This is a genomic window from Arthrobacter sp. B1805 (assembly GCF_002929745.1).
Taxonomy (GTDB): Bacteria; Actinomycetota; Actinomycetes; order Actinomycetales; family Micrococcaceae; genus Arthrobacter_D.
The window spans coordinates 113189-170859 of sequence record NZ_PJIQ01000005.1; the positions used below are offsets into that span (position 1 = coordinate 113189).

The 57671-nt window shown below is 68.3% G+C and carries 48 protein-coding genes, 1 tRNA gene and 1 riboswitch; of the genes, 14 read left to right on the forward strand and 35 right to left on the reverse strand.

The features are described from left to right. Nucleotides 1-94 precede the first annotated feature (94 nt). Nucleotides 95-1129: an AAA family ATPase gene (locus tag CXQ96_RS07410; RefSeq protein WP_104117400.1), complete on the forward strand. Its 1035-nt coding sequence runs from the start codon at nt 95-97 to the stop codon at nt 1127-1129. 85 nt (nt 1130-1214) lie between these two features. On the opposite strand, the gene nrdF is transcribed toward CXQ96_RS07410, so the two are convergent. The 4 genes from nrdF to nrdH form a co-directional block, all read right to left on the reverse strand. Beyond that, the gene (nrdF, locus tag CXQ96_RS07415) at nt 1215-2189 is read right to left on the reverse strand and encodes a class 1b ribonucleoside-diphosphate reductase subunit beta (RefSeq protein WP_104117401.1); all 975 of its coding nucleotides are present in this window, start codon (nt 2187-2189) and stop codon (nt 1215-1217) included. A 95-nt stretch (nt 2190-2284) separates the two neighbouring features. Then, nucleotides 2285-4444 carry a class 1b ribonucleoside-diphosphate reductase subunit alpha gene (nrdE, locus tag CXQ96_RS07420; RefSeq protein WP_104117402.1) on the reverse strand — a complete coding sequence of 720 codons (2160 nt, stop codon included), beginning with the start codon at nt 4442-4444 and terminating at the stop codon, nt 2285-2287. Next, the gene (nrdI, locus tag CXQ96_RS07425) at nt 4441-4914 is read right to left on the reverse strand and encodes a class Ib ribonucleoside-diphosphate reductase assembly flavoprotein NrdI (RefSeq protein WP_104117403.1); all 474 of its coding nucleotides are present in this window, start codon (nt 4912-4914) and stop codon (nt 4441-4443) included. Before nrdI ends, nrdE begins: the two co-directional genes overlap by 4 nt. 39 nt (nt 4915-4953) lie before the next feature. After that, nucleotides 4954-5199: a glutaredoxin-like protein NrdH gene (gene nrdH / locus CXQ96_RS07430; RefSeq protein ID WP_104117404.1), complete on the reverse strand. Its 246-nt coding sequence runs from the start codon at nt 5197-5199 to the stop codon at nt 4954-4956. Nucleotides 5200-5607: 408 nt separating this feature from the next. Between nrdH and CXQ96_RS07435 the strand changes: the two genes are divergently transcribed. Beyond that, on the forward strand, nt 5608-6534 hold the full coding sequence (locus tag CXQ96_RS07435; RefSeq protein ID WP_104117405.1) for a LysR family transcriptional regulator: 927 nt from the start codon (nt 5608-5610) through the stop codon (nt 6532-6534). Nucleotides 6535-6652: 118 nt separating this feature from the next. Further along, entirely contained in the window at nt 6653-7690 is a 1038-nt protein-coding gene (locus CXQ96_RS07440) for an SDR family oxidoreductase (RefSeq protein WP_104117406.1), read from the forward strand. A gap of 65 nt (nt 7691-7755) precedes the next feature. On the opposite strand, the gene CXQ96_RS07445 is transcribed toward CXQ96_RS07440, so the two are convergent. Both CXQ96_RS07445 and CXQ96_RS07450 read right to left on the reverse strand, forming a co-directional pair. Continuing rightward, nucleotides 7756-8658 carry a methylenetetrahydrofolate reductase gene (locus tag CXQ96_RS07445; RefSeq protein ID WP_104117407.1) on the reverse strand — a complete coding sequence of 301 codons (903 nt, stop codon included), beginning with the start codon at nt 8656-8658 and terminating at the stop codon, nt 7756-7758. Nucleotides 8659-8711: 53 nt separating this feature from the next. After that, the gene (locus CXQ96_RS07450; protein WP_104117408.1) at nt 8712-9866 is read right to left on the reverse strand and encodes an App1 family protein; all 1155 of its coding nucleotides are present in this window, start codon (nt 9864-9866) and stop codon (nt 8712-8714) included. Nucleotides 9867-10028: 162 nt separating this feature from the next. Here CXQ96_RS07450 and CXQ96_RS07455 point away from each other — a divergent pair, with 162 nt between their 5' ends. The 3 genes from CXQ96_RS07455 (at nt 10029) to CXQ96_RS07465 (ending at nt 12245) form a co-directional block, all read left to right on the forward strand. After that, nucleotides 10029-10382 carry a hypothetical protein gene (locus CXQ96_RS07455; protein WP_104117409.1) on the forward strand — a complete coding sequence of 118 codons (354 nt, stop codon included), beginning with the start codon at nt 10029-10031 and terminating at the stop codon, nt 10380-10382. Between the two features lie 658 nt (nt 10383-11040). Beyond that, nucleotides 11041-11880 (forward strand): hypothetical protein, encoded by an 840-nt coding sequence (locus CXQ96_RS07460; RefSeq protein ID WP_104117410.1) that lies wholly within the window; start codon nt 11041-11043, stop codon nt 11878-11880. A gap of 167 nt (nt 11881-12047) precedes the next feature. Further along, nucleotides 12048-12245 carry a hypothetical protein gene (locus CXQ96_RS07465; RefSeq protein ID WP_104117411.1) on the forward strand — a complete coding sequence of 66 codons (198 nt, stop codon included), beginning with the start codon at nt 12048-12050 and terminating at the stop codon, nt 12243-12245. Between the two features lie 158 nt (nt 12246-12403). On the opposite strand, the gene CXQ96_RS07470 is transcribed toward CXQ96_RS07465, so the two are convergent. The 13 genes from CXQ96_RS07470 to CXQ96_RS07530 form a co-directional block, all read right to left on the reverse strand. After that, nucleotides 12404-12476, reverse strand: a tRNA-Ala gene (locus CXQ96_RS07470). Nucleotides 12477-12572: 96 nt separating this feature from the next. Further along, on the reverse strand, nt 12573-13253 hold the full coding sequence (locus CXQ96_RS07475; RefSeq protein ID WP_104117412.1) for a histidine phosphatase family protein: 681 nt from the start codon (nt 13251-13253) through the stop codon (nt 12573-12575). Continuing rightward, a complete protein-coding gene (rsfS, locus tag CXQ96_RS07480) occupies nt 13250-13657 on the reverse strand; it encodes a ribosome silencing factor (RefSeq protein ID WP_104117413.1) in 408 nt (135 codons plus the stop codon). Before rsfS ends, CXQ96_RS07475 begins: the two co-directional genes overlap by 4 nt. A gap of 27 nt (nt 13658-13684) precedes the next feature. Then, nucleotides 13685-14992 carry a hypothetical protein gene (locus CXQ96_RS07485; RefSeq protein WP_104117414.1) on the reverse strand — a complete coding sequence of 436 codons (1308 nt, stop codon included), beginning with the start codon at nt 14990-14992 and terminating at the stop codon, nt 13685-13687. Nucleotides 14993-14999: 7 nt separating this feature from the next. Beyond that, the gene (nadD, locus tag CXQ96_RS07490; RefSeq protein WP_258058955.1) at nt 15000-15716 is read right to left on the reverse strand and encodes a nicotinate-nucleotide adenylyltransferase; all 717 of its coding nucleotides are present in this window, start codon (nt 15714-15716) and stop codon (nt 15000-15002) included. A gap of 38 nt (nt 15717-15754) precedes the next feature. Further along, nucleotides 15755-15991, reverse strand: coding sequence for a hypothetical protein (locus CXQ96_RS07495; RefSeq protein WP_104117415.1), 237 nt, complete (start codon nt 15989-15991; stop codon nt 15755-15757). A 110-nt stretch (nt 15992-16101) separates the two neighbouring features. After that, the gene (locus CXQ96_RS07500) at nt 16102-17421 is read right to left on the reverse strand and encodes a glutamate-5-semialdehyde dehydrogenase (protein ID WP_104117416.1); all 1320 of its coding nucleotides are present in this window, start codon (nt 17419-17421) and stop codon (nt 16102-16104) included. Nucleotides 17422-17468: 47 nt separating this feature from the next. Further along, nucleotides 17469-18626: a glutamate 5-kinase gene (proB, locus tag CXQ96_RS07505; RefSeq protein ID WP_104117417.1), complete on the reverse strand. Its 1158-nt coding sequence runs from the start codon at nt 18624-18626 to the stop codon at nt 17469-17471. 6 nt (nt 18627-18632) lie between these two features. Further along, nucleotides 18633-20216, reverse strand: a complete 1584-nt coding sequence (obgE, locus tag CXQ96_RS07510; protein ID WP_104117418.1) for a GTPase ObgE — start codon at nt 20214-20216, stop codon at nt 18633-18635. Nucleotides 20217-20343: 127 nt separating this feature from the next. Continuing rightward, complete coding sequence (gene rpmA / locus CXQ96_RS07515; RefSeq protein WP_028280075.1) at nt 20344-20604, reverse strand: 50S ribosomal protein L27; 261 nt, start codon at nt 20602-20604, stop codon at nt 20344-20346. A 55-nt stretch (nt 20605-20659) separates the two neighbouring features. Next, on the reverse strand, nt 20660-20968 hold the full coding sequence (gene rplU, locus CXQ96_RS07520) for a 50S ribosomal protein L21 (RefSeq protein ID WP_087073581.1): 309 nt from the start codon (nt 20966-20968) through the stop codon (nt 20660-20662). A gap of 225 nt (nt 20969-21193) precedes the next feature. Further along, nucleotides 21194-22780, reverse strand: a complete 1587-nt coding sequence (locus tag CXQ96_RS07525; protein WP_104117419.1) for a bifunctional hydroxymethylpyrimidine kinase/phosphomethylpyrimidine kinase — start codon at nt 22778-22780, stop codon at nt 21194-21196. Continuing rightward, nucleotides 22772-22884, reverse strand: a riboswitch (TPP riboswitch). (Overlaps the previous gene by 9 nt.) Before the next feature lie 145 nt (nt 22885-23029). Further along, complete coding sequence (locus CXQ96_RS07530; RefSeq protein WP_104117420.1) at nt 23030-26455, reverse strand: Rne/Rng family ribonuclease; 3426 nt, start codon at nt 26453-26455, stop codon at nt 23030-23032. Between the two features lie 487 nt (nt 26456-26942). On the opposite strand from CXQ96_RS07530, the gene CXQ96_RS07535 reads away from it, so the two are divergent. After that, on the forward strand, nt 26943-27578 hold the full coding sequence (locus CXQ96_RS07535) for a vitamin K epoxide reductase family protein (protein ID WP_104117421.1): 636 nt from the start codon (nt 26943-26945) through the stop codon (nt 27576-27578). Nucleotides 27579-27619: 41 nt separating this feature from the next. On the opposite strand, the gene dxs is transcribed toward CXQ96_RS07535, so the two are convergent. The 3 genes from dxs to CXQ96_RS07550 form a co-directional block, all read right to left on the reverse strand. Next, nucleotides 27620-29593, reverse strand: coding sequence for a 1-deoxy-D-xylulose-5-phosphate synthase (dxs, locus tag CXQ96_RS07540; protein WP_104117422.1), 1974 nt, complete (start codon nt 29591-29593; stop codon nt 27620-27622). Nucleotides 29594-29721: 128 nt separating this feature from the next. Continuing rightward, nucleotides 29722-31140 (reverse strand): class I SAM-dependent RNA methyltransferase, encoded by a 1419-nt coding sequence (locus CXQ96_RS07545; RefSeq protein WP_104117423.1) that lies wholly within the window; start codon nt 31138-31140, stop codon nt 29722-29724. 10 nt (nt 31141-31150) lie between these two features. Next, nucleotides 31151-33127 carry an APC family permease gene (locus tag CXQ96_RS07550; protein ID WP_258058934.1) on the reverse strand — a complete coding sequence of 659 codons (1977 nt, stop codon included), beginning with the start codon at nt 33125-33127 and terminating at the stop codon, nt 31151-31153. A 101-nt stretch (nt 33128-33228) separates the two neighbouring features. Between CXQ96_RS07550 and CXQ96_RS07555 the strand changes: the two genes are divergently transcribed. Both CXQ96_RS07555 and CXQ96_RS07560 read left to right on the forward strand, forming a co-directional pair. After that, the gene (locus CXQ96_RS07555) at nt 33229-33903 is read left to right on the forward strand and encodes a TrkA family potassium uptake protein (protein WP_104117539.1); all 675 of its coding nucleotides are present in this window, start codon (nt 33229-33231) and stop codon (nt 33901-33903) included. After that, nucleotides 33900-34577 carry a TrkA family potassium uptake protein gene (locus CXQ96_RS07560; protein WP_104117424.1) on the forward strand — a complete coding sequence of 226 codons (678 nt, stop codon included), beginning with the start codon at nt 33900-33902 and terminating at the stop codon, nt 34575-34577. Before CXQ96_RS07555 ends, CXQ96_RS07560 begins: the two co-directional genes overlap by 4 nt. Here the strand turns inward: CXQ96_RS07560 and CXQ96_RS07565 are convergent. The 4 genes from CXQ96_RS07565 to dut all read right to left on the reverse strand — a co-directional run bounded on the left by CXQ96_RS07565 (nt 34574) and on the right by dut (nt 37238). Continuing rightward, on the reverse strand, nt 34574-35377 hold the full coding sequence (locus CXQ96_RS07565; protein WP_104117425.1) for a DUF3159 domain-containing protein: 804 nt from the start codon (nt 35375-35377) through the stop codon (nt 34574-34576). The two genes, CXQ96_RS07560 and CXQ96_RS07565, sit on opposite strands and share 4 nt — an antisense overlap. A 29-nt stretch (nt 35378-35406) precedes the next feature. Continuing rightward, the gene (locus CXQ96_RS07570) at nt 35407-35760 is read right to left on the reverse strand and encodes a hypothetical protein (protein ID WP_258058935.1); all 354 of its coding nucleotides are present in this window, start codon (nt 35758-35760) and stop codon (nt 35407-35409) included. Nucleotides 35761-35765: 5 nt separating this feature from the next. Then, entirely contained in the window at nt 35766-36659 is an 894-nt protein-coding gene (locus CXQ96_RS07575; RefSeq protein ID WP_104117427.1) for a DUF3710 domain-containing protein, read from the reverse strand. 78 nt (nt 36660-36737) lie between these two features. Continuing rightward, entirely contained in the window at nt 36738-37238 is a 501-nt protein-coding gene (dut, locus tag CXQ96_RS07580) for a dUTP diphosphatase (protein WP_258058936.1), read from the reverse strand. Nucleotides 37239-37459: 221 nt separating this feature from the next. On the opposite strand from dut, the gene CXQ96_RS07585 reads away from it, so the two are divergent. Next, nucleotides 37460-37936, forward strand: a complete 477-nt coding sequence (locus tag CXQ96_RS07585) for a DUF3093 domain-containing protein (RefSeq protein ID WP_104117429.1) — start codon at nt 37460-37462, stop codon at nt 37934-37936. Nucleotides 37937-38080: 144 nt separating this feature from the next. On the opposite strand, the gene CXQ96_RS07590 is transcribed toward CXQ96_RS07585, so the two are convergent. Next, the gene (locus CXQ96_RS07590) at nt 38081-38413 is read right to left on the reverse strand and encodes a DUF4193 domain-containing protein (RefSeq protein WP_104117430.1); all 333 of its coding nucleotides are present in this window, start codon (nt 38411-38413) and stop codon (nt 38081-38083) included. A gap of 212 nt (nt 38414-38625) precedes the next feature. Here CXQ96_RS07590 and sepH point away from each other — a divergent pair, with 212 nt between their 5' ends. Then, on the forward strand, nt 38626-39930 hold the full coding sequence (gene sepH / locus CXQ96_RS07595) for a septation protein SepH (RefSeq protein ID WP_104117431.1): 1305 nt from the start codon (nt 38626-38628) through the stop codon (nt 39928-39930). Nucleotides 39931-40094: 164 nt separating this feature from the next. On the opposite strand, the gene CXQ96_RS07600 is transcribed toward sepH, so the two are convergent. Genes CXQ96_RS07600 through CXQ96_RS07615 form a run of 4 tightly spaced genes read right to left on the reverse strand, consistent with a single transcriptional unit; the run spans nt 40095 to nt 45584 of the window. Continuing rightward, nucleotides 40095-40835 (reverse strand): thymidine kinase, encoded by a 741-nt coding sequence (locus CXQ96_RS07600; RefSeq protein WP_104117432.1) that lies wholly within the window; start codon nt 40833-40835, stop codon nt 40095-40097. Next, nucleotides 40828-42033, reverse strand: a complete 1206-nt coding sequence (locus CXQ96_RS07605) for an alkaline phosphatase family protein (protein ID WP_104117433.1) — start codon at nt 42031-42033, stop codon at nt 40828-40830. Before CXQ96_RS07605 ends, CXQ96_RS07600 begins: the two co-directional genes overlap by 8 nt. 6 nt (nt 42034-42039) lie before the next feature. Continuing rightward, on the reverse strand, nt 42040-42717 hold the full coding sequence (locus CXQ96_RS07610) for a DUF5998 family protein (protein WP_104117434.1): 678 nt from the start codon (nt 42715-42717) through the stop codon (nt 42040-42042). A gap of 47 nt (nt 42718-42764) precedes the next feature. Then, nucleotides 42765-45584: a bifunctional GNAT family N-acetyltransferase/acetate--CoA ligase family protein gene (locus tag CXQ96_RS07615; RefSeq protein ID WP_104117435.1), complete on the reverse strand. Its 2820-nt coding sequence runs from the start codon at nt 45582-45584 to the stop codon at nt 42765-42767. A gap of 122 nt (nt 45585-45706) precedes the next feature. On the opposite strand from CXQ96_RS07615, the gene CXQ96_RS07620 reads away from it, so the two are divergent. Further along, the gene (locus CXQ96_RS07620; RefSeq protein ID WP_104117436.1) at nt 45707-48316 is read left to right on the forward strand and encodes a DNA topoisomerase (ATP-hydrolyzing) subunit A; all 2610 of its coding nucleotides are present in this window, start codon (nt 45707-45709) and stop codon (nt 48314-48316) included. A 158-nt stretch (nt 48317-48474) separates the two neighbouring features. Here the strand turns inward: CXQ96_RS07620 and CXQ96_RS07625 are convergent, their stop codons facing one another. The 4 genes from CXQ96_RS07625 to CXQ96_RS07640 form a co-directional block, all read right to left on the reverse strand. Then, the gene (locus tag CXQ96_RS07625) at nt 48475-49527 is read right to left on the reverse strand and encodes an N-acetyltransferase (protein ID WP_258058937.1); all 1053 of its coding nucleotides are present in this window, start codon (nt 49525-49527) and stop codon (nt 48475-48477) included. A gap of 124 nt (nt 49528-49651) precedes the next feature. Continuing rightward, nucleotides 49652-53311 (reverse strand): thiol reductant ABC exporter subunit CydD, encoded by a 3660-nt coding sequence (cydD, locus tag CXQ96_RS07630; RefSeq protein ID WP_104117437.1) that lies wholly within the window; start codon nt 53309-53311, stop codon nt 49652-49654. Between the two features lie 20 nt (nt 53312-53331). After that, nucleotides 53332-54354, reverse strand: coding sequence for a cytochrome d ubiquinol oxidase subunit II (cydB, locus tag CXQ96_RS07635; protein ID WP_104117438.1), 1023 nt, complete (start codon nt 54352-54354; stop codon nt 53332-53334). A gap of 93 nt (nt 54355-54447) precedes the next feature. After that, nucleotides 54448-56022 (reverse strand): cytochrome ubiquinol oxidase subunit I, encoded by a 1575-nt coding sequence (locus tag CXQ96_RS07640; protein ID WP_104117439.1) that lies wholly within the window; start codon nt 56020-56022, stop codon nt 54448-54450. 223 nt (nt 56023-56245) lie between these two features. Here CXQ96_RS07640 and CXQ96_RS07645 point away from each other — a divergent pair, with 223 nt between their 5' ends. Further along, nucleotides 56246-56614, forward strand: a complete 369-nt coding sequence (locus CXQ96_RS07645; RefSeq protein WP_104117440.1) for a BlaI/MecI/CopY family transcriptional regulator — start codon at nt 56246-56248, stop codon at nt 56612-56614. A gap of 7 nt (nt 56615-56621) precedes the next feature. Further along, the gene (locus tag CXQ96_RS07650) at nt 56622-57617 is read left to right on the forward strand and encodes a M56 family metallopeptidase (RefSeq protein WP_104117441.1); all 996 of its coding nucleotides are present in this window, start codon (nt 56622-56624) and stop codon (nt 57615-57617) included. The last annotated feature ends 54 nt before the right edge of the window (nt 57618-57671 follow it).

Genomic DNA, 57671 nt, shown 5'->3' on the forward strand with positions numbered 1-57671 from the left:
ACAGTTGTGGCGCACTACCGAAAGCATGCCCAGCACCTGATCGAACCACCGCGGATCTTCCGGTCGCGGACCAGATGTCGTCCAAGGAGAGAGCATGGCTGCCAGCCGCAATCCGCTCGATGACCTGCGCGAAACGCTCGGCCACCTCGCCGAGCAACTCAAGCTGCCCGGTTCGGAGCGGGTGGACGACCTGGTGGGTGACCTCATCGGCGCGCGGCCCGGTCCTGCCCGTCCGCTCGCCGAGGTACAGGCCGAACTCGACGCGCTGGTGGGGCTCGACAGCGTGAAGGAACAGGTGCGGGCGCTCGTGGCATTGCTCCAGGTGCAGGCCCGGCGCAAGGCGCACGGACTGCCGGAGGTCGCCACCTCACAGCATCTGGTGTTCCTGGGGAACCCGGGCACGGGCAAGACCACCGTGGCGCGGCTCCTGGCCGAGATGTACCGCGCGGTCGGCTTGCTGCAGAAGGGCCATCTGGTCGAGGTCGACCGGTCGGGCCTGGTCGGGCAGTACGTGGGCGCAACCGCCATCAAGACGGACCGGGTGATCCGGAAGGCGTTGGACGGCGTCCTCTTCATCGACGAGGCCTACGCCCTGTCACCGGAGGATGGCCGGATGGATTTCGGCCCGGAGGCGATCGAGGTCCTGCTGAAGCGGATGGAGGATCACAGGCACCGCCTGGTGGTCATCGTGGCCGGTTACCCTCGACTGATGGAGGCGTTCCTGCTCTCCAACCCGGGCCTGCGTTCGCGGTTCGCCCGCGAGATCACCTTCCCGGACTACTCCGTCGATGCGCTCCAGACGATCTTCCACCAGATGCTCGCCCAGCACGAGTACATCCTGGAGCCGAGCGCGGAGCAGACCCTGCGAAGCATCCTCGCCGGCCTTCACTCCGGCGAGGACTCCGGCAACGCGCGCTTTGCCCGCACGCTTTTCGAGCAGGCGCTCAATCGCCAGGCGCTGAGGTTGTCGCTCAACGAGGACCGAAGCCTCGACGACCTCGATCGGGAGGAAGTGATGATGCTGACGTCGGAGGACCTAGCGCACGCCGCGCAGGCGCTGGGAGCGGAACCCGAACCCGAAGCGTCACCACACCCCAGAACCTCGCGGTGGTGGGACTGGCTGACCTGACTGAATCAGCCAGCGGAACACGAGAGGCCCCACACGCCTGGGCGTGCGGGGCCTCTCGGGCAGCGGCGAGCGGGACGAGAAAGGACTAGAAGTCCCAGTCCTCGTCCTCAGTGTTCACGGCCTTGCCGATGACGTACGAGGAGCCCGAGCCGGAAAAGAAGTCGTGGTTCTCGTCGGCGTTCGGGGACAGCGCCGAGAGGATGGCTGGGTTCACGTCCGTGACCGACGACGGGAACATTGCCTCGTAGCCCAGGTTCATGAGCGCCTTGTTGGCGTTGTAGTGCAGGAACTTCTTGACGTCCTCGGCCAGGCCCACGGAGTCGTACAGATCATGCGTGTACTGGACCTCGTTCTCGTACAGCTCGAAGAGCAGCTCAAAGGTGTAGTCCTTGATCTCCTGGCGGCGTTCCGGCGTCGCGCTCTCCAGACCGCGCTGGAACTTGTAGCCGATGTAGTACCCGTGCACGGCCTCATCACGGATGATCAGGCGTACGAGGTCCGCAGTGTTCGTGAGCTTGGCACGCGAAGACCAGTACATCGGCAGGTAGAAGCCGGAGTAGAACAGGAACGACTCGAGCAGCGTCGAGGCGACCTTGCGCTTCAGGGGATCGTCACCGCGGTAGTAGTCCGTGACGATGTGCGCCTTCTTCTGCAGGTTCACGTTCTCCGTGGACCAGCGGAACGCCTCGTCGATCTCCTTGGTGGAGGCCAGCGTGGAGAAGATCGAGGAGTAGCTCTTGGCGTGCACCGACTCCATGAAGGCGATGTTCGTGAGGACGGCTTCCTCGTGGGGCGTGACTGCATCGGGGATGAGGCTCACGGCACCGACGGTCGCCTGGACCGTGTCGAGCAGCGTCAGGCCGGTGAAGACGCGCATGGTGAGCTGCTGCTCCTCGGGCGTCAGCGTGGCCCACGACTGGACGTCGTTGGACAGCGGCACCTTCTCCGGCAACCAGAAGTTGTTCACCAGGCGGTTCCAGACCTCGACGTCCTTGTCATCCTGGATACGGTTCCAGTTGATGGCCTGGACCTGATCAACGAGCTTCAGCTTCTCGCTCATGGTGTGTTCCTTGTCTGGGTGTAAGTAATGCCGGTGATCCGGGTCGAGCCTGTTCGCCAGGCCGGGCGCAAGGCCCGACCTGACAATTTTAGGTGCTACAGCATGCAGCTGACGCAGCCCTCGACCTCGGTGCCCTCGAGCGCGAGCTGGCGGAGACGGATGTAGTAGACCGTCTTGATGCCCTTGCGCCAGGCGTAGATCTGGGCCTTGTTGATGTCACGCGTGGTGGCGGTGTCCTTGAAGAACAGCGTCAGGGACAGGCCCTGGTCCACGTGCTGCGTCGCCGCGGCATACGTGTCGATGATCTTCTCGAAGCCGATCTCGTACGCATCCTGGTAGAACTCCAGGTTGTCGTTCGTGAGGTACGGCGCCGGGTAGTACACGCGGCCGATCTTGCCTTCCTTGCGGATCTCGATCTTCGACGCCACCGGGTGGATGGAGGACGTCGAGTTGTTGATGTACGAGATCGAGCCCGTCGGCGGCACAGCCTGGAGGTTCTGGTTGTAGATGCCGTGCTCCATGACCGAGGCCTTCAGCACACGCCAGTCCTCCTGCGTCGGGATGTGCACGTCGGCGAACAGCTCACGCACACGGGCGGTCGCCGGCTCCCACACCTGCTCGGTGTACTTGTCGAAGAACTCTCCGCTCGCGTACTTGGAACGCTCGAATCCGGCGAACCTCCGGCCGGTCTCGATGGCCATCAGGTTCGATGCCCGGATGCAGTGGTACACCACGGAGTAGAAGTAGATGTTCGTGAAGTCCAGGCCCTCTTCCGAGCCGTAGTGGACGCGCTCACGGGCGAGGTAGCCGTGGAGGTTCATCTGGCCGAGGCCGATGGCGTGCGAGGCGTCGTTACCGGCGGCGATCGAAGGGACCGAGCTGATGTGGCTCATGTCCGAGACCGCCGAGAGGCTCCGGATCGCGGTCTCGATGGTCCGGCCGAAGTCCGGCGAGTCCATGGTCTTCGCGATGTTCAGCGACCCGAGGTTGCAGGAGATGTCCTTGCCCACGGAGTCGTAGGACAAGTCCTCGTTGTACGTGGTGGGCTGCGAGACCTGGAGGATCTCGGAGCACAGGTTGGACATGATGATCTTGCCGTCGATCGGGTTGGCCCGGTTCACGGTGTCCTCGAACATGATGTACGGGTAGCCGGACTCGAACTGGATCTCCGCGAGGGTCTGGAAGAACTCGCGCGCCTTGATCTTGGTCTTCTTGATCCGGGCGTCATCCACCATCTCGTAATACTTCTCGGTGACCGAGATGTCGGAGAAGGGCATGCCGTAGACGCGCTCGACGTCGTACGGGGAGAACAGGTACATGTCCTCGTCGCGCTTGGCGAGCTCGAACGTGATGTCGGGGACGACGACGCCGAGGGACAGCGTCTTGATGCGGATCTTCTCGTCCGCGTTCTCGCGCTTGGTGTCGAGGAAGCGGTTGATGTCCGGGTGGTGCGCGTGCAGGTAGACCGCGCCGGCGCCCTGGCGGGCACCGAGCTGGTTGGCGTAGGAAAAGCTGTCCTCGAGGAGCTTCATCACGGGGATGACGCCGGAGGACTGGTTCTCGATCTGCTTGATCGGCGCACCGACCTCGCGGATGTTGGTCAGGGCGAACGCGACGCCGCCGCCGCGCTTGGAGAGCTGGAGGGCCGAGTTGATCGACCGTCCGATCGACTCCATGTTGTCCTCGATGCGCAGCAGGAAGCAGGAGACGAGCTCACCCCGCTGGCGCTTGCCGGCGTTCAGGAAGGTCGGGGTGGCGGGCTGGAAGCGGCCGTCGATGATCTCGTCGACCATCTGCTCGGCGAGCTGCTCGTTGCCGCGGGCCAGGTGCAGGGCAACCATGCACACGCGATCCTCGTAGCGCTCGAGGTACCGCTTGCCGTCGAACGTCTTCAGGGTGTACGAGGTGTAGAACTTGAAGGCACCGAGGAACGTCTCGAAGCGGAACTTCTTGGAGTACGCGCGCTTGTAGAGGTCGCGGATGAAGTTCATCGTGTACTGGTCGAGCGTTTCACGCTCGTAGTACTCGTTCTTCACGAGGTAGTCGAGCTTCTCCTCCAGGTCGTGGAAGAACACCGTGTTGTTGTTGACGTGCTGCAGGAAGTACTGGTGCGCGGCTTCCCGGTCGGCGTCGAACTGGATCTCTCCGTTCGGCCCGTACAGGTTGAGCATCGCGTTGAGCTCGTGATAGCCCATGTCCTTGAAGCGGTCCACTGCGGCTGCGGGTGCGCCCGTCTCCGTCTCTGCAACACTCATGTCCAAAACTCTTCCAATCCTTTGGTTACTCGGTCTACGTCCTCGGACGTGCCCATGACTTCGAATCTGTACAGCACGGGGACATCGCACTTGGCTGCGACGATGTCGGCGGCAAGGCAATAGGTCTCACCGAAATTGGTGTTCCCGGCCCCGATGACCCCTCTGAGGAGGCTGCGGTTCTGCTTGTTGTTCAGGAATTTGACGACCTGACGTGGCACTGCGCCCTTACCGGTGATCCCTCCGTAGGTCGGGAGGACCAGCACGTAGGGCTTCAGCGCCCGCAGCGTCGGCTCCCTGGTGAGCAGAGGCATGCGGGCGGCCCGGACCCCCAGCTTCTCCACGAAGCGATGGGTGTTGTCGGAGACGGACGAGAAGTAGATCAGCGAGGCGTCGGTGACGGGCCCCTCCGCCTCCCCGGCCTCGGCCGGATGAGTCGAGGTGGGTCGGTCTTCCACAGCGATGGTGGTCATCCCTGATGCCCCGACGGCGGAATCCCTGACGGGAACCGTTCAGGCTACCGAACTGACGGCGGAGTCGGCGAGGGCACTGATCTTGTCAGGACGGAACCCGGACCAGTGGTCGCTGTCCGTGATGACGACGGGAGCCTGCAGGTAGCCCATGGAGCGGACCCGCTCGAGGGCGGCTGGATCCTCGGTGATGTCGACGCTCTGGTAGGCGATGCCCTTCTTGTCCAGAGCGCGATACGTGGCGTTGCACTGTACGCAAGCCGGCTTCGTGTAAACCGTGACGGTCATGTTCTAGTCCCCTGTTCCTCTACTGCTGTCGTGCTGTGTCATGAGTGGCGCGTAACCCTGGATAGGGGGAGGAGATCCGGGGATTCCTGCGCCTGAAGGGCCCATGCCGTCCAGCGGCTGTTCTGTCCTTCGATACTACATCTAGTGCGGCCGGATGAGACAGACCCCAAGATGATGTATTACAAGTATGTCATTACTGGGACTGGTAGTCCACACGATGTCCACAGACGGGGCTCCTCGGAAAGCCCGGAATCCAGCCGCTAAGGGGTCGTTTCGGAGCAGCGGTCCACACGCTGTGGAGTACTTCCACACAGGCCGAGAAACCCTCGTGTCGCGGTTTGTGGGCGTGTCGCGGTGGTCGGGTGTAGAAGACTGGGCGGAGGAATCAAAGGACTTGGAGAGTGCTACGTGGTGAACCCGATCCACCTTCGGACGTTGCTCGAGGTGATCCGTCATGGATCGTTCAGCGGCGCGGCCACCAGCCTCGGGTACACCGCCTCCGCAGTATCGCAACAGATGTCCGCCCTCGAGCGTGACACCGGTGCCACACTCTTCACCCGATCGGCCCGCAGCGCCGTTCCTACGGACGCGGCCGTCGCCATGTCCCGCCATGCGTCGAAGGTCCTGACGGACATCGACGCACTCCTGGCCTCCACCGCCCGCGCCGGGTCCGGGCCTGCGCACGAGCTGCGGCTCGGCATCTTCCCCAGCCTGGCGACGTTCGCACTCCCCCGGCTGCTGCGGATGCCGGAGTGGCAGCGGCTGGGAGTCTCCCTGCGTGTCTTCGTCGGGGAACCCGCCCATGCGATCCAGGGGCTGCGCACGGGTGGCGATCTCGACCTCGCGCTCGTCTACCAGGTGGGGCAGGCCGGGCTCGCCTGGCCGTCGACGCTCAGCCGCCAGTGGATCGGCGACGACGACTTCCGTGTCATCCTGCCCGCGAGCTGGGGTATCCGCAGCGGCTCCCGGGTCACAGCCGACCAGCTTGCCGACATGCCGTGGATCATGCACCACCCCGGCACCGCGGATGCAACGGTCATCGAACGGCTCTTCGCCAGCTGCAACCTGCACCCGCGCATCTCCGCCTACTGCGACGATTTCAACGCGAGCCTCGAACTGACAGCAGCCGGCCTCGGAGCAGCGCTGGTGCCCGAACTCGCAATGATCAACAGGCCCGACGGGGTAGTGTCGCTCGACGTGCCCGAGATCCGTCTCGCGCGCAGCATCTTCGCCCTGCGGACAGGCGACGCAGACGACGCCCGCGTGCGCCTCTTCATGGATCAGCTGGCCGATATCCTCCGGAGCCAGAGCATCGGACCCAAGCACACCGCCTAGGGATACGCACCCACTCCCCAGCGGTGGATTCCCGTTGCATGTGCTCGGTCTGTGTCCGTACGTTCGGGTCAGGTGCGGGCGGTCACGCCCGACGAGGGACGAACCGAGGAGGAGCTCAGTGCGGATCAGGAACAGCGTCGTCGTCATCACCGGAGCGGCGAGCGGCATCGGCCGTGCGACCGCGCTCCGCTTCGCCCGCCGTCGGACCCATCTGGTACTGGCCAGCCGACGCGTGGAGGCCCTCGAGACCCTCGTCGCGGAGTGCACCGCCCTGGGTTCCCGCGCCATCGCGGTACCTACAGACATGTCCGAGTACGAGGCCGTGCAGGAACTCGCGAGCAGGGCGGTCGAGGAGTTCGGGCGCATCGATGTCTGGGTCAATAACGCCGCCGTCTCCTTCTTCTCGCCGTTCCTCGAGGTACCCCTGCGCGATTTCGAGCGCGTCATCGACGTCAATGTCATGGGCTACGTCTACGGGGCACGCGCCGCGCTCGAGCGCATGCAGGACCAGGGCAGCGGCGTCCTGGTGAACGTCGCGTCGATCGTCGGCGAGATCCCCCAGCCCTATACGTCCGCCTACTCGATGTCGAAGGCCGCGGTGCGCGCTCTGGGCGTGAGCCTGCGGTCCGAGCTGAAGCTCGACCGGAAGAAGCGCATCCACGTGTGCACCGTCCTTCCGCCCACCATCGACACCCCCTTCTTCAACCATGCGGCGAACTACACCGGCCGGCGCGCCGTGGCGATGCCCCCGGTCTACAGCGCGGACCGCGTCGCGAAGGCGATCCTCGACGTCGTCGAAGCGCCGGTCCGCGAGGTCGCCGTCGGACGCATCGGTCGCTCGATGGTGCGCCAGCACCGCCTGATGCCGGGCCGTATCGAGAGGGTGATGGCGCACCAGGTCGAACACACCCACCTGTCGAAGAAGGAGCCGGCCGAGGACTCCACCGGCAACCTGTACGGCCCCTCGCTCGACCCCGCCAACGCAGCGGTGCCGGGCGGCTGGAGCGGACGACGACGCACGGCGCAGCGCACCATCCTCGGCACGGCGCTCGTCGGCGTCGGGGCCGTGGTCTTCACCGACAAGCTGAAGGCGGCGGTTCCTGCCGTGGCCGGAACCGCGGCGAGCCTGGGACGTGCGGCAGCCAGAGCCCGCTGACCCGAGCGCTCGACGACCGGTGCCGGCGCATGACCCCGGCGCGATGTCCGCCTCTCCATCGATCACTACATCGATGCCGCGAGACCGGCCTCCGGCGGGCGCTTGAGATCCAGCGCGTCGAGAACGTCGAGAGCCGCCGAGTGCTCGTTGAAGGTGTACAGGTGGATCCCCGGAGCGCCGTCGGCAAGCGCCGTCCGTGCCAGGTCCACGGTTGCCGCGACGCCGATCCTGCGGCGCTCGGCGTCCGTGCGCGCGCCCTCCAGGCGTGACCACAGCGCTTGGTCGACGCCGATACCGGCGAGCTCGCTCAGCTTCGTGAGCCGTCGTGTGCTCGTCATCGGCACGACGCCGGGAATGATCGGGATCGTGACCCCTGCGTCGCGGGCCCGGCTGACCAGGCCCGAGTAGTCGTCGGGCTGGAAGTAGACCTGGGTGATGGCGAAGTCGGCCCCCGCGCCCTCCTTGGCCAGAAGGACCTGGATGTCCTGCTCCACGCTCGGGGAATCCGGGTGCCGTGTCGCGTATGCGGCGACGCCCACCGAGACCCTGCCCGCTGCGAGCTGGGCGGACCGCTTCGCTTCGACGTCCCGGATCAGCCGCACGAGCTCGTCCGCGTGTTGGAGCTCGCCGGGATGCGTCTCGCTGCCGTCCGGAGCATCACCGCGAAGCGCGAGGATGCCGCGGACACCACCGCCGATGAGCCGGTCGACGATCGCCTCGAGCTCACCCCTGCTGCTGCCGACGCATGTGAGGTGTGCCAGCGGCCTGAGGCTGGTTTCCGTCAGGAGGCGGCGGAGGAGATCGATCGCGGTCTCCTGGTTGCTGCCGGCCGCACCGTAGGTGACCGATACGAAATCAGGGCGCGTCGGCTCCAGGCGCCGGATCGTCGTCCAGAGCGAGTCCTCGGCCGCGGCATTCCGCGGCGGGTACAGCTCGTAGGAGAGCGCCGGGTAGGTCGGTGGCGGCATGGTTCCTCTTCGTACGTGCTGATCGTCGGGCGCCTGGCGCAATCCCTGAGCGGCTACGCGGGTTCGATACCGTCGGTCTCTTCGGGGACGTCGGCGGAGCGGACGTCGCTCTCGATGATGCCGAGTTTCTCGAGCTCGTCCGACATCCCCGCGCCGTCCGGGGCATAGATCCACGGGATGCCCGGTGTCGGCTGCACTCCTGTCTTCGAACGGCCGCCCGCGAGCACAGCCTCGCCCACGGACAGTTGGCGGATCGCGATCGCCCGGACGTTCTGCGGGTGGCGCTGGGCGAACTCGGAGTAGATGGCTTCGTCGTGCTGGCCGTCGTCGCCCACCAGCAGCCACTTCATGTGCGGGAATTCCTCAGCCAGCCGCTCCAGGGACGTTCTCTTGTGATCCTGCCCGCTACGGAACCAACGATCACGCGTGGGGCCCCAGTCGGTCAGCAGTTTCGGCCCCGCGGGGTAGAGGTTACGGGAGAGGAATCGCGACAGCGTGGGCGCGACGTTCCAGGCACCCGTCGAGAGGTAGAGCACGGGGGCCGACGGAAGAGTCCGAACGATCCGCTCGTACAGCACAGCCATGCCGGGGGTGGGCGTTCTTGCATGCTCGTCCAGGACGAACGTGTTCCAGGCCGCGAGGAACGGCCGAGGCAGCGCCGTGACCATCACGGTGTCATCGATGTCGGACACCACTCCGAAATCGGTTCCGTCGGCGACGATCCTCACGGGCGCTTCGACGATCCGCGAGCCACCCGAGTGCAGGGTTATGTCGTGCCAGCCGGCTTCCAGGGTGACGGGGATCCGCGCGTCGACGACGCCGCCGCGGTCCGCGACGACGTCGTGCACCGTGTCACCGATGGTGACGTGCACGACGGCGTGGGCCACGGGCGCGCTCGTGAAGTTCCGCCAACCCCGCATGCCTTCCTGCAGAGGCTTCAGGGGGCCTGCATCCGTACCGCGGCCCGTATCCCTCGGGTCGCTGAGGACCACACGTGCCAGCACGCGCACCCACGACGTCGTCCCGTACCCGGTGTACGGGATGACGGTCTCCACTCGTCCCCGCCGGATCGCAAGCCGCGTCTGGAAGCGGAGCCAGGCGTCATCGAGGCGGACGGCGAGATGGCGATCCTCCGTGCCGGGCTTCGTCGGGGTGCTGTCAGTGGGGCTGTCGGAGGACGGGTGCGACTCCGCGGAACGTGGACACATGCGGTCCAGTCTGGCACGGCAGGAGCATCGGCACGAGTGCGGGTACGCAGGTCACGGACGGCTAACAACCACGACATCGGGTTCGGACGGTCTTGTCGGCGCAGCGGGCGGCTGCGACGCTGGAACCTCGAGTCAGCAGACAGACGAGCGTCGGGGGATCCAATGGCACACGAGTGGGACACGATGGGCGTGCGCCTCAAGGAGGACAGGATCCTGCCGGGCTGGGACGTCGCGGAGGCGCAGGACCCGGAGACCACTGCTGCCGATCTGGCCCATGCGATCCTGTTCGGGAAGGCGCAGGCGGCTCTCGAGGCCGTTGCGGCCGGCGGAACAGGGCTGACCACAGACCATGCACGCGCGCTGCACTTCGCCAACGAGATGGCAGAACTGCGCCACTACGGTCCGCTCATCGCTGTCGAGGACGGCCTTCCTGCTCTCGCCCCTGGCGTCCGGCACATCATCGACAGCTTTGACGAACGCGGACTGTGGGACGGCCAGCCGCGTTGGATGCTCTGACACAGCGCCTGCCCCCGGGTCGGTACACAGGGCCCCACATCGTACTGGCTCCCCGAACCATCCGGTCCGGGCTCGGCGTCGAATGGACACTGGCCCGCTCCGCTTTGCGAGGCCGCCACCGCGAGGTGGTTCAGCTGAAGCCCGTGGCAGCGGCCACAAGCCGTCGCGGGTGCCTATGAGGCGGTTCTTCTCGATGCACACAGCACTGATGCGCAGGTGTGCTCCCCGATCTCCGGAGGGCCACGACGTCGGCCGGTTCTCCCTCAGGGCCCTGGCCGGGATGCTGCATGTCCGCTGGCAGCCGGACCTCGTCATCGATAGGGCCGACATCACCTTGCGGCCGCGGCCATCCAGGCCCGGGGACGCCCGAATCTCCCCCTGCTGGTCGAGGTCTCCGGCCTGAGGGAAATCACCCGCGACGCGAGGGACGCGGTTCTTGCCTACCGGCACTCCCCGAGGATAGCCATCCTCGGTTCGGACGCCGTCGACCTCGTCCTCACCGCTTTCGCGGTGAGGTCTCCCATCGAGACCCGGTTCTTCACCGATCGGGACGAGGCCGTGGGCTGGCTGCTGCAGGGCTGACACCCCCACCGCCGACCGGCCCGACGCCGACCCCGCACGGAAGCCGCACCGGAAGGGCGCATGGCACACTCGATGCATGGCGGCCGTAATCCTTGCATGGAACCCCGACGAGTCCCAGTGGACCGGCACGTATCCCGCCGACATGCAGACCGTGAGGAAAGCAGGTGTGCTGCGGCGGGCCTGGACAATTCCCTCCCCGGCAGCCCTCGACCCGGGGATGGATGTCTGGTTTCTCGTCGTCGGCCGGCAGCAGGCAATGCGCGGACTCATCGGGCACGGCACCCTGGCGGGCATCAGCGGACGCACGGCAACGGGTAAAGTGCGCCTGGACATCGACGTCGACGTGCTGCTGGCCCATGGCGACCAGGTCGGGATGTATCTGGTTGCCGAGCGCATTCCGGAGCTCGCCACCACGGAGTTCGATGCGCTCGTCGTGAGCGGCTCGGCCGAGACCGCACTGCGCGCTCTCTGGGCGGAGGCCAACGCGCCGGAGGCGGCTTCGGTCTTTCCAGTACCCGGCGCCTTGCCGGCCTCGGCGGTGACCCGCATCGCCGTCAATTCATTCGAGCATGACGGGGATCTCCGCAGGGTCGCGCTGGCCCATCGCGGATCCGCCTGCCATGCCTGCGGACTCGACTTCGAGCAGGTCTACGGCGTGGCTGCGGCAGACCTGGTACAGGTACATCTCATCACTCCCCTCGCGCACATCGACGAGACCTATAGCCCGGACGCCCTGGTGGATCTGATTCCGCTGTGCCCCAGCTGCCACGTCGTGGTCCACAGCCGCTGGCCCGACCCCTACAGCGTGGAGGAAGTCAGGGCTCTCCTTCGCCGCAGCGGGTTCCTGCGGGGGACCGTCCTGTCGGACGAGCAGCTGGAGGCGGAGGCAGCGGCAGCCCGGATGCTCGGCGCCTGATACCTCGGTGGCCTCGGTCCGTGCGCCTGTGGTCGATGGCCGGCAGTACCTCACGCGGACTGCGGGCCTGCTTGCCGCAGGCCCGATCTCGTACAAGGCCCAGCCACAAGCGGCAACGAAGTACCTGCACACGCAACTCGTGCATCGTCAAAGAGAGACAGCAGACCATGATCACCCATCCGGGCGAGTACCACGACGCCGACTCGGGGGCCCCCATCCCCCAGTCCCGGCGAACCCTCGAGACCATCGAGCGGGGGCGGCTGATGCCTCCCCTACCCATCCAGGTGACCCTGCGCGGGAAGCTGCCTGCTCAGGTCTTGATGCTGCCCGTCCGCAGCCCGGCTCCTCAGGAAGAGGCCGCCTAGGGCTGCCGGCAGGCTCGTGCCTATCTGCTCGACCAGCCCCCCCCGGATCGGTGCTCGCCGACCGCCCTGGACCATGGCGCAGCTACGGGACGAGCCCTTTGAGGGCAACAAAAAACCGCCGGACCAGGGCTTTCGCCCTGTAGTCCAGCGGTTCGTTGTGGAGCTAAGGGGATTCGAACCCCTGACCCCCTGCATGCCATGCAGGTGCGCTACCAGCTGCGCCATAGCCCCGTACTTCACTGCTCTCAGAAGGTCTTACCCCTCCGAAGCAACTTGATTAGTGTAGTAAATTTCGACCACTTCGCCAAATCGGCCGACTCCTCCGCCTCAGCCCTCGAGTGGCTCGACCGGCAACGAACCGAGACCGACGTTGTGCTCGGTCAGCTGCCACCCGAAGAGCGCGTCATCCCTGCCCACCACCTCGTGGACCTCCGACCAGTGGCAGTTCGAGAGGCCGGCAAGGGCGCCCCAGCGCTTCGGCGGAAGCCCCATCAGTGCTGCCAGGGCTGCCCGGATCGCACCTCCATGACTGACGACCACGAGCGTCTCCGACGGCGCTACGCGCTCGACGGCCTCGGTGACGGCCGCGAGCATCCTCCGACCCACATCCAGGCGGCTCTCTGCTCCGCCTGCCCGCACCTCGGGGTCTCCCGCGCGCCAGGCGGCATTGTCCTCGGCGAACTTCTCGTCGATCTCCGCGAAGGACAGACCCTGCCACTGCCCACCGTTCGTCTCGCGCAGCCGGACGTCATAGGTGACCTCCAGTGCGCTGAGTCCGGACAGAGCGGCCGCGGTATCCGCTGCCCGCCGCAGATCGGACGCGACGATCAGCGAAGGCTGACGCGCCGCGAGCACCTCCGCAGCACGTGCCGCCTGCTCACGACCTGTCTCGTCGAGGTCGATGTCCTCCTGGCCCTGGAAGCGCCCGGACCGGTTCCACTCCGTGCGCCCGTGGCGCCAGAAGATGATGCGACGTGCAGCCGGATCGGCGTGGGGGTGCCGCGTCACTCCGCTGCGTCGTCGGACGCGGCCTGCGGTGAGCTCTGCAGCGCTCCCTCGAGCTGGAGATCGATCGAGGGGCAATCCTTCCAGAGCCGGTCGAGCGCATAGAACACCCGATCCTCCTCATGCTGGACGTGGACGACCACCTGGGCGTAGTCGAGAAGCACCCAGCGGCCCTCGCTGCGACCTTCGCGCCGCACCGGCTTGAGACCCTGCTTCGACAACTCCTCCTCGATGCCGTCGACGATGGCGTTCACCTGCCGCTCGCTCGGCGCGGAAGCGATCACGAAGACGTCCGTGATCGCAAGCCGGTCACTGACGTCGATGGCGACGATTTCCTGGGCGATCTTGTCCGCCGCGGCGTGTGCCGCTGTGCGGGCAATGCCGATGGACTGTTCGGTAGCGCTCACTGATCTCCTTGTGTGTGGCCAGCAGTTTCACCCATTGAGGGAGCTGACTGTCATTATTATCCCGGTTGTGAGGGCGCCTGCGCCCACGCCGAGCAACGAATACTGGATGTAGCGCAGCCGGCGGAGCCGTCCGAGCCCCGCGGTCATCGCGTCGAGCGGTTCGAGACCGAAGGCGCTCCGGGCCTCGATCGGCTCCGTCTCCTCGCCGCCGTCGACCTTCTCCTCCTCACGCTCCGCACCTGCGGGTTCCTCGCGGGCGGCAGGCGGTGCAGCCGGGGCCCGGCGCGGCCGCGGGAGCACGACGGGTACGTGGGAGGTCGAGGGAGCCCGCAGGACCGACTGCGCCGCACCCGGCACCCGCACGAACTCGGGCGGAGCGACGATCGACAGGTTGTGGGCAGCGGTCGGGTCATTCGCGGCCGGTCTGCGCTGCTGGTTCTGCTCGGACAGCTCCTGCATGCGGCGCGCACGTGAGTTCAGGACGGCGGCCCGCTCGGCGAGGGCCTTCTGCTGCGACAGGACTTCCAGGTTGACGGTGAAAGGATCATCCGTGCCGCTGGCATTGAGCTCGGCCGCGTGCTCCCGGGCGTCCTCGACGATCGCCTGCCGCGCTGCAAGCGCCTCCTCGACGGTCATGTCCTCGACGCTGCGGGCCTTCGGCGCGTCCGCCGTCGTGGTGTTCGCCGGATCCGCTCCCGCCTGCACCGCTACCGTCGGGGCGGTCTGCTGCCGCCTCCGATCCCTGCGGCCCCCCGGCAACGGCTCCCCGGACGGACGCGCCACGGAAGCTCCCGTCCGCACATCCCCAGCACTCGCTGCAGGCCCACCTGGCAGTACTTCCGCGAGCCCTTCGGATACCGCCGCCGACGGAACTCCGGCTTCCTCTCCGGCAGCTTCGTCCTCGGCGCGGGCCACTGCACCGGGGGCGGTGGATGGGGCACCCTGCGCGGCCGTATCGACCTCGGCGATTTCCGGAGCCCCTGCGCGGGTCTGAGCCTGCTGCAACCGCAGCTGGCGACGGGTGGGAGTCTCGACGCGGGCGCCGTCCTCGCCCTGGACGGCCTGGCTCTCAGCCAGCGCGCGGTACGCCCTCAGCGCTTCCCGGTTGCGCGCACGGGCCTGCGACTCGCGCTCCCTGCGCTGCTCGGGCACGGCGTCCACGGGTGCCTCCGCGGCCCGCCTGCTGCGTCGCGATGCGCCGTCGACGGATGCCTGCTCGGAGGCGCCCTCGAGGACACCGGTGGTGTCGCTGCGCGTCACGTCGAGCCCCGGTGACTCGACACTGTCCGCTGGAGATGACCCTGTGAGCGGTGCGTCGTCGTTTGCCTTGCTCATTGCTGATTCACCCAGTTGGTTGTTGTACGGAGGTGGGGTTACCCCCGTGCTTTCCTTCCGCGGGAAAGACTTCGTCGTTGTCCGATGCGGGAAGTTGCCGCTCCCCGCGGTGCACCTCACGCCGGTAGAGCCGGTGCTTGGCGATGTACTGCACGACACCGTCCGGTACGAGGTACCAGACCGGCTTCTCCTCGCCGACGCGTCGCCTGCAGTCCGTGCTGGAGATCGCCATGGCCGGCACCTCGAGCAGGCTCACGTCACGCCCACGGCCGTTCAGCTCGTGCCCCGGCCGTGTCACCCCGATGAAGTGGGCCAGGGACCACAGCTCCTCCGCGTTCTTCCACGTGAGGATCTGCGCCATGGCGTCGGCACCCGTGATGAAGAACAGTTGGGCGTCGGGCCGCTCCACTTTCAGGTCGCGCAGGGTGTCGATCGTGAAGGTCGGACCCGGCCGGTCGATGTCCACCCGGCTCACCGTGAAGCTGGGATTGGATGCCGTGGCGACGACCGTCATCAGGTAGCGGTGCTCAGCAGCTGTGACGTCCTTGTCGGCCTTCTGCCACGGTTGGCCCGTGGGGACGAAGACGACCTCGTCCAGGTCGAAGACCGATGCGACCTCACTCGCGGCTACGAGGTGGCCGTGGTGGATGGGGTCGAAGGTTCCGCCCATGACGCCGAGGCGCCACGGAGACCCGTCATGGTGCCGCTGCCGGGGCCCGCCCATGACGTCCCGTTCGATACTCTCTGCTGCCACCGAGACCGCTAGTGCCGGTTCGCTTCGCCGTGGTCGTGATTGTTCGCGTGCTGCTTGTGCGGGTCCGTGTGCTCCTCGACGGCCTCGTGCCGGTTGCGGACGTTCGCGAAGGACACCGTGACGATCATGAGGGTGAGCAGGATGCCCATGGCGATCAGCCCGTACGCGATGGCAGGCATCGGCAGTTCGGTGTGGTGTTCCATGGCTTCGTTCGCCAGCAGTGCGCTGCCGAGGGAGTAGAGCATCGTGGTTCCTCTGTCAGGTCAGGTATCGCCGGTCCGCTTCCGCCCGGCGCGAGAGTTCCCTCCCATGGTACGCGCAATGGTGCACGTCCCCGGCAGCCGCGCGACAGCTGTCAGCGTCGGACCTGACCCGAGCCCTGCACGATCCACTTCGTGGTCGTGAGCTCCGACAGTCCCATGGGTCCGCGCGCATGCATCTTCTGGGTGGAGATGCCGACCTCGGCACCGAGGCCCAGCTCACCGCCGTCGACGAACCGCGTCGACGCGTTGACCAGCACGGCTGCGGAATCGACGCCGGCGACGAATTCCTCCGATGATGCCAGGTTGTTCGTGATGATGGCCTCGCTGTGGCCGGTACTCCACCGCCGGATGTGCTCGAGCGCCTCCCCGACGCTGTCGACCGTCCTGACGGCGAGGTCGAGTTGCATGTACTCCCGACCCCAGTCCTCATCCGTCGCGGACGGCGCGTCCGCGCCCTCGGGCAGCAGGGCCCTCGCGCGGTCATCGACGTGGAGGGTCACGCCGGCGCGGAGGAGCGCCGCAAGGACACCGGGGGCCGCTGCCGATCGGTGGTGCACGAGCAGCGTCTCCACCGTGTTGCACACACTGGGGCGCTGCGTCTTCGCGTTGAGCAGGATGTCGGTGGCCATCTCCTCGTCCGCGCTCTCGTCGAGAAGGATGTGCACGTTGCCCTCGCCCGTCTCGATCACGGGGACGCGCGCCGTGGTCACGACGGACTGGATGAGGTCGCGCCCTCCCCGAGGGATCAGGACGTCGATCCGCCCGCGCGCCTGCATCAGCACCTGGGCGCCCTCCCTGCCGAACTCGTCGATGGTGAGGACGGCGTCGTCGGGCAGTCCCTGGTCCTCGAGGGTGTCCCGGATGATTCCGACGAGCGCGCCGTTCGTAGCCGCGGCCGCGCTGCCGCCGCGGAGAATGACGGCGTTCCCGCTCTTGAGCGCCAACCCGACGATGTCCACGGTGACGTTGGGGCGCGCCTCGTAGATGGCGGCGACGACACCGAGGGGCACCCGGACCTGCCGCATGCGCAGGCCGTTGGGCAACGTCTCCGCCCGAACGGCGGTGCCGACGGGGTCAGGGAGGCCTGCCAGCTGAGCGAGCGCGTCCGCCAGGAGCCCGATGCGCTCGGGGTCGAGGCTCAGCCGGTCCAGCATGTACTCCGAGGTGCCGGCGGCACGCCCGCGCTCGACGTCGGACCTGTTGGCTGCCAGTACGAGGTCGCGCCGGGAGACGAGGGCGTCGGCGATGGCGAGGAGGACGCGATCCTTGCGGGCGCGGGTGACCCGGCCGAGGATGCGGGATGCCACGCGGGCCCTGTCCGTGATGGCGTGGACAGCCCGGGTGAGCTCATCCGGGGACAATGCCTCGGCGTTGTCGTTCCGGATCGTGGGCTCGGTCTTCAGGTCGGTCATTGCAGCATTCTACCGAGCGGTCGCTCTCGCGGTCTCGGAACGACGCCTCATGACACGACCGGGGCGTGAAGCACCACGAGATCGTTGACGTGCACCACGGACCGTTCGTACTCCGCGCCGAACTCGTCCGCCAGGTCGTGGGTGGAGCGTCCGAGCATGCGGGGAAGCTCCGTCGAGCTGTAGTTGACGAGGCCCCGCGCCACCACGGTCCCGTCCCCGTCGACGAGCTGCACGGGATCGCCTGCCTCGAAGGCTCCGGAGACGCCGACCACGCCGGCAGGCAGCAGGGACCGTCGGCGCTCCCCCACCGCACGCACCGCACCGTCGTCGAGCACGAGGGTGCCGAGGACGCGCGCGAGGTGCGCCAACCAGAGCAATCGGATGGGCTGGCGTTTGCCGGTCGCCGTGAACCAGGTGCCGATGTCGTCTCCGCGCAGCGCAGCGGCTGCGTTGGCGGTCGACGTGACGAGGGCGGGGATGCCGGAGGACGCAGCGATCGTCGCAGCCTCTACCTTCGTGACCATGCCGCCCGTGCCGACCCCTGCCTTGCCCGCGCGACCGATGGTCACGCCGTCGAGGTCCGCAGGAGAGGTGACGAGCGGAATACGGCTGGCGCCCGCACCGGGTGGACCATCGTAGAGCGCGTCCACGTCGGACAGGAGCACGAGCGCATCCGCCTTGACGAGGTGGGCGACGAGCGCCGCCAGGCGGTCGTTGTCACCGAAGCGGATCTCGTGGCTTGCGACCGTATCGTTCTCGTTCACGATGGGGACGACACCGAAATTCAGGAGCCGCTCCATGGCCCGGTGGGCGTTGGCGTAGTGCGATCGCCGGATGAGGTCGTCAGCGGTGAGCAGGATCTGGCTCACCGTGACGCCGTGCGCTGCGAATGCCTGCGAGTACTCGGCCATCAGCAGGCCCTGCCCCACACTCGCGGCCGCCTGCTGCGAGGACAGCTGGGACGGTCGCCGGGCGAGGCCCAGGGGCGCCAGACCCGCGGCGATCGCTCCCGAGGACACCAGGATGATCTCCGTGCCGGCGGTACGCCGCGAGGCGAGGACATCGGCGAGGCCCACGAGGGCCTCGCCGGAGATACCCCCGGAGACGGAGGTCAACGACGACGAACCGACCTTGACGACGATCCTGCCTGCAGCGGCAAGCTCCGAGCGGGAGGCCAGCGGCTGCCGGGACTGTTCCGGGGCCACGCGCGCCTAGTCCTGGGACTCGGCGTCTGCTTCCTGCCGGGCAGGGGCAGTCGGCTTGCGGTTCTGCACGGACTCGGTCCAGATACCTGCCTTGCGGTCGGCCTCGAGGTCGGCCCGGGCCGCGGCCTTGGCGTCCTTCCGCTCCTGGTACTCCTCGCGCTTCTGCTCGCGCGTCGGCCGGATGTACTCGGCGAGGCGCAGATCGGAGCCACGCGGTCCGGCGAGCAGTTCGGCGCCACCCATCATTGTGGGCTCCCAGTCGAAGACGACGCCGTCACCCTCGCCGATCACCACGGTGTCGCCCGGCTTGGCACCGGATTTGAAGAGCTGCTCCTCCACGCCGAGCTTCGCGAGGCGGTCCGCGAGATAGCCGACCGCCTCGTCATTGGTGAAGTCTGTCTGCTTGACCCAGCGCTCGGGCTTCTCGCCGAGGACACGGAACAGCGGCAGCGCGTCCTTCTCCTCGTTGCGGATCCGGAACGAGGCAGCGTTGACGCCCCGCGGCCGCAGGACGGGAGGCGCGACCTTCGGCGGTGCTGTCGCGACGGCCTTCCGGGCGTTCTCGACGATCTCGGCCATGGCGAAGCCGAGCTGGCGCAGCCCCTCGTGGCTGGACGCGGACACCTCGAACACACGGTAGCCGCGTGCTTCGAGCTCGGGACGGACGAAGCCCGCCATGTCCTTGCCGTCGGGGACATCCACCTTGTTGAGGGCGACGAGCCGCGGGCGCTCGTTCAGGGGGACGACGTCGCCGTCGGGCCCAGCGAAACTCATGTCGACGGCGTACTTCTCCAGCTCGCGCTCGATGATCGCGAGGTCGTTGAGCGGATCACGGTCCGCTTCGAGGGCTGCACAGTCCAGGACGTGCACGAGGGCGGCGCAACGCTCCACATGGCGCAGGAAGTGGTGGCCGAGGCCCTTGCCCTCGCTCGCGCCCTCGATGAGCCCTGGGACGTCGGCGATCGTGAATCGCGTCGATCCGGCTTCGACGACGCCGAGATTCGGCACGAGGGTCGTGAAGGGGTAGTCGGCGATCTTCGGCCTCGCAGCGGACATGGCCGCGATCAGGCTGGACTTTCCGGCCGACGGGAACCCCACGAGGGCGATGTCCGCGATGGACTTGAGTTCGAGGACGACGTCGCGCTCGTCACCCGGGATGCCGAGCAGCGCGAACCCGGGAGCCTTGCGCTTCTGGGACGACAGCGCGGCATTGCCGAGACCGCCCTGACCGCCCGCGGCGACGACGAACTCGGTGCCGTCTCCCACGAGGTCGGCGAGCACCTCGCCGTCCTTCGTCTTGACGACGGTGCCGTCGGGCACGGGCAGGATGAGGGTCTCCCCACTCTTGCCGCCGCGCCAGTCACCCATGCCGTTGCCGCCGTTCGTGGCGTGCCGGTGGGGGGCGTGGTGGTAATCGAGGAGTGTCGTCGTCTGGTGGTCGACGCGGAGGATGACGTCGCCGCCATCGCCGCCGTTGCCGCCGTCGGGCCCGCCGAGGGGCTTGAACTTCTCGCGGTGGACGGAGACGCAGCCGTGGCCACCGGTGCCTCCGGATACGTGCAGGACTACGCGGTCAACGAAGCTCGCCACGTCGGTCTCCTTCTACAAATGCTTCACTGTGCCGACCCTGGTCGGCTTAAAAGAAGGTGGGGCGAGCCGAAGAGGCTCACCCCACCCGAATGCTTGGTGCACGGTCAGTGCATGCTCAGCAGGCAGATTACTCTGCTGCCGCACCTACGATGTTGACGACCTTGCGTCCGCGGCGGGTACCGAATTCGACGGCACCTGCTTCGAGTGCGAACAAGGTGTCGTCGCCACCGCGGCCGACATTGGCGCCCGGGTGGAAGTGGGTGCCGCGCTGGCGGACGATGATCTCGCCGGCCTTGACGACCTGGCCACCGAAGCGCTTGACGCCGAGGTACTGTGCGTTCGAGTCGCGGCCGTTGCGAGTGGAGCTTGCGCCCTTCTTATGTGCCATGAGTTATGCCTGCCTTCGCTGAAGTGTCTGCTTGACCGATCGGAGCCCGGAGGGACTACGCGATACCTGTGATTTTGACGCGGGTCAGTTCCGAACGGTGACCCTGGCGCTTCTTGTAGCCGGTCTTGTTCTTGAACTTCTGGATGACAATCTTCGGTCCACGAAGATTCTCGACGATCTCGGCAGTGACGGTGACCTTCGCGAGGTCCTCCGCTGCGGAGGTGATCTTGGCGCCGTCTACCAGAAGGAGGGCGGGCAGCTTGAACGTGCTTCCTGCCTGACCGGTGACGCGGTCAAGGGTAACGAGGTCTCCTACAGAAACCTTTTCTTGGCGGCCGCCTGCGCGGACAATCGCGTACACCACTTGGGAACTCACTTCTCTCGACAATCTTGACTTCTGATGAAAAAACCTGGGTGCGCCCTGGCAGCAATCCTGGAGGTCGCCCTTCGTGCCGGATCCGCGCTGCGCGTCCACGACCGCCGCTGCCCTGGGGCTGCCGGTGTCGGTGGACATGATGCGCAATGTGGAATCCCTGCACAGTTGCCGCCGGACATGCCGGTTAACAGGCGAGTGCACCGAGGGTCCAGATTACGTCAGAACAGCGTCTTCCCGCAAATCAGCGGGCTCCCGGGTCGCGGCGGGCAGCCGCTGGACCCGGGGCGCGTCGAAGAAGTCCCGCTCGTAGGCTGCGGACCGGAGGAACGCCGCGAGCATGGCCTCCCGTTCGGCTTCCGAGCCGCGACGGTGCGCTTCGTCCGATATCTGCTTCGCACGCTCGGTGGCTGCCGCGAAGTCGGCGTCCGCGTAGGTCGCGATCCAGTCCGCATATGGGTGCCGGGTATCGCTGCCCTCGAGCGGCGACTGCGCCTGCTCCTGGATCCAGTCGCCGACGGCCGCATAGAGCCAGAAGCACGGCAGGACGGCCGCGACGAGCTCAGCGTAGGAACCACGGACGGCGGTGGCCGTCAGGTGATCGCAGTAGGCGCGCGTGGCGGGTCCGGCTTCGCCCTCGCCGAAGCGCAAGCCCGCCGCATCCAGCCAGGTCCGGTGCAGCTCCGCCTCGGTCCGGAGGCACGACGTCGCGGCCGACAACCAGAAGAGCTGCTCGTCGTCCGTCGGAGCCATGGCGGCAGTCCTGGCGAGCACACCGCAGTACTCGCGCAGGTACAGCGCGTCCTGCTGCAGGTAGTAGGCGAAGTCGGCGGTGGAGAGGCTGCCATCGGTCAGGGCGCGAATGAAGGGGAGGTCGAGGATGTGCCGGCGGGTCGCTGCGCTCCGCCTCCATGCCAGGTCGGTGAATCGTTCGTGCGACCCCGTGCCGGCGGCGGCGTGGAATGCGGAGTGGAAGTGGTGCACGGGTCCGCTGCCTGCACCCACCTCCAGGTGATCCGCCGCGCGCAGCGCTCCTTCCAGCCAGAACTTCGCCTCACGCACCGCGGCGGGCCAGTCCGACGTCACCGCGTATCGTGTGGCGATGGCTGAGGAGAGTGAGCAGCCTGTCCCGTGGGTGTTCGTCGTCGTTATCCGCATGCCGTCGAAGGCGACCGCGTCCGCAGGCCGCCCGGGCGGGAGGATGAGCGCGTCGGGGCACCGCTCCCCCGGCAGGTGCCCACCCTTCACAAGGACACGCGTATTCAGCAGTGCGGCAAGGACACTCCCCTGCTCCAGGGCATCGGCCCACGACGTCGCCGGTTCGGCGCCGACCAGCACCGCGAGTTCGGGAATGTTGGGGGTGACCAGGGACGCCCGCCGGGCCAGGTCCACGACGGCGCGCACGGCGTCGTCGTCGAGCAGGCGAGCTCCGCTGGTCGCGACCATGACCGGATCCAGCACCACGACCGGCACGCGGACGTCGTCGAGCCACTCGGCGACCGCCCGGGCGACGTCCGCACTGCCGAGCATTCCGATCTTCACGGCATCGATGGCCACATCCTCGGCGACGGCGTCGAGCTGTTGCCGGAGGAAGGCTAAGGGCGGCGTGTGGACGGCCGACACGCCCTGCGTGTTCTGCGCCGTCAGGGCCGTCAGCACGGCCATCGCGTAGCCGCCGTTCGCGCTGATGCTCTTGATGTCGGCCTGGACGCCGGCCCCGCCGCTCGGATCAGAGCCGGCGATGCTGAGCACGTTCGGAATCCGCGAGCTGTTCTTCGTCCCCGGTGCACGGACAGTATCCATGGGTGACATCCCTCCGCTAGGCCACGGGCGCGTGCGCCCACTAGATCAGGTTCGACGGGTTTGATCTCAGCCCCGCATCTGGCAGGGCACCCCGTGTCACAGACAAGCCTATCCCAGCCGGACGGCCGCGCTCGGGAGCGGGGCAGGAGCAGGACGGGAAGCTGCGGGGACCCCAGAGGCCGGAGCCCTGACGGACTCCGGCCTCTGGGGGTGGACGGGCATCGGACGATCGTCCGGGCCCGTCAGCGCCTACAGCTCCGAGGCGGGCACACCAACGCCGAAGATCAGCGGCTCGGCAGCGGCGGTTTCGGGCTTCCGCACGACGGGCTGACCCTTGGCGACGTGGCGCGTCCCGGAAGGCTCGACGGCTCCCGCTCCCTGCGTCTCGATCGTCGTGTCCGCTGCGCCCTGCGCGCTGCGTGCTACGCGGCGCGGACGGGAACGACGGGCGGCTACGTCGGTGCGTGGAGGAACGACGGCGGATTCCTCCTCCGCACTGTCTCCGCCGGCGGTGGCCGGCGCTTCGGGCACTTCGTCCTCGCGTCCGGCATCATCCACTGCGGGCCTCCTGTTGAAGGCCTCACTGAGGCTGTCGAGCGTCAGCCGCGTCGCCGGCTCGGCCTGACCGTCCTGCATCTCCGGCCGACGGTTGTCCGCGCGCGGCAGCGTTACGGTCTCACCGTTGATGGTCAGGACGGCATCGGTCACCTGGACATCGGGCTCCGCAGTCGCCTGCTCGGCCGACTCCTCGTGGGCATGGTGGGTCGCGGCCGCGATGCTGGCGAGTGCGGCACGGGCCGCCTCCGCCTTGGCGGCGCGGTCCGGGCTCTCCGCCACCGGTGCCGGTGGCAGTGCGATGCCTTCATCCTGCTGCTGACCACCACGGCCCCGATTGCGCTTGCGCTCGCTCCGGGACGGCTTGTCCTGGCGCACCTGCTGCTGTGCCTCGGGGGCGGTCGCGGAACGGCGGTGCTCGACGGGCTCCATGTGGGTGACGACGCCGCGTCCTGCGCAGTGCTCGCAATCCTCACCGAAGACTTCGAGCAGGCCGGTACCCATGCGCTTCCTCGTCATCTGGACCAGGCCCAGCGAGGTCACCTCGGCGACCTGGTGCTTGGTCCGGTCCCGGCCGAGGCACTCGACGAGGCGGCGGAGCACGAGGTCCCGGTTGGCCTCGAGCACCATGTCGATGAAGTCGATGACGATGATTCCGCCGATGTCGCGGAGCCGCAGCTGGCGGACGACCTCTTCGGCCGCCTCGAGGTTGTTCTTCGTGACCGTCTCTTCGAGGTTGCCGCCACTACCCGTGAACTTGCCGGTGTTGACGTCGACGACGGTCATCGCCTCGGTGCGGTCGATTACGAGGGACCCCCCCGACGGCAGGAAGACTTTGCGGTCCAGGGCCTTCGCAATCTGCTCGTCGATGCGCGATGCAGCGAAGATGTCCTCATCGCTCGTCCACTTCTCGAGCCTGCCGACGAGGTCCGGTGCCACGTACATGACGTAGGCCTCGATGGTGTCCCAGGCATCCTCTCCCGAGACCACGAGCTTCGAGAAGTCCTCGTTGAAGACGTCGCGGACCACCTTGATGGTGAGGTCGGGCTCGCCGTAGAGCAACTCGGGCGCAAGGGTCTTCGTGGAGCCGGCCTTGCGCTCGATCTCCTCCCACTGCGCCCGGAGGCGGTTGATGTCGTGCGTGAGCTCCTCCTCGCTGGCGCCCTCGGCCGCAGTACGGACGATTACGCCGGCGTTCTCCGGCAGGCGGTCCTTGAGGATGCGCTTGAGGCGGTTCCGCTCGACGTCCGGCAGCTTGCGGGAGATGCCCGTCATGGATCCGCCGGGCACGTAGACCAGGTAGCGTCCGGGCAACGAGATCTGGCTTGTCAGCCGCGCTCCCTTGTGGCCCACGGGGTCCTTCGTCACCTGCACGAGGACGGGATCGCCCGACTTCAGCGCGAGTTCGATACGCCGCGGCTGCCCGTCGAGGCCCGCGGCGTCCCAGTTGACCTCGCCTGCGTAGAGCACCGCATTCCGGCCGCGTCCGATGTCGACGAAGGCGGCCTCCATGCTGGGCAGCACGTTCTGCACCTTGCCGAGGTAGACGTTCCCGATCAGCGAATCCTGCTGCGTCTTGGAGACGAAGTGCTCCGCCAGGATCCCGTCCTCCAGCACACCGATCTGGATCCTGTCATCGCGCTGTCGCACGATCATCTGGCGGTCCACCGACTCACGCCGGGCGAGGAACTCGGCCTCGGTGATGACCTGCCGGCGCCGACCCGTGTCGCGGGACTCGCGGCGGCGCTGCTTCTTGGCCTCGAGGCGCGTGGAGCCACGGACGCTCGTCACGCGGTCGGACACCGGCTCACTCGCCTGGCGGGGAGCGCGCACCCGTGTGACGGTGTTGGGGGGATCGTCGTCCTCACCACCGGCCAACTCGAGATCCTGGTCTCCCCGGCGGCGTCGGCGGCGCCGTCGTGACGTGACACCAGCGCCCTCCTCGGGACCGTTCGGGCGGGGCTGCTCGTCCGTCCCCTCCGCCTCGACATCGTCCGTCACGTTCTGGCCGGCGTCGGTGCGACTGCGACCACGGGTGCGGCGGCTGCGGCGAGAACGGCGGCCGGATTCCTCCGAAGCCTCCTCGTCGGAACTGTCTTCGACAGGTGGCGCGACCTTCACCGAGGGCACTGTGACGGCGCTCAGGTCGGGCGCGTGGAACAGCAGCGAGAGGGGTGACTCGGGTACGGCGAACGGATCGAAACGATTCTCGTCAACCGACGGCTCGCCGGTTGCGTCCTCCGGGGTCTCCTTCTGCGCGAGGGAGGCCGACTGTTCGGGGCTGGTGTCCGGGCTGACTGCCTCCGCGGCTGCCGGTGCTGCTCCTGCGGGATCCTCTGCCTGCGCGGGCTCCGACGCCCTGCGGGAGCGACGCCTGGACGCGGTCCGGCGCGTGCGCGCGGGCTTCTGCTCGGCAGCCCGGTCGTTGGTATCGACCGCACCGGCGGCGTCGGCGGCGGGCTCTGCCGTGGCGTCCGCGGGGACGGACTCCGAGGAGGCGGGCGCAACGGCGTTGGACGCGACAGCACTGGGCGGGGCGACGCTGGCCGGGCCTGCCTCTGCCGTCGCAGCACGACGACGCGTGCGGGGCGCGCGGACAGGTGCGGATGATGCCGCGGCAACGGCAGTGGAATCGACGGCAGTGGGCTCGCCCGAGCCGGACTCGACGGGGGCGGACTCGACGGCGGAGGACTCGACGGCGGAGGGCTCGACGGCGGAGGGCTCGACGGTACTGGTGTGGACGGTGCCGGCCGGACCTGCTTCGGCCGTCGCTGCGCGACGTCGTGCACGCGGCGCCTTTGCCGGTGCGGCTGCCGGAGCAGGGCTCGCCGTCGCTGCCGCTGCCTGAGAATCATCCGGAATTGCTGCGGTCTCGGCATTCCCGCGATCCTCCGCGACGACCGGCTTGCGGGCCCGCGTTGCCCGCTTGCGGACCGGCACCACGTCCAGGTCCGGTTCTGCCGTCGTTACCGGCGGGGTAGGAGGCGCTCCAGCCGGTGCGCTCGCGGTGCGGCGCTTCCTCGGTGCCTTTGCGGGAGCGGCCTGGCCCTGGCTGTCCGGGGCGATAGACGGTGCTTCCGTTACGTTCTGTTCGTTCCCCTGCTGTTCTGACTGATCCATGGGTACTCGCTCCAAGCCCCTGCGGCGCCGGCCACATTCCAGCGCCCTTCAGGGCGGTATGTCGGCCGGCCGCGGGCCCTTCGCCCGGCGGCTGACCGGAAGTCGTTGTCATATCGTCCGAGGTCACACCGTCTTGGGGGTGCGGAATCACTCGGAGACCAGTGGCGCTTTTCCAACTCAGCCGCCGTTGTCGACGGTGGGTCCCACGAGCGGATTCTGCCTACTTCCGCCGACGTGGCGGACTCGGTAGGACGGAAGCATCGCTCGCGGAACGGAAGCCTGTCACTGGACCGGCGTAGGAATGTGGTTCCCGCGCCAGCCTTCGCTATTGTCTCACACCGCCCTTCGAACGGGCCTCGCAACCCGGGCTAGACTCGCCCGGGAGGACCATCCGGAGTGACCCGCCGCCTCGTCGGACGGGTTCGCCTCGAAGTGATCTATCGGCGCACGGACCCCAGAGGCAGCGCACGGCGGAAGGAGCACCGGCATGGACACCCGCAGGACGACGAACGCCTCCGACACGACGGACGCGGGTGGACCTGATCACGGCCGGCGCACCGCGGGGAGGCTGCCCATCGTCCTCCTGGTCTCCGGGACGATCGGTTGGGCGGCGTCCGCACAACTCGTGCTCGAGCGCCTCGCCCTGTACGCCGATCCGGACTACGTCACGACGTGCGATGTCAGTCCCTTGATCTCCTGCGGCGATGTGTTCCAAACAGCGCAGGCAAGTCTTTTCGGCTTTCCCAATCCGCTGATCGGCATCGTCGCCTTCGCCGTCGTCATCACGACGGCGATGGGGTTGCTCGCAGGCGCCCGGTTCGCCCGCTGGTACTGGCTCGGCCTCCAGGCCGGCGTGACAGCGGGCCTCTCCTTCGTCGCCTGGCTCTGGTTCCAGGCCCTCTTCGTGATCCACATCCTGTGTCTCTACTGCATCGCGGTCTGGGCAGTCATGCTCGTGGTCTTCGTCGCCGTGACCGCGCACACCATGAGCACCGGCGTGCTGCAGGTAGGACCAAGGGCGCGCCGCGTCGCAGCGGAATGGTCGTGGGTCATCGCACTGCTGCTCATCCTGGCGATGGCCGTATCCGTGGTCGTGTCCTTCGCGGACGCCTTCACCGGCTGACCGACGGCATTCCGCGCCGTGCGGCGTGCCGTCGGTGAGCCCTAGTGCTTGGGCAGTTGACCCGTGACCGGCGACTGGTCCCCGGCGATCGGGCGGGCAACCGGCACCTTCGTTCCGAGAACCTGGGCGACGACGTCGTGCGTGATCTTCTGGGCCGTCAGCCCCACGCGCTCGAGGACCTGGTTGCGCGTTCCGTGATCGAGGAACTCCACCGGAAGACCGACCTCGTTGAGTGCAGTGTCGACGCCCGCCGTCCGCATCTCCTGCCGGATCCTGGATCCGACACCACCGGCGCGCACGCCGTCCTCGATGACGATCACGATGCGGTGCTCCGCGGCCAGGTCGATGACCGAGCGCCGGACCGGGAGGAGCCAGCGCGGATCGATGACCGTGGAGCTGATTCCCTGCGCTCCCAGCCGGTTCGAGACATCAAGGGCGAGCTCGCTCATGGCGCCGACACTGATGATCAGGACGTCGTTGAGGCGTGAGCCGGCAGGCCTGCGGGACAGGACGTCGACGCCGTCAGCGAGCCGCTCGATTGCCTCGACCTCCGCTCCGACGGAGCCCTTGGAATACCGGACGACGCTCGGGGCATCTGAGATGGCGACCGCCTCGCGCAATTCCTCACGCAGGCGGGAGGCGTCACGGGGAGCAGCGAGGTGCAGGCCGGGAACGGCCTGCAGCATTGCGAGGTCCCACATGCCGTGGTGGCTGGCGCCGTCGGGCCCGGTCACGCCCGACCGGTCGAGTACGACCGTCACGCCCGCCCTGTGCAGGGCGACGTCCATGAGGAGCTGATCGAACGCTCGGTTCAGGAAGGTGGCATACAGGGCGATCACCGGGTGCAGCCCGCCGAACGCCATGCCGGCGGCGCTCGTGAGTGCGTGCTGCTCGGCGATGCCGACGTCGAACACGCGGTCAGGGTGCCGGGCGGCGAAACGGTGCAGTCCGACGGGGATGAGCATCGCGCCGGTGATACCGACGATGTCGGGACGTTCGTCGGCGATGTCGGCGATCTCGTCCGCGAAGACGGACGTCCAGGACTCGTGCCCTGCGGCGCCCACGGGCTCGCCCGTCTCCGGGTCGATGATGCCCACCGCATGGAACTGGTCCGCCTCATGCGCGCGGGCCGGAGCATAGCCGTGGCCCTTCTCCGTGATCGCGTGCACGATCACCGGCCCCTCGTAGTTCCGGGCGAGGTGCAACGCCTGCTCGACGGCGGACTGGTCGTGACCGTCCACCGGGCCCACGTACTTCATGCCGAGGTCCTCGAAGAGCCCCTGGGGCGCCCACCAGTCCTTGATGCCCTTCTTCATGGCGTGGAGGCTCTTGTAGCTGAACTCCCCGACCGCGCCGCCGTTCTGCATGCGGTGCTTCACCCAGTCCAGGGTGCGCTCGTAGACACGGTGGGTGCGCACGGAATCGAGCGTCGGACGCAGCGAGGCGAGATAGTCGGCCACGCCGCCGATCGTCGGGGCGTAGGAGCGGCCGTTGTCGTTGACCACGATGACGACGCGGCGCCGCTTGTCCGCCGCGATGTTGTTGAGCGCTTCCCAGGCCATCCCACCCGTCAGCGCACCGTCTCCGACGAGCACGACTGTGTAGCGGTCACCCTCGCCGTTGAGGACGCGGGCCCTGGAGATACCGTCCGCCCAGGAGAGTGAGGATGACGCGTGCGAACTCTCGACGACGTCGTGGACGGATTCCGCACGCGACGGGTAGCCCGACAGCCCGCCCTGCTGGCGCAGCGTGCTGAAGTCCTGCCGGCCGGTGACGAGCTTGTGCACATAGGACTGATGTCCCGTGTCGAAGATGATGCTGTCCCGCGGCGAATCGAAGACGCGATGGATGCCGAGAGTCAGCTCGACCACCCCGAGGTTGGGCCCCAGGTGCCCGCCCGTGCGCGAGACGTTGCCGACCAGGAAGGTGCGGATCTCCTGCGCGAGCGCTGTCAGTTGCGCAACGCTGAGCTTGCTCAGGTCCTGCGGGCCGCGGATTGTTTCCAAGAGTCCCATCGGCGCCTCCTCGATTCGTTCGGCATGGCGAGATCATCGCCCGAGATTCAGTTAACTCTAACGTTCGGGCTTGCTCGGCGGTGCCATTGACGGGCACGTCCGATGCGGGGAGGACCTCCCCCGACAGATCACGACGACGGCGGCACGAGCCGCGCGAAGGACTCCATGTGGTGGGTGTGCGGGTAGAGATCGAAGACGCGCAGGGCGTCCAGGGACCACCCCGCCCCGAGGAAGTAGCCGAGGTCGCGGGCGAACGATGCCGGATCGCAGGAGACGTAGCCGACGGCCCGTGGGCGCGCCTGGACGATCTGCCGGACGACCTTGCTGCCGGCGCCGGCCCGTGGTGGATCGAGCAGGACGGCGTCGAGCGGTTCGTTCCATCGCCCCAGGACGTCGTCCACGCGACCCTGGAGGATCGCCACGTGGCCCTGCCCATGAAGGTTCCGGCGGGCATCCCTGCTGGTGCCCGCGGACCCCTCGACCGACAGGACCGACCCGCCGGGCCCGACGGCGTGGGCGAGCGGCACCGTGAACAGGCCCGCGCCTGCGTAGAGGTCGGCGAACCTCTCTCCCGCGGCCGGCTGGAGGCCCTCGAGCACGGCGGTGACGAGGGCCTCCGGGGCACTTCGGTGGATCTGCCAGAAGCCCGCCCCCGTGACGCGGTAGTCGATACCCAGCACGGTCTCCTGGAGCCAGGTACGGCCCTTCAGCCGCTGAACCTGGCCGGACTCCGGGTCGAGCACGCCCACCGACGCACCCTCGATCGAGGACGCGACGCCCGCGACCCTGCGCGGCGTGGTCTTCGCATCCGGTACGAGCAGGACGAGGGGCTCTCCGCCGCCGGAAGGTACGGCGACATCGACCCTCTCGATACCCGTGAAGTCGATGGTCCACAGTTTCAGAGCGTTGATCGCCGGTACGGCCAGAGGCATCTCCCGCACGGGGACGACGTCGTGCGAGCGGTGCAGGTGCATCGCCAGGCGCCCTGCGGCATCGACCGCGAAAGCGGCGCGGGTGCGCCACCCGAGTCCGTCGGGAGCTTCACCGGGCGCACCCTCGACGACCGCTTCCCTGTCCGTTGCGGCGAGGCGGGCCAGTTGTTCCGCGAAGATCGCTGCCTTGAGCCGGCGCTGCTCGTCGAGTGCGATATGCCCGAACTCCGCGCCGCCGACAGCGGAGCGGCCCCGCGCGGCGGCACGCAGGGCATCGGCGGCGGCCCAGGGGTGCGCAACGCGGTGCGGGGAGGCCTGCAGGACCTCGACCGTATCGGCACGCCAGAACCGTGCGCCCTCCTCGGTCTCCGTGAAGCGGACCCGCACCACTTCGCCCGGCAGCGCGTGCCTCACGAAGACCACGCGACCCTCGTGGCGAGCCACGAAGTGGCCCCCGTGCGCAGCGCGCTCGATCGTCAGTTCGGCCGACAGTTCGGCGGTCGGCTCGGCAGCCGGGTCGGCGATCGGCTCCGCGGTCGGCTCGAACGAGCCTGCAGGACCGTTCGCCCCCACGCCTGCGGTCGCGGGAGCAGTGGTGGGTACGGCGTCCGTCATGGGTTTCTTCCTACTTGAGGTCCTGGTAGATCTGCGCTGCGTCGGAGGACGCGAGCTGCCACGGCACGCTGGCGACCATCACGCCGGGCACGTAATGCAGGCGGGCCTTGATGCGGAGGGCGGTCTGGTTGTGCACCAGTTGCTCCCACCATTTTCCCACCACGTACTCGGGGATGTAGACCACGATGAGGTCCCGCGGGGAATCCCTCCTCATCGACTTGATGTAGTCGAGGATCGGCGAGATGGTGTCGCGGTACGGCGAGGCGAGGACCGTGATCGGCACGGGGATCTCGTACTTCTCCCAGTCGGCGAGCGTCTGACGGGTCTGGTCGGGATCGACGTCCACGGTGATGGCATCCAGGCGGGAGGGTCGCGACGCGCGTGCGAAGGCCAGCGCCCTCAGGACCGGCTTGCGGACGTGTGAGACGAGGATCACGGCATGGACGCGGGAGGGAAGGGCACGGAGCCGGACGGCGTCGTCGATCGCGAGTTCCTCCGCGACGGTGTCGTAGTGCCTCTTGATGCTGCGCATGACGGCGAAAAGGATGGCCATCGCCAGGACCGCGATCCAGGCGCCGTACTCGAACTTGGTGACGAGGACGACCACCAGGACCGCAGCAGTGAGGCCGAAGCCGAGGGAGTTGATGGCTCGGGACTTGTGGATCCTCCAGCGCTCCTGCTTGCCGACCGTGCTGCGCAGGGTCCTGTTCCAGTGGCGGATCAGCCCGAGCTGACCGCCGGTGAAGGACACGAAGACCCCGACGATGTACAGCTGTACCAGAGCGGTGACATCCGCGCGGAAGACGAGGATGAGCACGACGGCGCCGAGGCCGAGCGCGAGGATGCCGTTGCTGAACGTCAGCCGGTCTCCCCTGGTGCGCAGCTGGCGGGGCAGGTAACCGTCCGTGGCGAGGATGGAGGCAAGGACGGGGAAGGCGTTGAAGGCCGCGTGTCCCGCGAGCATCAGGATCAGTGCCGTCGCCGCGACGACCAGGTAGAAGGCGGGCGAGTCGCTGCTGAAGATCGTCCGTGCCAGCTGGCTGACCACGGGCGCCTGGATGTAGTCGTCCGGAACGGGCTGCCCCTCGAGCAGCAGCTGGGACGAGGGGTCCTGGACGACGTGGACCCGTGTGGCATTGGCGAGGTAGATGATGCCCGCGAGCATGGCGGAGGACACGACGCCGAGGACGACGAGGGTCGTCGCCGCGTTGCGGCTGCGTGGAGGTTCGAAGCGCGGCACGTTGGAGCCGGGACCCTCGAGCCCGGTCAGTGCCGCCGCACCGGCGGAGAAGGCCCGGAGGATCAGGAGGGCGCCCGCCAGGCCGACGAGGCCCGCGTCGAGGGCTGCGTCCGGGACGATCTCGAACCGCGCGCTCGGAGCCTGCGCCAGCGTGCCGACGGCCGCCTGGACGACACCCGTGACGCACAGGGCGAAGATCCCCGCGAGGAAGGCGTAGGTGACGACGGCTCGGGCACGGACTCCGCGCGTGATCCCGCGCAGGTTCAGCAGCACGAGCACGGCGACTCCGACGACGGCGAGGGTGATGCGTGCGGGCTCGAGTGCCGGAGCGAGGGAGACGACGTACTGCGCGGCAGCCGAGACCGACACCGCAACGGTGAGCAGGTAGTCGATCATCAGAGCCGATGCGACAGTGGTGCCTGCACGCGGACCGATGTTCTGCTTGGCGATCTCGTAGTCACCGCCGCCCGACGGGTAGGCGTGTACCGCCTGCCGGTAGGAGGCGACGACGACGAGCAAGACGGCGATCACGGCCAGCCCGACCCAGGGCGAGATGGCGACCGAGGCGACGCCGGCGAGGGCGAGGGTCAGCAGGATCTCGTCCGGCGCATAGGCGACCGATGACAGCGCGCTCGCCGAGAAGACGGGCATGGCAAGGCGCTTGGGGAGGCTCCTGTTCCTCAGCCTGTCGCTGGCGAACGGCTTGCCCACCAGCACCCGCTTGACGGCCTCGAGAAAAGTCAGCACGCCCCACAGACTAGCGCGTCCGCGCCTGCGGCCAGCCACTAGGCTTGGTGCTGATACAGCTCGGAACAGCAGGACCTACGCAGGAATCAGGGGTGCCCTCGGTGGCTCATTTTGTGATCATGGGATGCGGCAGGGTGGGGGTCAGCCTCGCCCACACACTGGATGAGTCCGGCCACTCGGTTGCGATCATCGACCAGGACGACCGCGCTTTCCGCCGCCTGCGCTCCTCGTTCGGAGGCCGCAGGGTCACCGGTGTCGGATTCGATCGGGAAACGCTGAAGTATGCCGAGATCGAGGACGCCTACGCCTTCGCCGCCGTGTCCAGCGGCGACAACTCCAACATCCTCGCAACCCGTGTGGCCCGCGAGACCTTCCATGTGCCGCATGTGGTGGCCCGCATCTACGATCCGGGACGCGCCGAGATCTACCAGAGACTCGGTATCCCCACGGTGGCCGCGGTGCGCTGGAGTGCCGACCAGGTGCTGCGGAGGATCCTTCCCGAGCAGACCATCAACGGTGACTTCCGCGAGACGTCCGGCCGGTTGATCCTCGCCGAGCTCGCCCTGAGCGACGCCTGGCTGGGCAGGTCCCTCCGGAGTATCGAAGCCGCGAGTGGTGTGCGCATCGCCTACATCACCCGATTCGGTGAGGGAATCCTGCCGACCGCGGAGACGAGTTACCAGCAGGGGGACATCCTGCACGCCATGATGAGGACGACGGCGACGGACGAGATCGGACGCATCCTCGCCGCCGCACCGAAGGAGGAGATCCAATGAGGGTAGTCATCGCCGGGGCCGGGAGCGTCGGCTCGTCGATCGCCCGGGAACTGCTCGGCAACAAGCATGAGATCCTGCTCATCGACGAGAAGCCGGAGGTCATCGGGCGGAGCGGGCTCAAGGGCGCGAAGTGGCTGATCGGTGACGCCTGCGAACTCACGACGCTCAAGGATGCGCGGCTGGACGAGGCCGACGTCGTGGTGTCCGCAACCGGCGACGACAAGGTGAACCTGGTCGTGTCGTTGCTCGCCAAGAGCGAGTTCGGCGTCGGGCGCACCGTCGGGCGGGTCAACAACCCGAAGAACGACTGGATGTTCGATGACTCGTGGGGCGTGGACGTGGCGGTCAACACACCGAGGCTCATGACGGCGCTCGTGGAGGAGGCCGTGGAGATCGGGGACCTCGTGCGCCTGCTGACCCTGCAGACCGGGGCGTCCTCGATCGTCGAGTTCACCGTCCCCCAGGACTCGCCGCTCGTCGGCGGGACGATCGGCTCGATCCTCCTGCCGGAGGACTGCGCCGTCGTCGCCGTCCTGCGGGACGACTCCCCCATCACTCCGAGCCCGGACGACGTCGTCGAGGGTGGGGACGAGATGTTCTTCCTCGCCGCCATAGCAGCCGAGGACGAACTGCGCGTGGCCCTGTCCGCCCGGAGCGACGGGGGCGGCGCCTAGCGTCCCTGGGCGCCGTTCACCGGGCCGTCGTCGGTACTGCCAGGGACCGGTCCCGCTGCGGCACGCGGGCGGGAGACGATCCATGCGAGCCAGAGCCCGAGCGCGTACAGCGGGAGGCCCATCGCCACGCGGGTCGACCCGAGGGCTGCCACGTTCTCGGCGAGATAGAGCGGCACCTGCACCACGAGCCGCAGGGCGAGGACGGAGACGATGATCCAGGTGGCGACGGAGTAGGCGCGGACGCGCGCCGGATCCTTCCGCCATTCGATCCCCTCGTTGCGGATGAAGCCGAAGAGGAGCCCGGCGAACGGCCATCGGAAGACGACCGATGCGGCCATCGCGACGATATAGCCGCCGTTGATGAAGAAGCCGGGAAGGAAGAAGTCCTCGGCGTTGCCGGTGCGCAGGGCCACGAACGCACAGAAAGCGACGCCGACGAGCCCGGCCAGGGCCTGCGTGACCGGCGTCCTCGAGACCAGCCGGATGAGGGTGAAGACCGCGGCGACGGCAAGCGCCGCGATGAGCGACACGGCAAGATCGGTGGTGAAGGTGAAGAGGACCGTGAAGACCAACCCGGGCGCGATGCTCTCCGCGAGCCCCTGCACTCCGCCGATGGAGGACAGGACGTCGATCTGACCGGAATCGCCGCGCCGCACACCGGATTTCGCGGCGTAGCGGCTGGCGAGCTCGGCCGTCGAGGGCTGCGCCTGCGTGCTGGGCGGGCGCGATGCAGTAGGCGCTGCCCCGTCATCGGAAGAGGGCTCCGGGCCGGCGGTGGGATCGTCGATCGGGTGGCTCATGCCGGATTGCTCCTATCGAAGTGGCTCATCTAGTACTCCTCGGGGCGGCCGATGATCTCGTAGCGCGGGTTGTACACGGTGGGGGTGCCGTCCACCCGGCTCAGCATCCCCTCGAACCTCAGGGTGACGCCGGCCTCGACGCCGGGCACCCTGCGCTGGCCCATCCAGACGATGCGCACGTCCTCGCGCACACCATCCCGGTCGATCCGAGCCACGACGGTGAACGACGGCGGCGCCGACACCGGAGCGACCGTGACCCTGTGGATCACGCCGCGGGCCTTGATCCTCCCCCGCACGGGAAGCGGATTCGCCGCCTCGGGCACAGGGCGGCCCACCGATCCCCTCGGATCAGTACCGCCGGGTGCGTACTGCCGGGAGGGCACGGCGGCTAGCGGGTCTCGGTGATCTCGGGACCGCGCTCCAGCGGGTTCAGGTCAGGACGGGCCGGCGCGGCGGGCGGGGGTCCCGCCGCAGCGTCCTTCGGCAGCTTGAGCTGCAGCAGTTCACGCGGCGGAAGGGGGTGGTCGCCGCGGACGACGACGACGTTGCGGAACAGCTCCTCGATCGGTGCTGCCGCAGTGTGCTCCAGCGCAGCCGGTCCACCGAACACGCCGCGGAGGAACCAGCGAGGGCCGTTGATCCCCACGAACCGAGCCACACGGTAGCCCGGCTGGCCGTCGGGAGTCTGTGCTGGAAGCTTGGCGAGGAGTTCGGTCCCGAGGCGTCCCGGACGTTCCTCGACGGTACCCCCCTGCGATCCCACGGAAGCACCGATCTGCTCCCTGATCTCGTCCCAGAGCCCTTCCGTCTTCGGCGCCGCGAAGGCTTGCAGCTGCAGCGTGGAACCGCCGAGGTCGAGGGTGACGGCGATGACGCGCTTGCTGCGCTCCTCGACCTCGAGGCGCAACTGGAGCCCCTCGGCCGCGTTGATGCGGAGGGCGCCGAGGTCGATGTAGCCGCTCTCGGTGTCCTGCTCCGAGACGTCGAAAGGCCCCAGAGTCGCACGGTCGTAGTCCGGGGTCGAGACGTGGCCGGCCGGCGCCGGGGGCGCTGCAGGCGCACTGTCGACGGCGCCCGTGCCACTGTCTGGGTCAGTGTCGGTATCAGTGTCGGTATCAGTGTCGGTATCAAGGTCCGTGTCACTGCCCGCCGATGCTGGACCGACAGCGCTCGGGGCAGCATCGGCTACCGCCACGTCATCCACCGGCTCAACCGGTGCGTGCTGCTCCGTCGACGCCTCGGCGTCGACCTGCTTCTTCTTCCTGAGGCGCCCAAAAGCCATGTCCGGGATCCTTTCCTGGTGACGTTCTCGAGTAGGTGACACGTTCTGTGAAGCGAAAGGGGTGGCGTACGCCTCGCGTCAGCCGCCGGCGGGACTGTCGTAGGAGGCAGGCGAGATCTCGGAAGTACCGAATCCGCCGGTGGAGCCGAACCCACCCGAGCCGCGCACGCTGCCGGGCAGTTCGTCGACGACGGCGAACACCGCGTGCTCGACGCGTTGGATGACCAACTGCGCGATCCGGTCACCCCTGGTGAGACGCACCGGGTCGGTCCGGTCCGTATTCAGGAGGCATACCTTGATCTCGCCCCGGTAGCCCGCATCGATGGTGCCCGGCGCATTGACGATCGTCACCCCATGACGTGCCGCGAGGCCGGAGCGGGGATGGACCAGACCGACATAGCCGTGCGGGAGGGCCATGGCGACACCGGTGGGGACGAGCGCCCGCTCCCCCGGAGCCAGAACGACGTCGACGGCCGTGCGCAGGTCCGCACCTGCGTCGCCGTCCGTGGCGTAGGCGGGGTGCTCGAGACCGTCGTCGAGCATCAAGATCTGGACCGGCAGGTCCTGCTGTGTACCCATTGACCGCATCTCCCACGCAAGCTATCCGGTTACCAGCACCCCACTTTAGCGCCTTTGCCGGGGCCCCAGCTGACCGTCCACCAGCGCGACGGCGGCAGCAGCCCGCAGGCGGACGGGCAACGCCGCGAACGGCCTGTCCGAGGTACATCGGCACACGCGCGTCCCTGCCACACGATGCCTGTTGGGATGAGAAGGACAGGAAATGGTGGAATGCTGGTCCCATGTCCAGTGCGCCAGGGGAAGCACCCCAGAACACACCCGATCAGGCCGTCCAGTACGAGGAGCGCCTGTGGCCCTCGCCCTGGGTCTGGCTCATCGCGGCAGGCTTCTCGTCCGCCACGATCGTGATGTTCGCGCCCATCTCCATGGAGGTCGGCTACGGCGCCGCCGCCGTCGTCGCGGTCATCGTGTTCACCCTGCTCATCCTGTCGACACCCCGCATCACGGTGACTGCGACGACCCTGACCGTGGGGCGCGCGACCATCGAACGGAAGTACCTCGGGACCGTGCAATGGTTCACCGGGGACGACGCCACCAACCAGCGCGGCCCGGGCCTGAACGGCCTCGCGTACCTCTGCATCCGCGGGTGGATCTCCCCCGTCGTCAGGATCGAGATCTCCGATCCGGAGGACCGCACGCCCTACTGGCTCGTGTCCTCGCGCCACCCGGAGCGGCTCGCGGCTGCACTGGCCGGCTGATGCCCCGGTGGGGCTGATCCGAGCCTGGGCAGGCCATCGCGGAACCTGCTTGTGGAGCGGGAACGCCGTCGTCGTTCACTCTCGGCGACGGCTTTCCTGCACATTCCTTGTTCCTGCCGTGTCCCTGCGCGTTCCCCGGGGCTGTCAGCCCTCGCAGTCCGAGCAATACAGCTGCCCGTCCCTTTCGAGGGCGATCTGCGAGCGGTGCCGCACGAGGAAGCACGAGGCGCAGGTGAACTCGTCGGCCTGGGCGGCGAGGATCTGCACCGACACCTCTTCGCTGGAGAGGTCGGCGCCCGGCAGGTCGAATGCTTCTGCCGCAGCCAGCTCGTCCTCGTCGAGCAGATCCCTCGTCAACAGGGTGCCGGAAGGGACCTTCATGGTTCCCTGCTGCCCCGCGCGGTGGCGCCTGGCTTCACCGGTGCGGGTGTCCCCGTCACCGAGAGCGGTGTGCGGAGCGTCGTAGTCTGTCGTCATACCCGTCTTTTCTCATCCGTTCTCATCGTCACTGCCCGTGTCACTGGTCATGCTGCTGTACGCCGTTCCACCCTACGGCTGAGGCAACGCCGTGAGGTCCCGATTTGTGCCCGGTCCCGGACGAGCAGGCGCCACGCCTGACCGCATAGTAGGAAAGGTCGCCGTTCAGTGGCAAAGTTTCATTCAGGAATTATTGTCGGCTGGAGGATTTAATGCAGGAGTTACGCCTGGTGGGTGTCCATGAGGATGGCGAACATCTGCTGTTGAGCGGCGAGAGGGGTACGTCCTACCGCCTACCCATCGATGACGCGCTGCGTGCCGTGAGCGGTCGTGGTGCCGGGTACTCGACGGCGTCACCCGCTACCGTTCCGGACGAGCACCGGCAGAAGCCCGCTAAGCCGCCGGTCCACCTGACCCCCCGCGACATCCAGGCTCGCATCCGCTCCGGCGCGACGGCGCAGCAGGTCGCTGCCGAGTCAGGACTCGACCTAGCCCATGTGGAGCGCTACGAGGGGCCGGTGCGCGCCGAGCGGGACTACGTCGCCTACCTTGCACAGCGCGTGGAGGTCGCGACACCCCTGCCCAGCCATGACGGCTACCGCTCGGCGTTCGGCGATAGTCCAGCGATGCTGGGAGACATGGTCACGTACCGGGTGCAGAGCTACGGGATCGATCCGGCGTCGCTCGAATGGGACTCCTGGCGCCTGCAGGACGGCTCGTGGCACGTCGAAGCGGCCTTCGACCTGCCCGAGGACTCCGCCGTCGACCTCGGGGAGCAGCCGCCGGCCCGATGGGCCTACAACCCCACGCGGAAGACCGTGACGAACGGCAACCGCTGGGCTCAGGTCCTGAGCGAACTCGAGCCGCTCGACGGCCCTCTGCCCTCACGCCGACTCAGTGCGGTGGCCGATCGCGTGTTCGACTTCGAAGCGGAGAAGGAGGATGAGGCGCCGGACGCCGCATCCACCGACCAGGACGGCCTCCTGGACGTCCTCAGGTCACGCCGCGGGCAACGCCTCGGCCTTGATGAGGATGGCGACGACGCCCTGGCCGAACTCCTGACGCGAGGCTCGATACCTGCCGCACACCCTCGCGGCGACGACGGAGCAGACCAGGATGCGCCCCACGAGAGGGATGCTCGGATCCCCGGCCTGGTGCTGGCCCCGAGAGCGGCAGGAGACATTCCTGATGCTGACGCCGCCGATCCGGACCACCACGACGACGGCACGCCCAGGCTCTACGACGGCGTCAGTACGGACACGCGCGAGATCAGCATCTTCGCGCAACCGATCCGTAGGCTGCAGCCTCCGGCGGATAGCCAGGTGCCCGATGCGGGGACGGCGAGCGGTGGAAGGCGTGACGCCGACGCAAGGGAGACGACAAGGGCTTCCGAGGTCGTTGCCGGCAAGGACACCGGCAAGGCTGCCGTGGAAGCCGGCCCCGAGCGTCGCGTGAAGCCGAAGCGCTCGAGCGTCCCGAGCTGGGACGACATCGTGTTCGGACGGAAGGGCGACTGACCGCTCCGGCCTGTCCCAGGAGTACGCGCATCGACGGCTTCTCCGGTCCGCGCCGATGGCGGCCGGGTATGAGCTGGTGCAGGCCATCCCAGGGAGACGCCCCGACGTGGATCCGAGGCGGCGGACGCAGGAACAGCAGGCCGAACCGGTCGCCCTGGCAGAACTCAGATCCGGCCGGATTCCCGTTCCCGTGGGTCGAGCTGCCGCGGGTCGAAGGGAAGCGGTTCCTCGTTGGAATAGAGGGACGGCGAGGTCCTCGACGTCTGGCGGCGCATGTGGTGCCGCCGGCAGAGGGTCTCGTAGCCGACCACGGATTCCCGACCGGCTGTGCGCACTGCGTCCGTCGCGGCCGCGAAGCTGTCCTGATCGATCGGCTGATCGACGTCGCCCACCACCATCTGGTCGCCTTCGACGACCATGACGCCGTCCACCGTCCGAGCGTTGTGGGTGGCCCGCTTGCCGCACCAGCACAGGGCCTCGACCTGCAGCACCTGCACCCGGTCGGCGAGCTCTATGAGCCGCTGGGATCCGGGGAACAGCCGGGTGCGGAAGTCCGAGGTGATGCCGAAGGTGAAGACGTCGATGTCCATCTCGTCCACCACGCGCGCGAGCTGGTCGATCTGAACCGTCGTATAGAACTGCGCCTCGTCGCAGATGACGTAGTCGATGCGCGCTCCCATGGTCTGTCGCAGGGTCAGCTCCGCCCAGAAGTCGGTCCCGGGGAAGACCTCGACGGCGGGAACCTGCAAGCCGAGGCGGCTGGAGATCATGGACTCGCCTGCGCGGTCGTGCGAGCTGAACAGGATCCCACGCCGCCCGCGGGCCTTGTGGTTGTGATCCATCTGCAGGGCAAGGGTCGACTTGCCGCAGTCCATGGTGCCGGAGAAGAACAGCAGCTCAGCCACGCTCGGCCCCCTTTCCACTCCCCCGGCGACGTCCGCCACCGATCGGTGGAGCCAGGGTCAGCAGTGGGATGTCCCGCTCCGCCCGCGTCAGGGAACCGTGCTGGCCGACCACGCCGAAGGCGGCAGGCTGGACGCGGCGCCCGTCGATCAGGGCGATGCCCTCCCTCGCCAGGACGACCAGGTCACCGATGCGCGGCAGCACCGTGTCCGCCACGGCGCCGAAGTAGCCGTGATCCACCGCTTCCTTCCGCGTGAGGATCCAGGCCTTCGAACCGAACACCTCGTGCCAGCGCGCTGCTACCGCCTCACGCTCTGTAGCGGCCAGGCCCTGCTCGAAATAGAGGTGCAGCATGCGCGGTTCGCCTCCTGTGTGCGCGAGGCCGTGAAGAAGCTCCGGGCGCTCGGAGTAGTCGATGCGCTGGGAGGCGGGTATATCGACCATGCCGTGGTCCGCCGTCAGGAGCAGGAGGGTGTCGGGCGGGACCCGGCGGGCCAGCAGCTTCAATGCCGCGTCGAGGTCCTCGAGCGCCCTCACCCACTCGGTGGAGTCGATTCCGTACCGGTGGCCGGCCTTGTCGAGATCGTTCACGTAGAAGTACATGAGCATGCGCGAAGCCTGCGAAAGGTGCTGCGCTGCGGCATCGATCCTTGCGTGGATGGTGTTGGCTCCGACGAAGATCCCACCGCGCAGTGCCGCCTGGGTCATGGGCGACTCCGCGAATCGCGGCTGACTCACCGTCACGACGGGAAGGTGCTCGGATACGCGCTCGAAGACCGTCGGGTGGGGCTGCCAGGCAAGAGGATCGACGCCGGCATCCCAGCCTCCGAGCATGTTGACGACGCGTCCCTGCGCCGGGTCCAGGACGTCGTAGCCCACCATGCCGTGCTGTCCCGGCGGGAGCCCGGTCCCGAGACTCGCCAGTGAGGCGGCCGTCGTCGATGGAAAAGCCGAGGACAGCACCCGTGCCGAATCGAGGCTGTCGCGCAGGAACGGAGCATGCGCCGCGTGCTTCTTGAGCAGGACCATCCCGAGACCGTCCACCATGACGACAACGATCCGGCGGGACTCCGGCAGCGTGAGGGCATTGGCGAAGGAGTCCACTCCGAGTGCTGCGGCGGAGCTGGTCATCACCTCGGCCACGGTGGAGGCGCCGTAGGCCGGTGGAGCCGGAAGGGGTTCCCGGTGCAGGAAGGGCATCAATCGCTACCGCTGGTGGTGCGCCCGGTTGAACCGGCCGCCGAACCCGGGCTGACGACGGGGCGCGTCGTCCGGTGCGGGGAGGTACCCCCCGGACACGGGGCTCGCCGTATTGACCTTCCGCAGCGCGCGCGCGAACCCCTTCGCGTTCTGCACGGCCTGCGCACCGTCCGCCTCCGCACTGACCCGCAGGACGATGTCCTCCTGGGCGACGGTGCCGGTGAAGCCATGGTCGGCGTCGCACTGCGGGTCACCGCAACTGGCAGGTCCGATGTCGAGGCGCTGTCCGCCCGACCACGCGATCGCGAGCGTCATCTCACGGACCGGGTCGCTGGGCTTGTAGTCCTGGGGCTGGGCGTAGAGGTAGCTGAGGACCACGGACCGGATCTGGCTGACCGGAACCGATTCCGTCGAGACCTGCGCCATGACCTGCTCGCCGGCGTCGTCCAGCTGCTGGTCGTCGACGTGGGTGATGACCAGCATGTCCTCGGTGAGCACCAGCACCGTGATGTGCCGGTGGACCTCCGTGCGCTCGAAATGCGTCTCGAGGTGCGCTACGTGCGACAGTGGCTCCCGACCGTCGAGGGCGTCGTGGACGACGTCGGCCACGAGCCGTGGGTAGAAGCCGGCGCGTTCGAGCGATGCATCGAGGTCACGCCACTGGGCGGAAGGCGATGGGGTCATGTCCCCAGTTTCCCCCACCGACCCGTGGTGTGCCTAACCAGCAGGCGTCAGTCACGCATCGCGCGGCGGGCGCTGTCGGTTCGTCGCTGCGGGTTGCCCACGTCGATCGCGGCACTCAGCACGGTGAGGCCCGACGTCGCGACGAGCACGGGATTGAAGTCCAGCCGGGCGATGTCGGGGTGGTTGTCCTTCATGACCGCCGTGCGCGCGACCAGGTCCTCGATCGCCGCGACGTCCGCGGGCGGGAGCCCCTGGTAGCCGAGCAGCTTCCGGGACGCCCTCGGAGCCCTGACGAGGTCCGCGATGTCACCCGTGCTCAGCGGGGGGACCGCGTGCGCCCAGTCGTCGAGCAGGTTGACGGCGTCCCCTGCCATGCCGAAGGACACCACGGGGCCCATGAGGGGATCCTCGATGGCACGGATGCTGCAGGCCTGGCCGGATGGCGCCATCGACTGTACCTCCATGCCGAAACTCCCGAAGCCGGCCAGGACCTTCTTCATCTGCTCGATGTTGTCCCGCAGGGACTGCGCGTCGTCGATGTTCAACCGGACACCGCCGAGGTCGAGGCGGTGCCTCAGGTGCTCGTCCATCGTCTTCAGTGCAACCGGCCAGCCCAGCCGCTCCGCATGCTCCACCGCTTCCTCCGTCGACGAGAAACGGGCCGACGGAAGCAGCCGGACACCATAGGCGCCCAGAAGCGCCGCGCATTCCTCCGGGGTGAGGCGGGTGAGTTCGACGTCGGTGACGCGCGAGCGTACTTCCATCAGGATCCTCGACGCGGCGTCCGCATCGACGCCCTCCGGGTCGAGGAACTCGCCGTGGTCGCGCGAGCGCCAGAGCGAGTACCTGACGACGGCACCGAGCGCAGCGAGAGCAGAGCCCGGACTGGGGAAGCACGGGAGTCCGCGCTGCAGCTGCAGCGGTTCGTCCGCTACCTGTCCGGCCGACCCTGTGACATCGACCGGGCCACGCGCTATCGGGCTGTCGAGGGGCAGCCTGACCGGCGCTGTCGCCGCCGGTGTCGGCCCGGCGGCAGGGCCAGTCGCAGGGGCTGTCGAGGCGGCAACGAGTCCGTCGAGCTGCAGTCGCGCGTCGAGGATGCCGGTGAAGGAGGCGATCACCGGCTTCCCAGCCGTCTCTGCACAGCGCTGCAGGCAGGCGGCCAGCGCTTCGGCGGTGAGCCCGCGGGCAGGCAGGGTGGTGACGACCGCCGCGTGGACCGATACGTCCTGGAGTGCCTGGAAGACAGCCGATTCGAGGGCAGGCAGGGCCACCGACTGTCCTGTGTCGAGCTGCAACCCCGCGTCGAGGTGCGCGACGGTCATGCCCTGTGAGACGACCCCGTCCGCCACGACCTTCCCGAGAGCGGACGAGTTGCTGAAGACGGCGACTCCGGGTCCCTGCGGCAACGGCTGGCTCGCGACGATCTGGGCGATGTCCATCAGCTGCTCGGTCGTCTCGACCCTCATGACGCCCGATTGCCGGAGCATCGAGTCCAGTGCGCCGCGAGGAGCCTGACTGGTACGGACGGCGTGTCCCGGCGGGAGCTGCAGCCCGGTGACATCGGACTTCGCCACGATGACGGGCTTGGTCCGGGCGAGACGGCGGGCTATGCGCGAGAACTTCCTCGGGTTGCCGATCGACTCGAAGTAGAGGCCCACGGCGCGTGTGGTCGGATCGTCCTCCCAGAACTGCATCGCGTCGTTGCCGGACACGTCGGCGCGATTGCCCGCGGAGATCACGGACGAGACTCCGAGCCCGCGGCGGTACGCGCTGGCGTACAGGAGCACTCCGAGGCCTGCGGACTGGCTGAACAGCGAAAGCGCTCCCCGTCGGGGCAGGTCGGGCGCCATCGAGGCGTTGAGGCGCACCTCGGGATCGGTGTTGACGAGCCCGAGCGACGCGGGTCCGACGACGCGCATCCCGTGAGCCCTTGCCCGGTGCACAAGGGCCCGCTGGCGCGCGAGCCCGTCGGCGTCATCGTCCGCGTATCCGGCCGTCACGACGAGCAGGCCCTTGACGCCGGCCCGCGCGCACTCGTCGACGACGGCGTCGACCTGATCGTAGGGCACGGCGATGACCGCCAGGTCGACGGGCTCCGGCACCTCGGCCAGCGAGCCGTGGGAGATCATGCCGTGCAGTTCGAAGGCCTCGGGGTTGACGGCGTAGACCCGCCCCGTGAAGCCGCCGTCGATGAGATGTTCCAGCAGGGCGTACCCCACCGTGCCCCACTCCCGGCTCGCGCCGATGACCGCGACCGACGACGGCGTCAGGAGTTCGGCCATGCTCCTGGCCTCGGCGCGATGCTCGCGGGCCTCCATGACGGCCTGGGACCTGCGCGTGGGGTCGATGTCGAAACGGAGCATGACGACGCCGTCGTCGAAGTGCCGCTCCACCTCGTAGCCCGCTTCGGCGAAGACGGTGATCATCTTGCGGTTCTCGGGCAGCACCTCTGCCGAGAACCGCCGGATCCCGTTCTCGCGGGCGGCGACGGCGAGGTGTTCGAGCAGGATGGAGCCGACTCCGCGGCCCTGGTGGTGATCCGAGACGTTGAATGCCACCTCGGCCTCCAACGGATCGTCGAGCCGGTCGTAGCGGCCGATCCCGATGATGTCGGTGCCGCGCGTGATGACGAACGCCGCGCGATCGCGGTGGTCCACCTCGGTGAACCGCTTGAGCTCCTTTGCGCTGAGCTTCGCCTTGTAGGTGAAGAAGCGCAGGTAGATCGAGTTCTGCGACTGCCGCACATGGAAGGCCTGCACCGCGTCCGCGTCCGCGGGCGAGATGGGCCGCAGGTGCGCGGTTCCGCCGTCGCGCAGGACGACATCAGCTTCCCAATATTCCGGGTATTGTCCGTCCGCCACCATAGACTCAGGGTAGTCGGCATCCCCCCGACCGTGGGTCGGACGCAACCGGAACCGCCTGCGGGGCCCGGATGCCCGCCGACCACCCGATCACACACCTGAGTTGTTGAGGAACCGCCACGCACATGGCCAGGCGCCAGAACTCCGCTCCGCCGGAGGATTTCACCGAGAAGATCATCGACATCGACGTCGAAGCCGAGATGGAAGAATCCTTCCTGGAGTACGCGTACTCCGTCATCTACTCGCGCGCTCTTCCTGACGCCCGCGACGGGCTGAAGCCCGTGCAGCGGCGCATCCTGTACATGATGACGGACATGGGGCTGCGCCCGGACCGTGGCCATGTGAAGTCCGCACGAGTCGTCGGCGAGGTCATGGGCAAGTTGCACCCGCACGGGGACAGCGCCATCTACGACGCCATGGTGCGGATGGCGCAGGACTTCTCCCTGAGGCTTCCGCTGATCGACGGGCACGGCAACTTCGGCTCGCTCGACGACGGTCCTGCCGCTGCGAGGTACACCGAAGCGCGCCTCGCCGCCGCCGCCCTCACGATGACGGACCACCTCGACGAGGACGTCGTCGACTTCGTCCCGAACTACGACAACCAGCTCACCCAGCCGGAAGTGCTGCCGGCCGCGTTCCCGAACCTGCTCGTCAACGGGGCCAGCGGCATCGCCGTCGGCATGGCGACCAACATGCCACCGCACAATCTGGGGGAGGTCGTCGCGGCGGCACGACACCTCATCGCCAACCCGGATGCCTCGCTCGAAGACCTGACGCGTTTCGTCCCGGGTCCCGATCTCCCGAGCGGCGGCAAGATCGTCGGTCTGGAGGGCATCCGGGACGCGTACGCCACCGGCCGCGGTTCCTTCAGGACCCGCGCCACCGTGACCGTCGAACAGCTGTCCGCGCGGCGCACCGGGCTCGTGGTCACGGAGCTCCCCTACACGGTCGGGCCCGAGAAGGTCATCGAGCGCATCAAGGACGCCGTCACGTCCAAGAAGCTGCAGGGCATCTCCGACATCGTCGACCTCACGGACCGCATGCACGGCCTGCGCCTCGTGATCGAGCTCAAGAACGGGTTCAACCCCAATGCGGTCCTCGCGCAACTGTACCGCTTCACGCCGATGGAGGACTCCTTCGGCATCAACAACGTGGCCCTCGTCGACGGGCAGCCGCGCACCCTCGGGCTGGTCGAGCTGCTCCAGGTCTACATCACGCACCGGATCCTCGTCGTCCGCCGTCGCACGTCCTACCGGCTGCAGCGCAAGCGGGACCGCCTGCACCTCGTGGAAGGCTTGCTGGTCGCGATCGTCGACATCGACGAGGTCATCCAGATCATCCGGTCCTCCGACGAGTCCTCGGCGGCGCGCGAGCGGCTCATGGCCATCTACGACCTCTCGGAGATCCAGGCCAACTACATCCTGGAGCTCCGACTCCGTCAGCTGACGAAGTACTCGCGGATCGAGCTGGAGAAGGAACAGGAGCAGCTCCGCCTCGAGATCGCCGAGCTCGAGGCCATCCTCGGCTCCGAGGGACGGCTCCGCGCGCTCGTGTCCGACGAGCTCGCCGAGCTGTCGGAGCAGTTCGCGACGCCCCGCCGCACGGTGCTCCTCGAATCCGAGGCCGCGGCGCCGCTCAAGGGCTCCGTCCTCCCCGCTCCCGCCGGCAAGGGTGCAAAGGCCGTCCTGCCGCTGGAGATCGCCGACGATCCCTGCTGGGTCCTGTTGTCCGCCTCCGGCCAGCTCGCGCGCACCTCCGACCGCCAGCCGCTCGGTGACGGCCAGCGCATCAAGCACGACGCCTTCCGGTCCGTGTTGCCGTCGACGGCACGCGGAGAGGTCGGAGCCGTGACGTCCGCCGGTCGCATGATCCGGCTCCAGGTCATGGACATGCCGGCCCTTCCGCCTACCGCCGGTGTCCCGAACCTCGCCGGCGGCGTGCCGTCGTCCGAATTCATCACCCTGCAACGGGGTGAGAGCCTCGTGGGGCTGGCGCCGCTCAACGGCGTCATGGCGCTCGGAACAGCACAGGGAGTGGTGAAGCGGGTGCAGCCGGACTATCCGCTGAACCGGGACGACTGGGAGGTCATCTCGCTCAAACCGAAGGACAAGGTGGTCGGCATCGCCGCGGCGTCGGATGCCGATGACCTCGTATTCATCACACGTCTCGCCCAACTGCTGCGCTTCCCGGCGTCGGCGGTCCGTCCCCAGGGCCGCACGGCCGGCGGCATGGCAGGCATCAAGCTGGCCCCCGGCGACAGCGTGCTGCACTTCGGCGCCGTCGCGAACGGGGACGACCAGGGCGTGGTGGTGACGATCGCCGCGGCAGGGAACGCACTGCCGGGTACGGCCGCCGGTTCGGCGAAGATCACCGAGTTCGCCGAATACCCAGCCAAGGGGCGTGCCACGGCCGGGGTGAGGGCCCATCGCTTCCTGCGCGGGGAGGAGTCGCTGTCGCTGGCGTGGGCGGGCCACGGTCCGGCGCGCGCCGCGTCGGCCAACGGGGTTGCACGGGCCCTTCCCACGGAGCACGGGCGGCGCGACGGCTCGGGGGTCCCCCTGACGCAGCAGATCGACGCCGTCGGGCCGAGCCTGCTCGGGCTCATCGAAGCGTCCCGCCCGGCGGCACCGGCTGCGGGCGGATCCTCCGGGGGTGTTCGGATCGTGGACGGGTCGGCCCCCGAGGTCCCCGTGACGGAGCAGGATCCCGACGACGGGCAGGGCACGCTGCTCTAGATCGACCCCGTTCTCTCTCGACGCCGCTTCCTATCGACGCCGCTCGGAGCCCTGATGCCGGCTCGGTCACCCGTTCCCGCAGGGGTGCGGGGCAGCTCGCCCCGCCATGCAGGGCGGCGAGCCGGGAGGTGTGTGTCGGGAAGCGCGACGGACGTTTCCTACTCAGCGCCTACTCTCAGCGGCAGGTCGAACACGATGGAGCGCTGCGTGGGCACGTAGCCCATCCGCTCGTAGAGCCCCAGCGCTCCCGAGGGGTTCTCGGTATCGACGCCGAGGCCCGCGTTCTCCATACCGGCTGCACGGTAGCGCTTCATCGCCTCGGCGAGGAGCGCGGGCGCGAGCCCCCGGCCCCGCCACGTCCTCCTGACACCCAGCAGGTCCGTGTACCCCTCGGAGTGGCCCAGCAGGTCCTTCGAGTCCGGGTCGTAGCTGGCGAGCTGGTATGCGACGACGTCGCCCGCCGCCGGGTCGAGGAGCGCGATACTCCAGTCGGCGCGGAACTCCGGGTGGCTGACCGTGAACTGCCATGACTCCTGGTCACGGGGCTCGCTTCCCCAGTGGTCCTGGAACGCGTCGTTGTGGGCCAGGCGGACCAGTTCCACGATATTGCGGTCCGCACCGTCGGCGAAGCTCACCAGCTCCAGCTCCGGTGGGAAGGGCAGCTCGGGTATCGGCTGGTCGAGCGGCCGCGTCATCTCCGTGAAGTACCGGACGATACTGCTTCCGCTCGCCGTCAGCAGTGCGAGATGCGATGGATTGCGTTCCTCGACGTAGTTCCTGAAGACGCCTTCGGCCTGCCCGGTCTCCCGCAGGCGCATTCCGGCCCGCCACGCCTGCCACTCGAGGACCTTCCGGCCGATGCCGCGCCCGCGCCACACCGGGTCCACGCCCCCGGCCCCGTGCACGAGCGACGATCCGGGATTCATGGACAGGCGTCCGAAGGCGCGCAGCACGCCGTCGTCGTCGAACCCGCCGACGCTGTCCCTGCGAGGGTCGTTCTTCGATGCATGCAGTGCCTGCTCGAGATCAGCGCGCTGCTCGACCCAGTCCGGCTCGTCCTCCGCAGCGATGCGCCTGACCAGTTCCAGCCAGCGGTCGATGTCGGAGTGGGCCAGCGGCCGCCATCGGAGCACCCCCGGCAGGATCGGTGCGGCGGGCCCGGGGGTTCCCGTGGCGTGGACTTCCTGTCCTGGCAGATCGGGCGTGGTCATGATTCCAGCGTATGGCAGGGCGGGCCGCTCTGCGCGGACCTCCTGCCCGAACGCGGGAATCGGGGCCCACCGGACCAGGGTGGCGGGGTGCAACCTGCGGGGTCGCGTGCCTTCCACCCGTGCCTCACACTGCAACCCGGGCTGGTGACGCAGTTGTCGCGCCGAGCACCACGACGTCGTCGCAGGTGGCTGCTTCGTCCGGATCATGGGTGACCAGCAGCACTGCAGTATCGGGGAGCCCCTGCCGCAGGTCCGCCAGCAGCGAGCGGGCGCCGTCAGTATCGAGGTGGGCGGTGGGCTCGTCGAGCAGGAGGACCCTGGTCCGGGTGAGCAGAGCGCGCGCCACAGCCAGCCGCTGGCGCTGGCCGCCGGACAACCGCGATCCGCCCGGGCCGACAGGAGCGTCGAGACCCTGCTCCAGACCGGCCACCATATCCGTCAGCCCGACCGCTCGGATCGTGGCCGCCAACTCTTCCTCGGTGGCGGGATCATCGGGCAGGCGAGCCAGCTGCAGGTTCGACCGCACGCTGGACGAGAAAAGATGGCTCTCCTGGGGACACCAGGCGATGCGCGGACGGTTTCCGTCGCTCGGCGCTCCATCCAGGAGCAGCCGGCCCTCCTCGAGGGGCAGGAACCCCAGCAGCGCCCCGATCAGCGTCGACTTCCCACTTCCCGAAGGACCGGTGAGACCAGTCCAGCGACCGGGCACCAGTTCGAGATCGACGCCGGTCACTACCGGGTGCCCTGCCTCGTAGCCCACATGCGCGCCCTCGAGGGCGATCGTCCGTACCGGGACCTGTCGCCCCACGGCGCCGTCGGGCTCCTCCTGCCACTCATCCGATGAGCCGAGGCGCGGCAGGATCCGGCGGGTGACGGCTGACAGCGGACCCCAGTGCTGCACCGCTGACGTGCCGGCGACGAAGGGTTCGATCAGCGCGAGCTGCATGAGCACGAGTACCGCTGTCAGATCGGCGGGCAGACCCGTTGCAGTCACCAGGATGCCGAGGGCTGTGGTGCAGCAGGCCGCCACGATGACAGCGGTGGAGGCGCCGGCTGCGGCGGCGGATCGCCGGGCGGCGGTCGACGCCTCCCCGTCGAGTTGCGTGGTCGACCGGAGCGCAGCGCGGTGTGCGTTGTTCACGCGCAGATCCGGTGCTGCGCGCAGCAGAGCGGTCACGCGCTCGAGCGCATCCGCCCGGACCCGTACCGCGGCGGCACCGGCGGACCGCTCGCGCACCACCGCGATTGTCGGCGCGACGACGAGTGCGACCGCGACCGGAAGTGCCTGCCAGCCGAGGGATGCCGGGTGCAGTACGGCCGTGGTGACGATCGCGGCAAGCGCCGTCAGCACCGACGTGACGAAGGGCAGCAGGGCCCGGGAGGACAGGTCCCGCAACTCGTCGATGTCTCCGACCAGCCGTTCGATGCCGCCCGATCCGTGCGCGATGGTGCGCCACGACTGTCCCGCTCGGAGGAGGCCGGTCCACAACCGCAACCGGGTGTCGTCGGCGCGGCAGAACACCGCCCGGTGCAGCCAGAGGCGTTCCTCGTAGCGCAGGAGGGAACGCCCGATCCCGAAGAACCGGACGCCGACGATGGCGGTGAGGAGGTAGAGGATCGGCGGTTGCTCGGCGGCGCGCACGATCAGCCAGCCGCTCAGTGCCGTCAGTGCAACGGCGAAGACCGACGCTCCGAACTCCAGGCCTGCTGCGGCAAGGAATCGCCTGTCCCAGGGACGCACGAGGGCCAGGACGCCACGCGCTGAATCGACCACCGTCCGCGAAGGAACAGCGACTGTCATCGCGTCTGGAGCATCCGGCCCGGCTGCGCCCGACGCGCCGGTCGAACGGGCGGCGCCCGGATCGAGTCCCGGATCGACACGGACCCGATCGGCACCCGGATCGGCGCCTGACGCGTCGGCCGGACGGGCCGCACCCGGATCGGCACCGCCCGCGGTTGCGTCGGCCGTCGCGACGTCGGCCGTCGTGAGGCTCGCGGTTGCAAGGGTGGCCGTCGCAGGCGTACGCGGAGGGGAAGCAGGTGAACCGGTCCCGCTCGCTACGGGGCCCAAAGCCCGCCGGGCGGGAGCCGATCCGAGCCACACCTCGCGGGACGCGATGCCGGCAGTGTCGTCGTCGTGAGCGATCAGGAGGACTGTCAGACCGGGTCGACGTGCCTCGATCGCCTTACGGATGGCGCGCGAAGCATCCGCGTCGACGTGTGCGGTCGGCTCGTCGAGCAACAGCAACCGGACCGAGGTGTCCTGGGCCCTCAGTAGCGCGCGGGCGACGGCGACCCGCCGCAGCTCGCCCGGGCTCAGCTCCGCACCCCTGCGCTCCGCGAGTCCCGCTGCGCCCGTGGACGCAAGCTGGTCCTCGATGGCGGGGGCATCCTCGGCCAGACCCGCGTACAGGGCGAGCTCGGCACGCACCGTGCCGAGCAGGAGCTCCGGGTGCTGCGGCACCCAGGCGACGCTGCCGTCATCGCGCCCTTCGATGCGCCCCTCCAGACGGAGCCCGGCGGGGACGGCCGCTCCCCCTGCCATGGCTCGCATGAGGGTGGATTTGCCGGAACCGCTCGCACCGCGAAGAGCCGTCACGGTTCCTGGCTTCAGGACGAACGAGATGTCGTCGACCACCGGTTCGAGGACGCCGTCGTACCGTGCGGTGAGTCCCTGGACCCTGATGCTGCCCGGGACGAGACCCTCGCCCGAGCCGTCATGGGACGAACCGCCGGCGGGGGTGGTGTCCGGTACTGCGGGAGCGTCGATGACTGCGCGGACACTGGCACCCGCCTCCTCGCCGTCCTCGCTGGCGTGGTGCGCCGCACCGACGTCGCGCAGGGGGCCGTAACATTCCGGCGCGAGGATCAGCGCGATCAGTGCTGTCTCCAGGTCGAGGTCCCCGTGGATGAGGCGAACCCCGGCGAACACCGCGACGACGGCGACCGAGATGGTGCTGATGAGTTCGAGCGCGAGCGAGGACAGGAAGACAGTGCGCAGCGTCGTCATGGTGCGCGAGGTGTAGGCGCCGGCGATGTCGCGCAGGGCACGGGTCTGTTCCGCCGCACGGCCCAGCCCGACGAGGACGGGCAGTCCCCTCGCCAGTTCGAGCAGGTGGTCGGAGAGGCGTGCCAGCGCGGCCGCCGCCTGCTGCGTGCGTTCCTGCGTGTGGAGCCCGATCAGCACCATGAAGACCGGCACGAGTGGCACGGTCAGGACGATGATGAGGGCGCTGATCCAGTCGGCTGCGAGGATCCGCGCACCGATCAGCAGCGGAACCACGGCGCAGGTGATCAGGGCGGGGAGGTACTGCGTGTAGTACTTGTCGATTCCGTCCAGCCCGCGGGTCAGCAGCACGGCGAGTGATCCCTGGCCACTGCCCGGGACCGCCGCACGGGTGGTGCCGCCGTCGTCGAGGACACGCAGCAGGGCGGCCTCCCGCATCCGCTCCTTCACGCCGAGAGCGAGGCGCGCTGCGGTCGCATCCTGCCCCCAGGCGGCAACGGTGCGCAGTGCGGCGCCGAGAATTCCCTGCACCAGGACGGCCCGGACGTCCAGCGGCCCCGACGCGGCCGACGCGATGCCGAGCGCGAGGGCCTGCGCCATCAGCACCAGCCCGGCAGCTCGGGCTGCGGCGAGGCCGCCCAGAAGGTAGACCGCTGCCGCCGATCCCGCTGCTCCCGCCGGTCCGCCCGATGTCAGCACTGCCATCGGGGAGACCGGGCGGGCCCGCGGCCTGGTACTGCCTGCCGGGGTGATCGCTGGGTCCTGGTGCTGGGACATGGCCGTCCTGATCGCTTCGCTCACAGCGCGGTGATGGCATGTGCTGCCGGAATACTCGCTTCCGAGACGCGCCGCCGGAAGACCCAGTATGTCCACGCCTGATACGCCAGGACAAGCGGCAATCCGAAGCAGGCGACGACGCTCATGAGGCCGAGCGTGTACGGCGAGGAGGCTGCGTTCTGCGTCGTCAGGTCGAAGGCGTCGTCGAGCGTCGAGGGAAGGACGACCGGGAAGACCGCGCCGAAGATCGATCCGACCAGCGCAAGCATTCCGACGCCGAGCGCCGCGAAGGCACGCCCGTCCCGTCCCGCGGTGGAGGATCGGTGAGCGGCGACGAACGCCACCACGGCGAGGACGACGACGAGCCAGGTGACCACCGATCCCGTGTCGGCCTGGACCAGAAGCGCCCAGCCGACGAACGGGACCATCGCCAGCGGAAGCAAGCGTCGGAACAGGCGGTCCGCCTGACCGCGCACACCCCCTTCGGTCTTCAGTGCAAGGAATGCAGCGGCGTGCACGAGGCAGAACAGCACGACGGCGGCCGCCCCGAGGAACGCCGGAGCGGTGGCCCAGGCGAAAGCGCCACCTACGCGATTGCCGTCGGCGTCGAGCGGAAGTCCCGTCGTCGTCAGCGCGAGGGCGGCGCCGATGCCTGCTGCGGCCGTGAAGGATCCGATCGCGATAGCCCAGTCCCAACGATTGCGCCACGCGTCACTGTCCCGCTTGCCGCGCCACTCGAAGGCCACGGCGCGGAAGATCAGGCCGAGCAGCACGACGAGGAACGGAAGGTAGAGCGCGGAGAGGAGTGAGGCGTACCAGTGGGGGAACGCTGCGAACGTCGCACCGACCGCTGTCACGAGCCACACCTCGTTGCCGTCCCAGACGGGGCCGACGGTATTCAGGAGCACGCGCCGCTGCGTGTCGTTGCGAGCCATGAGCTTCATGAGCATCCCCACCCCGAGATCGAACCCCTCGAGGAAGAGGTATCCGGCCCACAGAACGGCGATCAGTACGAACCAGAGGGTGGGCAGTGCCTCGGTCATCGTGGAACCTTCCAGGCTTTCGGGGCGGTTATCGGTGCGGGAGTATTTCCAGGGGCGCCGTCGACCGTGCCGGCGGATCCGCCGGCAGCGGGGTCAGTACGCAAAGGCGAGGACATCGCCGTCGTCCTTCCTGTCGGGCTGCGGGCGGGACGCCTCGTCCTGATGTGCCAGCTCCGGCATGGCGGAGGCCGTACCGCCGCGGACGTAGGTGAAGAGGAGCTTTACCTCGACGACGAGGAGGACGGCGTACACGGATGTCAGCACGATGAGGGAGGCGACCAGCTCGGCGAGGGACACTCCGGGCGAGACGGCTGCCGCGGTGAACATGAAGACGCTGTCGATGCCGGAGGGATCCGGGTTGGGTGCCACGACGAACGGCTGCCGTCCCATCTCGGTGAAGATCCAGCCTGCCGAGTTGGCGCCGAACGGGGCGAGGATGCCGAACACCGCGAGCCGCATGAGCCAGCGTGACTCCGGGACCGTTCCCCTGCGCAGGACCCACAGGGCGACTGCTGCCGCGCCCGCGGCGATCGCGCCGAAGCCGATCATGATGCGGAACCCCCAGTAGGTCACTTCCATCACCGGCAGGTAGTCGATCTCGGTCCCGGCGCGCTCGCCGTACATGGGGTCGTCCGGAAGCGTCGTGCCGTACTTTTCCTGGTACTCCGGGAGGAGGGTGTTCACACCCTTCACCTCGGTGGTGAAGTCTCCGTTGGCGAGGAAGGACAGCACCCCGGGTACCTCGATGACCGCTGTGATGTCGTCGCAGCTCTGCGCGCCCAGGTTGCCGACGGAGAGGATCGAGAAACCCGTCCCGTCGTGGCAGGCAGCCTCGGCGGCAGCCATCTTCATGGGCTGCTGGTCGAACATGAGCTTGCCCTGGAGATCGCCCGTGATGCCGGTTCCTGCGAAGGCGATCATGGCGACGACGGCGCCGGCGCGAGCGGACCGGAGCCAGACCTTATGGTCCGTCGTGTCGCGGGACCCACTTCCGTTCCCCACGACGACGGCTCCGTCCGGACCGACGGTGTCGAGTCCGTCGTGGCGCCGCTTCCACAGGTGGTACCAACTGATGCCGAGGAGGAACGCTCCCGCGACGGCCAGGGCGCCGAAGACAGTGTGCGGAAACGCCACCAGTGCGGTGTTGTTGGTGAACACCGCCCAGGCGTCCACCATCACGGGCCGTCCGTCGACCATCTCGACGCCCACGGGATGCTGCATCCAGGAGTTGGCCACCAGGATGAAATAGGCGGAGAACACGGAGGCCAGGACGGCTGCCCACAGGGACAGCAGGTGGATGACGCGTGGTAGCCGCCCCCACCCGAAAATCCAGAGGCCGAGGAAGGTGGATTCGACGAAGAAGGCGAGGAGTGCCTCCATCGCCAGGGGAGCTCCGAAGACATCGCCGACGAAGCGGCTGTACTCGCTCCATGCCATCCCGAACTGGAACTCCTGCACGAGCCCGGTAGCCACGCCCATGATGAAGTTGATGAGGAAGAGCTTGCCCCAGAACTTGGTCATGCGGAGGTAGTGGTCCTTGCCGGTGCGGTGCCACATGGTCTGCATCACGGCGACCAGGAGCCCCAGCCCGATGGTCAGGGGAACCATCAGGAAGTGGTAGACAGTGGTGATTCCGAATTGCCACCTGGCAATTTCCAAGGCTTCCATCGGGCCCTCTCAGCAGCGCCTGGCGTCGGCGTCGACAATACTTCTACAGCTTGTAGAAGAAGTTCTACTACATATCGTAGAACAAATTCCGCCTCATTTCTACGCAGAGTAGAAATGTTGGCGACGACGCTGTACGTTAGATGCATCACGCATTATCGCTCCCTGTGGGGAGCGGGTTCGGATCCTTCGCAGGCCCGGATCCAGTCTCGATTGAAGGAAGAACATGGCAACGCTCGGAGACCTCGAACGCACAGTGATGGAACTGCTGTGGGCAACGCCTGAAGCGATGACCGCCAACGAACTGCGGGACGCGATCGCAGAAGCCCCATCGGGAGAAGCGGGGCGCGAACTCGCCGTGACAACGGTGCTCACCGTGTTGTCACGACTGGAGAAGAAGGGCCTTGTGGAGCGGGAGCGCGACAGTCGCCCCCACCGGTACAAGTCCGTGACGAGCCGCGAGGACCACACTGCGGAGCTCATGCACGAAGTCCTCGTGACGGCGCCGGACCGTGAAGCCGTCCTCGCCCGTTTCATCGGCAGCGTCTCGGAGGCGGAGGCCGAGACACTCCGCAAGCTGCTCGGCAGCAGCTGACCCCACCGTGTTCTGGGCCTCGTACCTGCTCGCGGCGCTCGCGATCATCCTCGCCTGGCCCGCCCCTATCGCGCTCTCCCGCGCATCGTGGCCCGCACGAGCTCCCTTCACCGCCATGGTGCTGTGGCAGTCCATAGCTCTCGCGGGCGGGCTCTCCATGATCGGGGCGATGCTCGTCTGGGGTCTGGAACCACTCGGTGACAACCTCATCTCGGCCTCGGCGGGCTTCATCAGGATCCTGCTCGACGACGGCTCCGCCCAGACGCTGGGTGTCGTCCACGTCTTCGCCATCAGCGCAGCAACCCTGCTGTTCGGACACCTCGTCTTCACCCTGGCGCTGACCTTCGTCCGCATCAGGCGGCAGAGACGGCGGCACCGGGACATGCTCAGCCTGCTCAGCTCCCCGGCGGCGAACCAGCCGGCGACGCTCGTGATCAACCATCCCGCACCTGTTGCGTACTGCCTGCCCGGGGGCGCCCGGTCCGTGACCGTCATGTCGGACGGGCTCATGGACCTCCTGACGCAGGCGGAACTCGAGGCCGTCCTGACGCATGAGAACGCCCACCTGCACCAGCGACACCACCTGTTGCTCTGGGCCTTCGCTGCGTGGCGGTCGGCGCTCCCGTGGCTGCCCACCTCGCAGCTGGCGCAGCATGCCGTGAGCGAACTGATCGAGATGCTCGCCGACGACGAGGCCCTACGGCACGTGGACGAGACGACCCTCGTGCGGGCCATCGCCATCGTCGGATCCGGTGCGCTTCCGTCCTCCCGCGACGCGCTCGACGACCCCCTCGCCGACGCGGGCAGGAGAGCGCCCGAACCCGCGATCGCCGATGTGAGTGGTGGCGCGGCCGACGTACAGTCGATCGCCCACCGTGTCCGCCGGCTCCTCACTCCCCTGCCGCCGCTCAGCCGCCTGCAGCAGGGGCTCGCCCTGTCGTCCGCCGGGATACTTCTGGTCGTGCCGCCGGTCCTGCTGGTCGCTCCCGAACTGCTCGGCTGACGCGTCGACCGATCATCAACGGGCAGCCGTTCCTGCTCGCCGGCGCGGTCCGAT

Coding starts and splice junctions, on each gene's coding strand:
- CXQ96_RS07465 (WP_104117411.1), top strand. CDS start 12,048: ATGATCACCCATCCGGGCGAGTACCACGACGCCGACTCGGGGGCCCCC.
- CXQ96_RS07485 (WP_104117414.1), bottom strand. CDS start 14,992: ATGAGCAAGGCAAACGACGACGCACCGCTCACAGGGTCATCTCCAGCG.
- rpmA (WP_028280075.1), bottom strand. CDS start 20,604: ATGGCACATAAGAAGGGCGCAAGCTCCACTCGCAACGGCCGCGACTCG.
- CXQ96_RS07535 (WP_104117421.1), top strand. CDS start 26,943: ATGGACACCCGCAGGACGACGAACGCCTCCGACACGACGGACGCGGGT.
- nrdF (WP_104117401.1), bottom strand. CDS start 2,189: ATGAGCGAGAAGCTGAAGCTCGTTGATCAGGTCCAGGCCATCAACTGG.
- nrdI (WP_104117403.1), bottom strand. CDS start 4,914: ATGACCACCATCGCTGTGGAAGACCGACCCACCTCGACTCATCCGGCC.
- CXQ96_RS07645 (WP_104117440.1), top strand. CDS start 56,246: ATGGCAACGCTCGGAGACCTCGAACGCACAGTGATGGAACTGCTGTGG.
- CXQ96_RS07625 (WP_258058937.1), bottom strand. CDS start 49,527: ATGACCACGCCCGATCTGCCAGGACAGGAAGTCCACGCCACGGGAACC.
- CXQ96_RS07575 (WP_104117427.1), bottom strand. CDS start 36,659: ATGGCTTTTGGGCGCCTCAGGAAGAAGAAGCAGGTCGACGCCGAGGCG.
- sepH (WP_104117431.1), top strand. CDS start 38,626: ATGCAGGAGTTACGCCTGGTGGGTGTCCATGAGGATGGCGAACATCTG.
- CXQ96_RS07610 (WP_104117434.1), bottom strand. CDS start 42,717: ATGACCCCATCGCCTTCCGCCCAGTGGCGTGACCTCGATGCATCGCTC.
- CXQ96_RS07605 (WP_104117433.1), bottom strand. CDS start 42,033: ATGCCCTTCCTGCACCGGGAACCCCTTCCGGCTCCACCGGCCTACGGC.
- CXQ96_RS07560 (WP_104117424.1), top strand. CDS start 33,900: ATGAGGGTAGTCATCGCCGGGGCCGGGAGCGTCGGCTCGTCGATCGCC.
- CXQ96_RS07615 (WP_104117435.1), bottom strand. CDS start 45,584: ATGGTGGCGGACGGACAATACCCGGAATATTGGGAAGCTGATGTCGTC.
- CXQ96_RS07640 (WP_104117439.1), bottom strand. CDS start 56,022: ATGGAAGCCTTGGAAATTGCCAGGTGGCAATTCGGAATCACCACTGTC.
- CXQ96_RS07585 (WP_104117429.1), top strand. CDS start 37,460: ATGTCCAGTGCGCCAGGGGAAGCACCCCAGAACACACCCGATCAGGCC.
- CXQ96_RS07455 (WP_104117409.1), top strand. CDS start 10,029: ATGGCACACGAGTGGGACACGATGGGCGTGCGCCTCAAGGAGGACAGG.
- nadD (WP_258058955.1), bottom strand. CDS start 15,716: ATGGGCGGGCCCCGGCAGCGGCACCATGACGGGTCTCCGTGGCGCCTC.
- CXQ96_RS07590 (WP_104117430.1), bottom strand. CDS start 38,413: ATGACGACAGACTACGACGCTCCGCACACCGCTCTCGGTGACGGGGAC.
- CXQ96_RS07495 (WP_104117415.1), bottom strand. CDS start 15,991: ATGCTCTACTCCCTCGGCAGCGCACTGCTGGCGAACGAAGCCATGGAA.
- CXQ96_RS07530 (WP_104117420.1), bottom strand. CDS start 26,455: ATGGATCAGTCAGAACAGCAGGGGAACGAACAGAACGTAACGGAAGCA.
- dut (WP_258058936.1), bottom strand. CDS start 37,238: ATGGGTACACAGCAGGACCTGCCGGTCCAGATCTTGATGCTCGACGAC.
- cydD (WP_104117437.1), bottom strand. CDS start 53,311: ATGTCCCAGCACCAGGACCCAGCGATCACCCCGGCAGGCAGTACCAGG.
- nrdH (WP_104117404.1), bottom strand. CDS start 5,199: ATGACCGTCACGGTTTACACGAAGCCGGCTTGCGTACAGTGCAACGCC.
- CXQ96_RS07565 (WP_104117425.1), bottom strand. CDS start 35,377: ATGAGCCACCCGATCGACGATCCCACCGCCGGCCCGGAGCCCTCTTCC.
- CXQ96_RS07450 (WP_104117408.1), bottom strand. CDS start 9,866: ATGTGTCCACGTTCCGCGGAGTCGCACCCGTCCTCCGACAGCCCCACT.
- nrdE (WP_104117402.1), bottom strand. CDS start 4,444: ATGAGTGTTGCAGAGACGGAGACGGGCGCACCCGCAGCCGCAGTGGAC.
- CXQ96_RS07620 (WP_104117436.1), top strand. CDS start 45,707: ATGGCCAGGCGCCAGAACTCCGCTCCGCCGGAGGATTTCACCGAGAAG.
- CXQ96_RS07525 (WP_104117419.1), bottom strand. CDS start 22,780: ATGGATACTGTCCGTGCACCGGGGACGAAGAACAGCTCGCGGATTCCG.
- dxs (WP_104117422.1), bottom strand. CDS start 29,593: ATGGGACTCTTGGAAACAATCCGCGGCCCGCAGGACCTGAGCAAGCTC.
- CXQ96_RS07460 (WP_104117410.1), top strand. CDS start 11,041: ATGGCGGCCGTAATCCTTGCATGGAACCCCGACGAGTCCCAGTGGACC.
- CXQ96_RS07545 (WP_104117423.1), bottom strand. CDS start 31,140: ATGACGGACGCCGTACCCACCACTGCTCCCGCGACCGCAGGCGTGGGG.
- CXQ96_RS07410 (WP_104117400.1), top strand. CDS start 95: ATGGCTGCCAGCCGCAATCCGCTCGATGACCTGCGCGAAACGCTCGGC.
- CXQ96_RS07500 (WP_104117416.1), bottom strand. CDS start 17,421: ATGACCGACCTGAAGACCGAGCCCACGATCCGGAACGACAACGCCGAG.
- CXQ96_RS07445 (WP_104117407.1), bottom strand. CDS start 8,658: ATGCCGCCACCGACCTACCCGGCGCTCTCCTACGAGCTGTACCCGCCG.
- cydB (WP_104117438.1), bottom strand. CDS start 54,354: ATGACCGAGGCACTGCCCACCCTCTGGTTCGTACTGATCGCCGTTCTG.